The 54723-nt window shown below is 71.6% G+C and carries 56 protein-coding genes, 1 tRNA gene, 1 pseudogene and 1 riboswitch (2 of these 59 cut by a window edge); of the genes and pseudogenes, 23 read left to right on the top strand and 35 right to left on the bottom strand.

Translation table 11 applies throughout. The features are described from left to right. Positions 1-1058, top strand: partial view of a bifunctional phosphopantothenoylcysteine decarboxylase/phosphopantothenate--cysteine ligase CoaBC gene (coaBC, locus tag N8N77_RS07290; RefSeq protein WP_261165870.1) — the 3' portion only. Its footprint begins 187 nt before the window's first position; the window shows 1058 of its 1245 coding nt (coding positions 188-1245); its start codon lies off the left edge, out of view; it ends in the stop codon at positions 1056-1058. 15 nt (positions 1059-1073) lie between these two features. Here the strand turns inward: coaBC and N8N77_RS07285 are convergent, their stop codons facing one another. From N8N77_RS07285 to N8N77_RS07255, 7 genes are all read right to left on the bottom strand, one after another. Continuing rightward, positions 1074-1478, bottom strand: a complete 405-nt coding sequence (locus tag N8N77_RS07285; protein WP_261165868.1) for an SRPBCC domain-containing protein — start codon at positions 1476-1478, stop codon at positions 1074-1076. A gap of 49 nt (positions 1479-1527) precedes the next feature. Continuing rightward, the gene (locus N8N77_RS07280; RefSeq protein WP_261165867.1) at positions 1528-2190 is read right to left on the bottom strand and encodes a DNA alkylation repair protein; all 663 of its coding nucleotides are present in this window, start codon (positions 2188-2190) and stop codon (positions 1528-1530) included. 54 nt (positions 2191-2244) lie between these two features. Continuing rightward, on the bottom strand, positions 2245-3084 hold the full coding sequence (locus N8N77_RS07275; protein WP_261165866.1) for a CPBP family intramembrane glutamic endopeptidase: 840 nt from the start codon (positions 3082-3084) through the stop codon (positions 2245-2247). Further along, the gene (trmB, locus tag N8N77_RS07270; protein ID WP_261165865.1) at positions 3084-3809 is read right to left on the bottom strand and encodes a tRNA (guanosine(46)-N7)-methyltransferase TrmB; all 726 of its coding nucleotides are present in this window, start codon (positions 3807-3809) and stop codon (positions 3084-3086) included. Before trmB ends, N8N77_RS07275 begins: the two co-directional genes overlap by 1 nt. A 76-nt stretch (positions 3810-3885) precedes the next feature. Beyond that, positions 3886-4563 carry a YcnI family protein gene (locus N8N77_RS07265; protein ID WP_261165863.1) on the bottom strand — a complete coding sequence of 226 codons (678 nt, stop codon included), beginning with the start codon at positions 4561-4563 and terminating at the stop codon, positions 3886-3888. A gap of 62 nt (positions 4564-4625) precedes the next feature. Continuing rightward, positions 4626-5210 (bottom strand): hypothetical protein, encoded by a 585-nt coding sequence (locus N8N77_RS07260; protein ID WP_261165862.1) that lies wholly within the window; start codon positions 5208-5210, stop codon positions 4626-4628. 13 nt (positions 5211-5223) lie between these two features. After that, positions 5224-6057, bottom strand: a complete 834-nt coding sequence (locus tag N8N77_RS07255) for a DUF3097 domain-containing protein (RefSeq protein WP_261165861.1) — start codon at positions 6055-6057, stop codon at positions 5224-5226. Positions 6058-6205: 148 nt separating this feature from the next. Here N8N77_RS07255 and N8N77_RS07250 point away from each other — a divergent pair. The 4 genes and pseudogenes from N8N77_RS07250 to N8N77_RS07235 all read left to right on the top strand — a co-directional run. After that, positions 6206-6610: pseudogene (locus N8N77_RS07250) on the top strand (TPM domain-containing protein); the annotation flags it as partial. Between the two features lie 1734 nt (positions 6611-8344). Beyond that, on the top strand, positions 8345-9076 hold the full coding sequence (locus N8N77_RS07245) for a PspA/IM30 family protein (RefSeq protein ID WP_261166389.1): 732 nt from the start codon (positions 8345-8347) through the stop codon (positions 9074-9076). 130 nt (positions 9077-9206) lie between these two features. Next, positions 9207-10025, top strand: a complete 819-nt coding sequence (locus N8N77_RS07240) for an arginase family protein (protein WP_261165859.1) — start codon at positions 9207-9209, stop codon at positions 10023-10025. After that, positions 10022-10525 carry a Fe-S oxidoreductase gene (locus tag N8N77_RS07235; RefSeq protein ID WP_261165858.1) on the top strand — a complete coding sequence of 168 codons (504 nt, stop codon included), beginning with the start codon at positions 10022-10024 and terminating at the stop codon, positions 10523-10525. The genes N8N77_RS07240 and N8N77_RS07235 overlap by 4 nt, the downstream gene beginning before the upstream one ends. Here N8N77_RS07235 and N8N77_RS07230 read toward each other — a convergent pair. The 3 genes from N8N77_RS07230 to glyA all read right to left on the bottom strand — a co-directional run bounded on the left by N8N77_RS07230 (position 10501) and on the right by glyA (position 13232). Further along, positions 10501-10983: an SIP domain-containing protein gene (locus N8N77_RS07230; protein ID WP_261165857.1), complete on the bottom strand. Its 483-nt coding sequence runs from the start codon at positions 10981-10983 to the stop codon at positions 10501-10503. The genes N8N77_RS07235 and N8N77_RS07230 overlap by 25 nt on opposite strands. Positions 10984-11049: 66 nt before the next feature. Then, on the bottom strand, positions 11050-11934 hold the full coding sequence (locus tag N8N77_RS07225; RefSeq protein WP_261165856.1) for a bifunctional methylenetetrahydrofolate dehydrogenase/methenyltetrahydrofolate cyclohydrolase: 885 nt from the start codon (positions 11932-11934) through the stop codon (positions 11050-11052). Next, entirely contained in the window at positions 11934-13232 is a 1299-nt protein-coding gene (gene glyA, locus N8N77_RS07220) for a serine hydroxymethyltransferase (protein ID WP_261165855.1), read from the bottom strand. The genes N8N77_RS07225 and glyA overlap by 1 nt, the downstream gene beginning before the upstream one ends. A gap of 37 nt (positions 13233-13269) precedes the next feature. Continuing rightward, a riboswitch (ZMP/ZTP riboswitch) is annotated at positions 13270-13353 on the bottom strand. 61 nt (positions 13354-13414) lie between these two features. On the opposite strand from glyA, the gene N8N77_RS07215 reads away from it, so the two are divergent. The 3 genes from N8N77_RS07215 (at position 13415) to N8N77_RS07205 (ending at position 17690) form a co-directional block, all read left to right on the top strand. Next, positions 13415-14566: an N-acetylglucosamine-6-phosphate deacetylase gene (locus tag N8N77_RS07215; protein ID WP_261165854.1), complete on the top strand. Its 1152-nt coding sequence runs from the start codon at positions 13415-13417 to the stop codon at positions 14564-14566. A 294-nt stretch (positions 14567-14860) separates the two neighbouring features. Further along, the gene (locus N8N77_RS07210) at positions 14861-16672 is read left to right on the top strand and encodes a sigma-70 family RNA polymerase sigma factor (protein ID WP_261165852.1); all 1812 of its coding nucleotides are present in this window, start codon (positions 14861-14863) and stop codon (positions 16670-16672) included. A gap of 40 nt (positions 16673-16712) precedes the next feature. Further along, positions 16713-17690, top strand: coding sequence for a malate dehydrogenase (locus N8N77_RS07205; protein ID WP_261165851.1), 978 nt, complete (start codon positions 16713-16715; stop codon positions 17688-17690). Between the two features lie 19 nt (positions 17691-17709). Here the strand turns inward: N8N77_RS07205 and N8N77_RS07200 are convergent, their stop codons facing one another. Further along, a complete protein-coding gene (locus N8N77_RS07200; RefSeq protein ID WP_261165850.1) occupies positions 17710-18348 on the bottom strand; it encodes a phosphatase PAP2 family protein in 639 nt (212 codons plus the stop codon). Positions 18349-18427: 79 nt separating this feature from the next. Continuing rightward, positions 18428-18880 carry a DUF2000 domain-containing protein gene (locus tag N8N77_RS07195; RefSeq protein ID WP_261165849.1) on the bottom strand — a complete coding sequence of 151 codons (453 nt, stop codon included), beginning with the start codon at positions 18878-18880 and terminating at the stop codon, positions 18428-18430. Between the two features lie 122 nt (positions 18881-19002). On the opposite strand from N8N77_RS07195, the gene N8N77_RS07190 reads away from it, so the two are divergent. From N8N77_RS07190 to N8N77_RS07180, 3 genes are all read left to right on the top strand, one after another. Continuing rightward, positions 19003-19470, top strand: a complete 468-nt coding sequence (locus tag N8N77_RS07190) for an Lrp/AsnC family transcriptional regulator (protein ID WP_261165848.1) — start codon at positions 19003-19005, stop codon at positions 19468-19470. Positions 19471-19536: 66 nt separating this feature from the next. Next, positions 19537-20247 (top strand): DUF3105 domain-containing protein, encoded by a 711-nt coding sequence (locus N8N77_RS07185; RefSeq protein WP_261165847.1) that lies wholly within the window; start codon positions 19537-19539, stop codon positions 20245-20247. A gap of 3 nt (positions 20248-20250) precedes the next feature. Further along, a complete protein-coding gene (locus N8N77_RS07180; RefSeq protein ID WP_261165846.1) occupies positions 20251-20910 on the top strand; it encodes a DUF305 domain-containing protein in 660 nt (219 codons plus the stop codon). 117 nt (positions 20911-21027) lie between these two features. Here the strand turns inward: N8N77_RS07180 and N8N77_RS07175 are convergent, their stop codons facing one another. The 6 genes from N8N77_RS07175 to N8N77_RS07150 all read right to left on the bottom strand — a co-directional run bounded on the left by N8N77_RS07175 (position 21028) and on the right by N8N77_RS07150 (position 26992). After that, positions 21028-21915 carry a carbohydrate ABC transporter permease gene (locus N8N77_RS07175; protein WP_261165845.1) on the bottom strand — a complete coding sequence of 296 codons (888 nt, stop codon included), beginning with the start codon at positions 21913-21915 and terminating at the stop codon, positions 21028-21030. Further along, a complete protein-coding gene (locus tag N8N77_RS07170; protein WP_261165843.1) occupies positions 21912-23264 on the bottom strand; it encodes a carbohydrate ABC transporter permease in 1353 nt (450 codons plus the stop codon). The genes N8N77_RS07175 and N8N77_RS07170 overlap by 4 nt, the downstream gene beginning before the upstream one ends. 7 nt (positions 23265-23271) lie before the next feature. After that, entirely contained in the window at positions 23272-24567 is a 1296-nt protein-coding gene (locus tag N8N77_RS07165; protein WP_261165841.1) for an ABC transporter substrate-binding protein, read from the bottom strand. Positions 24568-24804: 237 nt separating this feature from the next. Further along, positions 24805-25194 (bottom strand): 50S ribosomal protein L7/L12, encoded by a 390-nt coding sequence (gene rplL, locus N8N77_RS07160; protein ID WP_261165840.1) that lies wholly within the window; start codon positions 25192-25194, stop codon positions 24805-24807. Between the two features lie 51 nt (positions 25195-25245). Continuing rightward, the gene (rplJ, locus tag N8N77_RS07155) at positions 25246-25761 is read right to left on the bottom strand and encodes a 50S ribosomal protein L10 (RefSeq protein WP_261165839.1); all 516 of its coding nucleotides are present in this window, start codon (positions 25759-25761) and stop codon (positions 25246-25248) included. 298 nt (positions 25762-26059) lie between these two features. Further along, a complete protein-coding gene (locus N8N77_RS07150) occupies positions 26060-26992 on the bottom strand; it encodes a sugar-binding transcriptional regulator (protein ID WP_261165838.1) in 933 nt (310 codons plus the stop codon). A gap of 111 nt (positions 26993-27103) precedes the next feature. Here N8N77_RS07150 and N8N77_RS07145 point away from each other — a divergent pair, with 111 nt between their 5' ends. From N8N77_RS07145 to N8N77_RS07125, 5 genes are all read left to right on the top strand, one after another. Further along, a complete protein-coding gene (locus tag N8N77_RS07145) occupies positions 27104-28474 on the top strand; it encodes a sugar ABC transporter substrate-binding protein (protein ID WP_261165836.1) in 1371 nt (456 codons plus the stop codon). 67 nt (positions 28475-28541) lie between these two features. Further along, complete coding sequence (locus N8N77_RS07140; protein WP_261165834.1) at positions 28542-29399, top strand: carbohydrate ABC transporter permease; 858 nt, start codon at positions 28542-28544, stop codon at positions 29397-29399. Continuing rightward, a complete protein-coding gene (locus tag N8N77_RS07135; RefSeq protein WP_261165832.1) occupies positions 29396-30277 on the top strand; it encodes a carbohydrate ABC transporter permease in 882 nt (293 codons plus the stop codon). The genes N8N77_RS07140 and N8N77_RS07135 overlap by 4 nt, the downstream gene beginning before the upstream one ends. 27 nt (positions 30278-30304) lie before the next feature. Then, positions 30305-31378 (top strand): NAD(P)-dependent alcohol dehydrogenase, encoded by a 1074-nt coding sequence (locus N8N77_RS07130; RefSeq protein WP_261165830.1) that lies wholly within the window; start codon positions 30305-30307, stop codon positions 31376-31378. Further along, complete coding sequence (locus N8N77_RS07125) at positions 31375-32079, top strand: HAD-IA family hydrolase (RefSeq protein WP_261165828.1); 705 nt, start codon at positions 31375-31377, stop codon at positions 32077-32079. The genes N8N77_RS07130 and N8N77_RS07125 overlap by 4 nt, the downstream gene beginning before the upstream one ends. Here N8N77_RS07125 and N8N77_RS07120 read toward each other — a convergent pair. Beyond that, the gene (locus N8N77_RS07120) at positions 32057-33076 is read right to left on the bottom strand and encodes an NAD(P)-dependent alcohol dehydrogenase (RefSeq protein WP_261165826.1); all 1020 of its coding nucleotides are present in this window, start codon (positions 33074-33076) and stop codon (positions 32057-32059) included. The two genes, N8N77_RS07125 and N8N77_RS07120, sit on opposite strands and share 23 nt — an antisense overlap. Before the next feature lie 147 nt (positions 33077-33223). Between N8N77_RS07120 and N8N77_RS07115 the strand changes: the two genes are divergently transcribed. From N8N77_RS07115 to N8N77_RS07100, 4 genes are all read left to right on the top strand, one after another. After that, a complete protein-coding gene (locus N8N77_RS07115) occupies positions 33224-33907 on the top strand; it encodes a YqaJ viral recombinase family protein (RefSeq protein ID WP_261165824.1) in 684 nt (227 codons plus the stop codon). Between the two features lie 247 nt (positions 33908-34154). Further along, positions 34155-35906 carry an MDR family MFS transporter gene (locus tag N8N77_RS07110; RefSeq protein WP_261165822.1) on the top strand — a complete coding sequence of 584 codons (1752 nt, stop codon included), beginning with the start codon at positions 34155-34157 and terminating at the stop codon, positions 35904-35906. Beyond that, a complete protein-coding gene (locus N8N77_RS07105) occupies positions 35903-36406 on the top strand; it encodes a MarR family winged helix-turn-helix transcriptional regulator (RefSeq protein ID WP_261165820.1) in 504 nt (167 codons plus the stop codon). The genes N8N77_RS07110 and N8N77_RS07105 overlap by 4 nt, the downstream gene beginning before the upstream one ends. 125 nt (positions 36407-36531) lie before the next feature. Further along, a complete protein-coding gene (locus N8N77_RS07100) occupies positions 36532-37560 on the top strand; it encodes an NADP-dependent oxidoreductase (RefSeq protein WP_261165819.1) in 1029 nt (342 codons plus the stop codon). Here N8N77_RS07100 and N8N77_RS07095 read toward each other — a convergent pair. Further along, positions 37557-38426, bottom strand: coding sequence for an ArgP/LysG family DNA-binding transcriptional regulator (locus N8N77_RS07095; protein WP_261165817.1), 870 nt, complete (start codon positions 38424-38426; stop codon positions 37557-37559). The two genes, N8N77_RS07100 and N8N77_RS07095, sit on opposite strands and share 4 nt — an antisense overlap. A gap of 84 nt (positions 38427-38510) precedes the next feature. Here N8N77_RS07095 and N8N77_RS07090 point away from each other — a divergent pair, with 84 nt between their 5' ends. Then, positions 38511-39170, top strand: coding sequence for a LysE/ArgO family amino acid transporter (locus N8N77_RS07090; protein WP_261165816.1), 660 nt, complete (start codon positions 38511-38513; stop codon positions 39168-39170). A gap of 91 nt (positions 39171-39261) precedes the next feature. Here the strand turns inward: N8N77_RS07090 and rplA are convergent, their stop codons facing one another. The 6 genes from rplA to N8N77_RS07060 all read right to left on the bottom strand — a co-directional run bounded on the left by rplA (position 39262) and on the right by N8N77_RS07060 (position 43580). Further along, on the bottom strand, positions 39262-39954 hold the full coding sequence (rplA, locus tag N8N77_RS07085; protein WP_261165814.1) for a 50S ribosomal protein L1: 693 nt from the start codon (positions 39952-39954) through the stop codon (positions 39262-39264). 14 nt (positions 39955-39968) lie between these two features. After that, a complete protein-coding gene (gene rplK, locus N8N77_RS07080; RefSeq protein WP_261165812.1) occupies positions 39969-40400 on the bottom strand; it encodes a 50S ribosomal protein L11 in 432 nt (143 codons plus the stop codon). 176 nt (positions 40401-40576) lie between these two features. Next, positions 40577-41545 (bottom strand): transcription termination/antitermination protein NusG, encoded by a 969-nt coding sequence (gene nusG / locus N8N77_RS07075; protein WP_261165810.1) that lies wholly within the window; start codon positions 41543-41545, stop codon positions 40577-40579. A 29-nt stretch (positions 41546-41574) separates the two neighbouring features. Beyond that, positions 41575-41832, bottom strand: a complete 258-nt coding sequence (secE, locus tag N8N77_RS07070) for a preprotein translocase subunit SecE (protein ID WP_261165809.1) — start codon at positions 41830-41832, stop codon at positions 41575-41577. A gap of 35 nt (positions 41833-41867) precedes the next feature. Beyond that, positions 41868-41940 (bottom strand) — tRNA-Trp (locus tag N8N77_RS07065). Between the two features lie 182 nt (positions 41941-42122). Next, positions 42123-43580 (bottom strand): NAD-dependent succinate-semialdehyde dehydrogenase, encoded by a 1458-nt coding sequence (locus N8N77_RS07060; protein WP_261165807.1) that lies wholly within the window; start codon positions 43578-43580, stop codon positions 42123-42125. A 121-nt stretch (positions 43581-43701) separates the two neighbouring features. Here N8N77_RS07060 and N8N77_RS07055 point away from each other — a divergent pair, with 121 nt between their 5' ends. Together N8N77_RS07055 and N8N77_RS07050 are read left to right on the top strand one after the other, a co-directional pair. Next, positions 43702-44904 carry a pyridoxal phosphate-dependent aminotransferase gene (locus N8N77_RS07055; RefSeq protein WP_261165805.1) on the top strand — a complete coding sequence of 401 codons (1203 nt, stop codon included), beginning with the start codon at positions 43702-43704 and terminating at the stop codon, positions 44902-44904. 184 nt (positions 44905-45088) lie between these two features. Next, entirely contained in the window at positions 45089-46414 is a 1326-nt protein-coding gene (locus N8N77_RS07050; RefSeq protein ID WP_261165804.1) for a cell division initiation protein, read from the top strand. A gap of 63 nt (positions 46415-46477) precedes the next feature. Here N8N77_RS07050 and N8N77_RS07045 read toward each other — a convergent pair whose 3' ends face one another. The 9 genes from N8N77_RS07045 to N8N77_RS07005 all read right to left on the bottom strand — a co-directional run. After that, complete coding sequence (locus N8N77_RS07045) at positions 46478-47905, bottom strand: GntP family transporter (RefSeq protein WP_261165802.1); 1428 nt, start codon at positions 47903-47905, stop codon at positions 46478-46480. Between the two features lie 33 nt (positions 47906-47938). Continuing rightward, positions 47939-48832, bottom strand: a complete 894-nt coding sequence (locus tag N8N77_RS07040) for an NAD(P)-dependent oxidoreductase (RefSeq protein ID WP_261165801.1) — start codon at positions 48830-48832, stop codon at positions 47939-47941. 17 nt (positions 48833-48849) lie between these two features. After that, positions 48850-50250 carry a four-carbon acid sugar kinase family protein gene (locus N8N77_RS07035; RefSeq protein WP_261165799.1) on the bottom strand — a complete coding sequence of 467 codons (1401 nt, stop codon included), beginning with the start codon at positions 50248-50250 and terminating at the stop codon, positions 48850-48852. 128 nt (positions 50251-50378) lie between these two features. Next, the gene (locus N8N77_RS07030) at positions 50379-51077 is read right to left on the bottom strand and encodes a FadR/GntR family transcriptional regulator (RefSeq protein WP_261165798.1); all 699 of its coding nucleotides are present in this window, start codon (positions 51075-51077) and stop codon (positions 50379-50381) included. A 10-nt stretch (positions 51078-51087) separates the two neighbouring features. Beyond that, on the bottom strand, positions 51088-52218 hold the full coding sequence (locus tag N8N77_RS07025; protein ID WP_261165796.1) for a UDP-N-acetylmuramate dehydrogenase: 1131 nt from the start codon (positions 52216-52218) through the stop codon (positions 51088-51090). Further along, a complete protein-coding gene (locus N8N77_RS07020) occupies positions 52215-52610 on the bottom strand; it encodes a MaoC/PaaZ C-terminal domain-containing protein (RefSeq protein ID WP_261165794.1) in 396 nt (131 codons plus the stop codon). The genes N8N77_RS07025 and N8N77_RS07020 overlap by 4 nt, the downstream gene beginning before the upstream one ends. After that, positions 52607-53053: a MaoC family dehydratase N-terminal domain-containing protein gene (locus tag N8N77_RS07015; protein ID WP_261165792.1), complete on the bottom strand. Its 447-nt coding sequence runs from the start codon at positions 53051-53053 to the stop codon at positions 52607-52609. The genes N8N77_RS07020 and N8N77_RS07015 overlap by 4 nt, the downstream gene beginning before the upstream one ends. Positions 53054-53130: 77 nt before the next feature. Continuing rightward, the gene (locus N8N77_RS07010) at positions 53131-53922 is read right to left on the bottom strand and encodes a sulfite exporter TauE/SafE family protein (RefSeq protein WP_261165791.1); all 792 of its coding nucleotides are present in this window, start codon (positions 53920-53922) and stop codon (positions 53131-53133) included. A 67-nt stretch (positions 53923-53989) separates the two neighbouring features. Further along, a protein-coding gene (locus N8N77_RS07005) for a GGDEF domain-containing protein (protein ID WP_261165790.1) crosses the window boundary here: on the bottom strand, positions 53990-54723 show its end. Its footprint extends 1225 nt past the window's final position; only the last 734 of its 1959 coding nucleotides appear in the window; its start codon lies beyond the right edge, outside the window; its stop codon occupies positions 53990-53992.

Genomic DNA, 54723 nt, shown 5'->3' with positions numbered 1-54723 from the left:
TGCCTCGCGTGCGGCACGTGGCGCTCGGGCAGGCGGCCGATCTCGTCGTGATCGCTCCGGCAACGGCGCACACTCTCGCGAAGATGGCGGCGGGCCTGGCCGACGATCTGCTGGGGACCACCCTGCTGGCCACCACGGCGCCCGTCGTGGTCGCGCCCGCCATGCACACGGAGATGTGGCGGCACCCCGCCACGCGAGCCAACATCGAGACGCTGCGGAAGCGAGGCGTGCGCGTCGTCGGCCCCGACAGCGGACGGCTCACCGGGGACGACTCGGGCCCGGGGCGCATGGTCGAGCCCGAGCGCCTCAAGGACGAGCTCGATGGCCTGCTGCGCCCGGCCGCCGTGGCCCCGGGCCCCGCGGGGAACGACCTGGAGGGCATGCGCGTCGTGGTGTCGGCCGGGGGCACGCGCGAGCCGATCGATCCCGTGCGCTACATCGGCAATCGCTCCAGCGGGCGGCAGGGCGTCGCGCTCGCCCTCGCGGCCGCCGACCGCGGAGCCGAGGTGACCCTCCTCGCCGCCCACGTGGAGGAGGGCGTGCTCACCGAGGCGCATGCCCACCCGCGCATCCAGGTGCAGCCGGCGGGCACGGCGACCGAACTCGGCGAGGGCGTGCGCACGGCGGCGGGCGATGCCGACGTGGTGGTGATGGCGGCCGCCGTGGCCGATTACCGGGTGGCGGAGGTGTCCGAGACGAAGCTGACGAAGGACTCCGCCCCCGGCGGGGGGCTCGAGCTGCGTCTCGTCGAGAACGAGGACATCCTCGCGGGTCTGGCGCGCGATCGCCGGGCGGGGCAGACGATCGTGGGCTTCGCGGCCGAGACCGTCGCGAGCGACGAGGAGCTCGTCGAGCGAGCCCGTCGCAAGCGGGAGCGCAAGGGAGCCGACCTCCTCGCGGCGAACGCCGTGGGCTGGAGCGCGGGCTTTGAGACCCCCGACAACGCGGTGGTCGTCGTCGACGCGCGCGGCGAGGTCGTCGCCCGCGCCGGCGGGACGAAGCGGGAGGTCGCCGAGGCGGTCCTCGACGCGATCGCGGCGGTGCGCGCCGGCGCGTGACCCCCGTCGCGGGGGTCAGGCGTCGGGCTGGCGCAGGTGCTCGCGCAGGGCCTCCACGAGCTCCTTCGACCCCTCGGCCGTCTCGGCGCCGTGCCCGCCGGTGTGGATGAGCGTGACGCGGCTGCCGCCGTCCTCGGGCTCGATCGTCCAGGTGAGGATCCCCTGATCCTCGCGGCCGCCGCCCCAGGTGGCGATGAACGAGTGGGAGAAGGAGCGCGGCGGGTCATATGAGAGCACCGTGCCGCTGAGCTGCACCTCGCCGTCTTCGTCCACATACTCGAGCGGGCTGCCGACCTGCCACGTCGTGCGTGGCCATGTCCCGTAGTACCAGGAACGCACCCGTACGGGGTCGGTCAGGGCCGCCCACGTGCGCTGAGGGGTGGCGCCGGTCTCGATCCGATACATCCGCTCACCGTCCATGCGCCCATCCTGCCCCGCACGTCGCGCGACGCGCGAGGGGGTTTCGGATTCAGCCCTGCCGGCTCACCATCTCGGTGATCCAGATGGGGGCGTAGGGCGACGTGCAATTCGGGGGCGTCGGGTAGTCCTTGAGAACGCCCAGGCGCTCACCGATCGCGAGGGCGCGGGCGCGCTGGCCGGGGTGGGCGATGCCGATGTAGGCGAGCGTGGAGTTCATCTCCCACTGCAGCGGCGCCGGCGCATCCCTCATCTCGGCCTCGATCGTGTCGAGCAGGGCGGCGAGATCGAGCCCGGAGGCGTCCTTCTGGGCGCGGAAACCGGTGAGGGCCCACCCCGCGGCGGCCACGTGCGGGTCGTCGTCGTCAAGCCACCGCAACCGCAGCTGCTCGAGGTGGCGGCTCTTCTTGGCGATGTAGTTCGTCAGCCAGTCGCGCACCTTCGGCGCTCGGGCCTCGCGCAGCATCGCATCGATCTCATCGGCCGAGTACTGCGTCGGGCGCGAGATGAGCAGCGCGAGCAGCCGAGCCGGCGTCTCGCCCGTGGCCCACAGCTCCCGCGCGAGCTCCGGGTCGGTCTTCACCCGCTTGGCGACGGCGCGCAGCCTCGACAGGTTCACGCCGTGATCGTCCCCATGACGCTCGTTCACGGCCCGCATCTTCGGGTCCTCGAGTGCCTCCAGCTCGGCCAACAGCGCGGGCACCGTCTCGGTCATGCGAGCAAGGTTACGCCCCCGGCTCGGCGCGCGCAGCGGCGTCCGACCCCGCCGTCAGACGAGGAAGAGGTGATCGAGGGCGCCCGGGTTGTGCGCGTGCACGAGCACGAGGAAGACGACCGCGTCGAAGAGCAGATGGACCGTCACGACGTACGCCAGCGAGCGGGTCTTGAGGAAGATGAATCCCTGCAGCAGCGCGAACGGGATCGTCAGGGCGGGTCCCCATTCGCGATAGCCCAGCTCCCACAGGAACGACACGAACACGATGGCCTGCAGCGCGTTGGCCGTCGCGTCGTGGAAGTGGCGACGCAGGAGGGCGAAGACCGTGCAGATGAAGAACAGCTCGTCCCAGATGCCGACGGCGCCCACCCCGACGAACAGCCGGGCGATGAGGTTGGCGTCGTCCACGACGGGCCAGTTCCGGTAGACGCCGCTCGTGATGAAGTAGTACGGCAGGATCAGCCAGCCCAACCCGATCACGGCCACGAGCCACGCCCACTGCCACCCGGTCCAGCGCCCACCGCCGCGCCAGGGGAACCGAATGGCGTGGTCATGGAAGAAGTAGCGGGCGACCACGTAGGGCACCACCACGGCGCCGCCCAGGGCGAGCGTGAAGGCGAGCATCGAGAGGTCGTCGAGCTTCGCCTCGAGGTGGATCGCCGAGGCGCACACGAGCCCGAGGCCGATGAGCAGCAGGTCCCGCGCCAGGTGCGGCGCCGTCGAGGCGCGACGGATCGGCGGCAGCAGCGCCAGCAGCACGCCCGCCGCGAGCAGCGCGTAGCCCAGGGGACGCGACTCGAGCACGAACATCGCGGGCGCCGCGAGGCACACCAGCAGCGCCGGGGCGATGTCCCATGACATCAGCGGGCGCGTCTGCGCGGTCGCGTGCGCCATCAGCCGCGGGCGACGCGCCGGTACGCCAGGTCGCGGATCTCGCGGCCCTTGTCGATCCCCTTGCGTTCGAAGGCGGTCATGGCGCGCCCCTCGAAGCGCGTCGCCCACTCCCCCGCGAAGGCGCGTTCGAACTCGGGCGCGGCATCCATGACCTCGCGCATCTGCAGCGCGTAGTCCTCCCAATCGGTGGCAAGCCGCAGCACGCCCCCGTCGCGCAGGGGGCGACCGACGGTGGCGCCGAAGCCGTCCTTGATCATGCGGCGCTTGTGGTGGCGCTTCTTGTGCCAGGGATCGGAGAAGAAGATCCACACCTCGCTGACAGAGCCCTCCGGCAGCAGCGTCTCGAGCACCTCGGGGGCGTTCGCCTCGATAACCCGCAGGTTGCGCACGCCGGCCTTGTCCGCATCGAGCATGGTGCGGGCCAGCCCCCCGACGTACACCTCGACGGCGAGGAAGTCGGTGTCGGAATTGTTCGCCGCGGCGTGGACGATGGCGTGACCCTGACCCGATCCGATCTCGACGATCAACGGCGCCTCGCGGCCGAACTCCTTCGCCGGATCGAACACCGCATCCGGGTGCACCGACGTGGAGGCGGCGTCGCGGGGCACGTCGAAGCGGTAGAGGGGCGACAGTTCGGCCCACGCGCGTTCCTGCGCCTCCGACATCCGCCCGCCTCGACGCACGAACGACACGGGATTCTCGCGGTATCGGGGCGCTTCGGGCATGCCCTCCAGGGTAGTTGAGCCGGTCCGTGGGCGACCGCCCGGGGCGCGGCCGGTCCGGCCGCGCCCCGGGGTGTCGTCAGCGCCGGCGCAGCGCCACGACGGAGGTAGCCAGGGCAGCGGCGCCGAGCACCGCACCGACGCCTCCCAGCGCCAGGCCCCACGGCGCGGCCGTATCCGGATCGGCGGCCCCGGCCTGCTCGTTCCCCGCCGGGGCGTGCGCGTCGTCCGCGGCATCGCCGGCCGCGACGGTCACGACGGGAGCGGGCGCGTCGAGGGCGTGCGGGTCCTCGCCCTCCTCGGCGATCTCGCTCCACGACACCGCGCCGTCCTCGCACCGCTGCTCGACCGGGAACGCGAGCGTCCCCTCGGCGTCGGCCGAGACCTGAACCTGCAGTTGCACCGCCGCGCGAAGCTCGTTGGCGATCGGCTCCTCGGCCGTGAACGTCACCGCACGCGGCAGGCCATCGGCCTCGTCGCGCGAGATGGCGATGTCCCAGCCGGCCTGCACGGTCGGCGACACCGCGCCGACACCGTCGGGCATCTCGATCTCCAGCGCGGTGGTGGGCGAGCCCTCGCAGCCGTGGCTGAACGCGAAGGTGAGCACCTCGTACGACCCGGCTGATGCCTGTTCGGGTGCGACGGTGACATGCGCGGCGGCGGCCAACGGCAGGCCGAGCGCCAGCGCGGCGCCGATGGCGACGCCGGCGCCGAGGCGGCGCAGCGGGCGGCGGGAGGGGATGTGGGGGTTGTTCATGTCTTCTTCCTTCTGAGCGTGCGGAACCCGCGGCCCTCGGGGGACCGCGGAAAGGGGTGGGGTCAGAGGGAAGGAAGGGGCGGCCCGCGCGGACCGATGAGCGCGAAGACGCGCCCGGACCGCGGTGCGCGCGGACGCGCGGCGACCACCGCCGGCCGAGACGGCACCCGGAGCCGCGGCGCCGTCAGGCGCGCACGGAGCGACGCTTCCGTCCACTCCAGGATCGCGCGCAGGGCCCGTTCGCCGAACAGCAGCACGACGAAGCTGACGACGGCGGCGGCGGCATGCGAGGCGACCATGAGGGGACTCACCTCGACGGCGGGCCCCAGGGGCCCCAGCTCGAGCGGAGCGCCATGGCCCGCGTGACCCGAGGGGCCGTATCCGCCGCCGGTCGGGAAACCGAGCGTGGCGTAGACCGCGTGGAAGGCCGCCTGTGCGGCGATCACCGTGGTGCCGATCCGCCCCGCCCGTGGGCGCTGACCCATGAGCGCCATCGACGGCGCCCACAGCAGGGCCATCATGGCGAGCACGAGGAGCGGCGCCGGCGCGTCCTCGCCGCCGAGCGTGTGCGAGACGGCGGCGATGAGGTTCGCCGCGAACGACGCCCCCGCTCCGCGCAGCGCGAGCCGCTGCCGCCGTGTCCGCATGCGCCGCTGGTCCCTACGGCGCCGTCACGAAGTCGATGAGCTCCTCGACGCGTCCGAGCAGCTCCGGCTCGATGTCGCGGAACGTCGTGACGCGCGAGAGGATGTGCTGCCACGCGCGGGCGATGTCTGCCTGGTCCTCGGCGGGCCAGCCGAGCCCCCGGCAGATGCCCGTCTTCCAGTCCGTGCCGCGCGGCACGACGGGCCATGCCGCGATGCCGAGCGCCCGCGGCTTGACGCACTGCCACACGTCCACGAACGGGTGCCCGACGATGCGCACGTGGGGGCCGTGCGGGCCGCGGGCGACGGCGTCGGCGATCCGCTGCTCCTTCGAGCCCGGCACGAGGTGATCCACGAGCACGCCGTAGCGACGCGTGTCCGACGGCGGCTCCGCACGGAGCAGGTCGTCCAGCAGGTCGATGCCCTCGAGATACTCGACGGCGACGCCCTCGGCGCGCAGGTCGTCGCCCCACACGCGCTCGACGAGTTCCGCGTCGTGCTTGCCCTCCACGAGGATGCGGCTCGGCAGGGCAACGCGCGCCCGCCGGTCGTCGGCGACGAACGATCCCGACGCCGTGCGCCGCCGTCCCTGCGGCTGCACGGCCGGCGCCACGAGCTCCACCGGCTCGCCGTCGATGAGGAAGCCCTTGCCCAGCGGAAACAGCCGCCGACGGCCCTTGCGGTCCTCGAGCTCCACGTGCGGGCCCTCGCGTCGGGTGATCGCACCCGTGAAGCCGTCGCCGGCCACCTCGACCACGAGGTCGATCTGGGCCGGCACGCGCCGCGCCTGCTTCGTGCCGCGCTCGCGCCAGTTGGTCGCGAGCACGTCGGATCCGTACCTGTCGTCCATCCCTGCCAGCGTATGGTCCCGTCGCGGGATGTCGCCGCCGACGGGGCCGCGCGGGCGCGCTTTCCCCTCGCCCGGCCCGTGAATAGGATCGAGACGGGGGCGACACCGCCGCGCGACAGGCCGGCGCGCCTCGAGCGAGAGGGGCGCGATGCGCAGGCTGACGACGTGGACGGCTCTGGCGGCAGGGGCGCTGCTGGCCGCAGCCGGATCGCCGGCGAGCGCCGCGGAGCCCGTCGCGCTCGGCGACTCCTTCGTCTTCGACCTTCCCGCCGTCGACGCGCTCTCCGATGCCGAGGAGCGCGCGGCGGACGAGCGGCTCGAGCAGCTGCGCCAGGCCACGGGCATCGACCTCTGGGTGGTCTTCGTCGACGACTTCGACGCACCCAGCGACCGCGTCGCGTGGGCCGACGCCGTCGCGCAGCAGAACGGGCTCGGCACCGACCAGTACCTGCTCGCGGTCGCCGTGGAAGCCCGCCAGTACTACATCTCCTCCGACCTGGCCGGGCCGCTGAGCGAGGACGATCTCGTCCGCATCGAGGCGGCGGTGGAGACACCGCTGCGTGAGGGCGACTGGGCGGGCGCGGTGGATGTGGCCGCCGATGCCGTGGAGGAGGAGACGCAGCCGGGCGGATCGGGCGGGGTCGCGTGGATCCTCGGGATCCTCGTCGTGGTCGCGGCCGTGGTGGTCGTGGTGTGGCTGGTGCGGCGACGCGCGAGGGCGGCCGCCGGCGCCGGCGGCGGCGCCGGCGTGCCGCTGGCCGAGCTGGAGCACCGCGCCGCCACGGCATTGGTGGCGACCGATGATGCCGTGAAGTCGAGCGAGCAGGAGCTGGGATTCGCGATCGCGCAGTTCGGCGAGGACGCCACGGGCGAGTTCCACGACGCGCTCGAGTCGGCGAGGAGCGATCTCGCGAAGGCCTTCGAGCTGAAGCAGCGCCTGGGTGATGCGGAGCCCGACGGGGAGCAGCAGGCGCGCGCCGGGTACGAGGAGATCCTGCGGCTGTGCGAGGCGGCGGCGCGGTCGCTCGAGGAAAAGGCCGAGACGTTCCGCACGCTGCGCGAGGTGGAGCAGAACGCCCCCGCGGCCCTGGCCAACGCGCGACGAGCGCTCTCCGCCGCCGCGGGCGCCGATCAGCGCGCCGCCGCGGCACTCGAGGCGCTGCGCGCCACCTACGCCCCCGAGGCCCTGCAGGAGGTCGCCGACAACGCCGCACAGGCGCGAGACCGCCTGGCCACGGCCGAGACGGAGCTGACAGAGGCCGAGCTGCTGCTCGCGGCCGGAGACACCGGAGAAGCGGCCTCCGCCATCGTCGTGGCCGAACAGGCCACCGATCAGGCCGTCGCGCTCGAGCGCGCCGTCACCGAGCTGGGCGCGACCCTCGCGGCCGCCGAACGGCAGGCGGGGGCGCTCGTGGCGGAGCTGGAGGGAGACGTCGCGCGTGCCCGAAGCCTCGGCTCCGCGCACGACGCCGCGCCGGCAATTGCCGCGACCGAGCAGGCGATCGCCCTGGCCCGGCAGAACCTGTCGGGCCAGGGCAGGCGCCCGCGCGTGCTGCTGCAGCAGCTGCAGGCCGCGAACGAGCAGATCGACGCCGTCATCGTGAACGGCGAGCGCGCGCAGCAGCTCCTCGGCCAGACGATCCTGCAGGCGCGCAGCGCGGTGACGGCGGCGCAGGACTTCATCGCCGCGCGCCGCGGCGGGGTGGGGGCCGACGCCCGCACGCGGCTTGCCGAGGCCCGCACGTCGCTGGACCGCGCCGAGGCGGCGCAGTCGGTCGACGTGGCGCAGGCGCTGCCGCATGCCCAACGCGCTCTGCAGCTGGCGGAGTCCGCATCCCAACAGGCCCAGTCCGACGTCAGCGGCATGATGGGCGGCATGCTCGGCGGGTCCGGCGGCTATGGCGGCCACGGCGGGGGCCGGCGACATCGGAGGCGCGATCATCGGTGGCCTGATCGGCGGTCTGCTCTCGGGCAGCGGCTCGCGCCGCTCGGGCGGCTGGGGCGGCGGGCTCGGCGGCGGTGGCTTCGGCGGCGGACGCAGTGGCGGCTTCGGCGGCGGTCGCCGCGGCGGCGGCTTCGGCGGCGGACGCCGCGGCGGCAGTTCGGGGCGGACGCAGCGGGCGCCGCGGGGCGGGAGGTTCTGACATGCGACGCGGCGGCGCCTCATCGTGGCCGACTGCACGCGCCGTCGATTTCGTCCTGCGCACGCATAGGCGCCGCTCCTAGACTCCAAAGAGACCTTCACGAACCGACTCGACGCTCTGCACCATCCACGAAGGGAAGCACCATGACCAAGCAGTCGATCTTCGGCCGCATCTCCACGCTCATCCGAGCCAATGTGAACGCGCTGATCGATCAGGCCGAGGACCCGCAGAAGATGCTCGACCAGCTCGTGCGGGATTTCACGAACAACATCGCCGACGCCGAGGCGGCCATCGCCGAGACGATCGGCAACCTGCGCCTGCTCGAGCGCGACCACGCCGAGGACCTCGAGACGGCCAAGGAGTGGGGCAACAAGGCCCTCGCCGCCAGCCGTAAGGCCGACGAGCTTCGGGCCGCCGGCAACACCGCCGACGCCGAGAAGTTCGACAACCTCGCGAAGGTCGCGCTCCAGCGCCAGATCGCCGAGGAGAACGACGCCAAGGCGGTCGCCCCGCAGATCGCCGCGCAGACCGAGGTGGTCGAGAAGCTCAAGAGCGGTCTCGACGGCATGAAGAGCAAGCTCGAGGACCTCAAGTCGAAGCGCAGCGAGCTGATCGCCCGCGCGAAGACCGCCGAGGCCCAGAACAAGGTGCACGACGCCGTCAAGTCGATCAACGTGCTCGACCCGACGAGCGACCTCGGCCGCTTCGAGGAGAAGGTGCGCCGGCAGGAGGCCCTCGCCGCCGGCAAGGCGGAGCTCGCCGCCTCGTCGCTCGACGCGCAGTTCGACGAGCTCCAGGACATGGGCCAGCTCACCGAGGTCGAGGCGCGTCTCGCCGCGCTGAAGTCGGGCAACACGCAGGCGATCACCTCCTGAGCCCTCTCGCGACGGCGCCGCCCCGGGTTCTCGGGGCGGCGCCGTCGCGTGTCCCGGGTGCATGGGACCCGCGCGGTCGCGAGTCGATCCGGGCGGCTCCACCGGGCCGATCCTCGTGGAGAATGGGGCCATGGCCCGGTTCGTCGTGGTTCCGCAATGGCAGGGATCGCCCTCGGCGCGCGCGATGGCGCTCGTCGACGGCGCCGAGGCGATCGCCGGGGATCTGCCCGCGGCCGCGTGCATGCGCGTGGCGGTGCCCCTCGAGGCCGGAGAGCGTCTCGAAACCGGCGTGCAGCGGGCCAGCGCGCTGCTGCGCGTGCGCGAGAGCATCGCCTCGGCCGTGGCGGCCGAGGACTCGCCCGCCATCGTGATCGGCGGCGACTGCTCGGTCACGGTGCCCGCGATCGACGCACTCGCCGACGACGATCTCGCCGTGGTGTGGTTCGACGCGCACGGCGACCTGCACTCCCCCGAGACGAGCCCGTCCGGCGCGTTCTCCGGGATGGCGTTGCGGGCCGTGCTGGGTGAGGCGGGCGCCGACCTGTCGCTGCGTCCGGGCCGCGTGTCGGCCTCGCGCGTGGTGCTGGCCGGGGCCCGCGACCTCGAACCGGCCGAGGCGGATGTCGCGACCCAGGAGGGGATCGCTCGGCTCGCGTGCGACGAGATCGAGGGCCGCCCGGAGGCGCTCGCCGAGGCCGTCGCCGCCACGGGCGCAGCGCGCGTGTTCGTGCACATCGACGTGGACGTGCTCGATCCCGCCCACCTTTCGGGCGTCTCGAACGCCGCGCCCTTCGGCCTCACGCCCGCCGGGCTGCTCGCCGCGATCGGCGCACTGCGCGCACGCCTCCCGCTTGCCGGCGCGGCCATCACCGGGTTCGCCCCGCCCACGCCGGCCGCGGCCGTCGACGACATGGGCGCGATCCTGCGTCTCGTGGGCGCCCTCGCATGAGGATCTCCTTCCCACAGCCGCCCCGCCCGCACGACTGGCGCGAGGTCGCCGCGCTGCGGCAGGAGTCGGGCCTCGCGCTCGACCGGCGAATCCCCGCGTTCCTCCTGGACTCGTGGATCAGCCGCGCCGGCGCCGGCATCGCCACGGCCGTCGGCTTCGTGTGGGGCGGGCTGTGGAGCACCGGCAGGGTGGAACGCCACGGGGAGCTCATCGTGTTCCGTCGCATGCCGCGCTGGACGCATGCCCGCGGCGGCGTGTGCGTCGGCCGGTGCTACCTCACCCGCCGCGACCGCGAGAGCGACCGCGTGCTCGCGCACGAGCTCGTTCACGTGCGCCAGTGGCGCCGGTACGGGCTGCTCCTCCCGCTGCTCTATCTGCTCGCGGGGCGCGATCCGCTGCGCAACCGCTTCGAAATCGAGGCCGGCCTGCAGGACGGCGGGTACGTCCCCGCCGAGCGGCGACCCGGCGGGTCGCGTCAGTCGCCGACGAGCAGCCGGTAGCGCTCCGGCACGTGGATCGACTCGAACGGCACGCCGCGGCGCTCGGTGAGGTGATCCACGATATCGGCGGTGCCTAGGTAGCCGCCGAGCAGGTGCACACGCGTCGCGTCGTCCTCGCCGCACATCATCTCGTCGGCCCAGGCCGTGACCGCCCGTGCGAGCGCACGGCCGGTCGGACATGGCCGGCCGGTGCCGGGTGCTCCGGTGCGCACCGAGCGGTCGAGCCACGTCAGCGTCATACGGGCGGGCACACGGAGGTCGCACACCCACGTGACGTCCGGGACCTCGACGAACACGCGGCCGGTCGAGCAGATCGGCAGAGTGGCCAACAGCGTCTCGAGCTCGGCGAGCGAGGACTCGTCAGCGGTGATGAGGTGCTGGACGCGCGAGTGCCGCGGCGCGCGGCAGGCGGCGTCGCTGTGCTCCCGGACGGAGCCCTCGGGCGTGTGGCGTGACATCCCCTCCAGGATACACCCGGTATAGGTGAGCCTTACCTTTGCCGGGAGACTCGCAGCCCGCACGCGTCAGCCGGCGAGGGACCTCTCGGCCGCCTCGACGACGTTGGTCATGAGCAGCGCGACCGTCATGGGGCCGACGCCGCCGGGGTTGGGCGAGAGCCAGCCGGCCACCCCGGCCACCGCCGGGTCCACGTCGCCGTAGACCTTCTGCTTGCCCGTCTCGGGGTCGTCCTCACGCGTCACGCCCACATCGAGCACCGCGGCACCGGGCTTGACGTCCTCCGGCCGGATGAGGTGCTTGACCCCCGCCGACGCCACGATGACGTCGGCCTGGCGCAGGTACTGCCCCATGTCGACGGTGCCCGTGTGCACCTGGGTGACCGTCGCGTTGATCTCGCGGCGCGTGAGCAGCAGCCCGATGGAGCGGCCGATCGTGACGCCGCGCCCGACGACCACCACGTGCTTGCCCGCGAGGTCGTAGTCGTTGCGCAGCAGCAGCTCGATCACGCCCCGCGGCGTGCAGGGCAGCGGCGTGTGGATCGGGGCGTTCACGTTCAGCACGAGCCGCCCGAGGTTGGTGGGGTGCAGGCCGTCGGCGTCCTTGGCCGGGTCGATGCGCTCGAGGATCGCGTCGGTGTCGAGGTGCTTCGGCAGGGGCAGCTGCACGATGTACCCGTGGCACGACGGATCGGCGTTGAGCTCGTCGATGAGCGCCTCGACCTGCTCCTGCGTCGCATCGGCCGGCAGCTCACGCTGAATCGAGTTCATGCCGATCGCCTCGGACTGGCGGTGCTTCATGCCCACGTACAGCTGCGACGCCGGATCGGCGCCGACGAGCACGGTGGCGATGCCCGGAACGACGCCGCGCTCCTTCAGCGCCGCGACCCGCTCCGCCAGCTCGGCCTTGATCGCCGCCGAGGCGGCCTTGCCGTCGAGAACCCGCGCGACCATCAGATGCCCGCGTATCCCTGGCCGGCCTGCTCGAGAGCCGGGTAGAGCGGGAACGCGTCGGCGAGCCTCGCCACGCGCTCGCGCAGTGCCCGAAGATCCGGATCGGGAAGCAGCGCGAGCGCGATGACGTCGGCGACCTCGGTGAACTCGGCGTCGCCGAAGCCGCGCGTCGCGAGCGCGGGCGTGCCGATGCGCAGCCCGGAGGTGACCATCGGCGGGCGCGGATCGTTGGGCACCGAGTTCCGGTTCACCGTGATGCGGATCTCGTGCAGCAGATCCTCGGCCTGCTTGCCGTCGATCGCCGCGTCGCGCAGGTCGACGAGCACGAGGTGCACGTCGGTGCCGCCGGAGCGGACCGAGATGCCCGCATCCTTCACATCCTGCTGCGTCAGGCGCTCGGCGAGGATGCGCGCGCCGCGCAGCGTGCGCTCCTGGCGGTCCTTGAACTCGGGCGTGGCCGCCAGCTTGAACGCCGTCGCCTTCGCCGCGATGACGTGCATGAGCGGGCCGCCCTGCTGACCCGGGAACACGGCCGAGTTGATCTTCTTCGCGACGTCGGCGTCGTTCGTGAGGATGAAGCCGGAGCGCGGGCCGCCGATCGTCTTGTGCACGGTCGACGAGACGACGTGGGCGTGCGGCACGGGGCTCGGGTGCAGGCCCGCGGCCACCAGGCCCGCGAAGTGTGCCATGTCGACCCACAGGTAGGCGCCCACCTCGTCGGCGATCGCGCGGAACGCGGCGAAGTCGAGCTGGCGCGGGTACGCCGACCATCCGGCGATGATCACCTTCGGCTTGTGCTGGAGGGCGAGGCGACGCACCTCGTCCATGTCGACCATCGACGTCTCGGCGTCGACCTCGTACGGCACGATGTCGTAGAGCCGGCCCGAGAAGTTGATCTTCATGCCGTGCGTCAGGTGGCCGCCGTGGTCGAGCGACAGGCCCAGGATCGTGTCGCCCGGGCGCGCGATGGCGTGCAGGACCGCGGCGTTCGCCGAGGCGCCCGAGTGCGGCTGAACGTTGGCGAACTCGGCGCCGAACAGCTCCTTGGCCCGTGAGATCGCGAGCTCCTCGGCGACGTCGACCTCCTCGCAGCCGCCGTAGTAGCGGCGTCCCGGATAGCCCTCGGCGTACTTGTTCGTGAGCACGGAGCCCTGCGACTGCAGCACCGACACGGGCACGAAGTTCTCGGACGCGATCATCTCGAGGAAGCTGCGCTGCCGGTTGAGCTCGCGCTGCAGCACCTGGGCGATCTCGGGGTCGACCTCGGCGAGCGGGGCGTTGAACAGCGGATCGGTCATGCGATCTCTCCAGACGACGTGGCGGATTACGGGTGTTCGCTTCGGCCCAGGCGCGCGGTCGAATGCCGTCCAGGTCGCTCCCCGGTGGTGACCCACCTCAACGCCAGTCGCGACACGACGATCATAACGGAAGGGCCCGGCCTGCCAAGGGCCGGATCCGCCTCATGTGGCACGCTTTCGGCATGGCAACGCTGATCCACTCCGCCCGGCTGGTGTCAGACGGATCCGAAACGCCGGACGGCTGGGTCCGCCTGGAGGGCGATCGGATCGCGGCGACCGGGGCGGGACGGTGGCGGGAGGCCGCCGCGCCCGGCGACGAGGTCATCGACGCGACGGCACTCGCGGGCGCGGGCGCCGTGCTCGCACCGGGCTTCGTCGACCTCCACGGTCACGGCGGAGGCGGTGCCGCGTACGACGACGGCCTCGAGGCGATCCGCGCCGCCCGCGCGCTGCACCGCCGCCACGGCACCACGCGCGCCGTGATCTCGCTCGTGACCGCGCCGATGGATCTGCTCGCGGCACGGGCCGCCGCCGTCGCCGATCTGGCGGCGACCGATCCGACGGTGCTGGGCTCACACCTGGAGGGGCCCTTCCTCGACCCCGCGCACCACGGTGCGCACGACCCCGCGCTGCTGCGCGACCCGGCGCCGCGCGACGTGGACCGGCTGTTGACCGCCGGCCGGGGCACGGTGGTGCAGGTGACGATCGCGCCCGAGCGCCCGGGCGGCCTGGAGGCGGTGCGGCGCGTGGTGGCGGCAGGCGCCGTGGCGGCCATCGGGCACACCGGCGCCGACGCGCGTGTCACCGCGGCGGCCATCGACGCGGGTGCCACGCTGCTGACGCACGCCTTCAACGCGATGCCGGGCGTCCATCACCGCGACCCGGGACCGATCCCCGTCGCGGCGCGGGACGAGCGCGTGACGCTCGAGCTGATCGCGGACGGCGTGCACGTGCACGACGACGTGATGCGCCTGCTCTTCGCGGCCGCGCCCGGTCGCGTCGCCCTCGTCACCGACGCGATGGCGGCCACGGGCATGCCCGACGGCTCGTACGCGATCGGCGCGCTCGACGTGAACGTGACCCACGGCGTCGCACGGGTGGTGGACACCGGCGCGATCGCGGGCTCGACCCTCACGCAGGACGCCGCGCTGCGCCGTGCCGTGGCGTTCGGCGTCTCCCTGCCCGTGGCGGTGGCGGCACTGACGGCGGTGCCCGCACGAGCGCTCGGTCGGAGCGACCTGGGCGCGCTCACGGCGGGCGCCGGCGGCGATGCCGTCCTGCTCGATGAGGCGCTGTCGGTGCGTGCGGTGTGGGCGGCGGGCGAGCGCGTCTGACACCACGCAGACGAAGGGCCCGGTGTTCCCCCGAACACCGGGCCCTTCTCATCCGACCGAAGCGAAGCCCCTCCCCCGAAGTGCTGTCTCTTCGATCGGGACGCCGGCCCGATCGGGTGTCGGGACGTCGGCGTACGCCTCTCTCACCGGATGAGACCGGGTACCGGGCGATTCATTACGCGAGTTGGCGAAGATCGTCGGAGATTCTCGGGCCGGGGCGGCGAATCGCAGAGGAACCCGCAAAATCCTGCGGAAAACTGGCGCCGGCGCGCGGGCTCGCACCAGAATGGAGGGATGCGTGCGCCCGACACGGACCCGACCGAGACGACCGCCGACGCGGACCTCGTGCTGCGGTCGCGGTCGGGCGACGCCGACGCCTTCGCCGAGCTGTGGCGACGCCACTACGGGTCGGCGATCGTCGCGGCCCGCTCGATCTCGCCGTCGTTCGACGCCGACGACCTCGTGCAGGAGGCGTACGCGAAGATCTTCCAGGCCATCCGGCGAGGGGGCGGACCGACCGGCTCTTTCCGCGCCTACCTGTTCACGGCCATCCGCAACACGGCGGCCGCGTGGGGCGGGGCGCGCCGTGAGACGGCGGTCGACGAGCTGGACGACGTCGAGGACCCGACCACCAACGAGGACGCGGTCGACGCCGCCCTCGACCGCAGCCTCACCACCACGGCGTTCCGCTCGCTGCCGAGCCGGTGGCAGGAGGTGCTCTGGTACACCGAGGTGGAGCAGATGAAGCCCGCCGATGTGGCGGGGCTGCTGGGCATGAAGCCCGCCGCGGTTTCGCAGCTCGCCTTCCGGGCGCGCGAGGGACTGCGCGAGGCGTGGATCCAGGCACACATCGCCGCCGTCGGCGAGGACTCGGACTGTCGGTGGACGATCGAGCGGCTCGGAGCGCACGCACGCGGCAACCTCGGCACGCGCGACCGCGGCAAGGTCGACCGGCACATCGCCGACTGCGCGCGGTGCGCGATCGTCGCCGCCGAGGCACGCGATGTCGGCAGCCGTCTCGTGCTCGTCCTGCTTCCCCTGGCCGTGGGCGTCACGGGCGCGGCGGGCTACCTCGCCTCCTTGCAGCAGAACGGCTCGGCGCCGATGGCGCTGGCGGCGATGCCGGAGGGCGTGCTCGAGGGCACGGTCACCGGATCCGTCGAGCTGGTCGGGCACGGCGCGGAGGTGTTCGGTCACGTCGCCGAGAGCGCGAGCGCGCTTCTCGGCGCGGCCGGCACGGCCGCCGCGGGTGCCGGCGCCGCGTCGTCGTCCTCGGGGTCGGCAAGCGGCGGCACCGCCGCCGGTTCCGCGTGGACGATCGGCGGCCTCGTCGCCGCCGGCGTGGCATCGATCGCGATCGTCGGCACGATCGTCGCGAACGCCGTCGCGCCGGGCACCCCCGCTCCCACGAGCGAGCCCGCGGCGATCGAGCAGAGCGCGGCCCCCTCCGACGCCTCCATCGAGCCCGACGCGACCCTGGCAGCGCACGGCGCCGACGACCCCGAGCCCAAGGAGCAGCCGGTCGTGCCGGCGCCGGAACCGAGGAGCCGGAGGCCCCGCGCCGCCGACCCCGAGCCGGTTCCCGCCCCGCCGGCGCCCAGCGTGCCCCCGATCACGCCGCCCGACGGTGCACCCGCGTCCCTTCCCGCGGCGCCGTCCGAGCCGGAGGCGCCGAGCACACCCGCTCCGAATCCGACCCCCACGCCTGACCCCGAACCGGAGCCGGAGGAGCCGGTTGAGCCGGAGGAGCCGGTGACCCCGCCCGCCCCGGACCTCACGGACCTCGCCATCGACGCGTCCTCCTCGCGCTGGGACAGCAGCATGGCCACCATCGCCGTGCAGAACGCCACGCCCGGCGCGACCGTGACCATCAGGATCTACACGGGGATCGGCGTCGATCTCGACATCGTCGAGATCGACCTCGGCCTGGGCGCCTGGCTCGTCGCCGAGGGGGCGCCAACCGCCGACGCGGACGGCCGCGCCGTACTCGAGGCGCAGTCGTTCCTGTCCTTCTTCGATGAGGACGACGTCGTGGTGATCACGACAAGCGACGGGGAGAGCGTCGCGCCCTTCCGCCTCGGCGACCTGCTCCCGCCGCCGCAGTAAGCGGTTCCGCCGCATCCCCCCGCGCGCTAGCGTCGAGACCATGACGCCCCTGCGCATCGCCGTCACCGGCGCCGCCGGTCAGATCGGCTACAGCCTGCTGTTCCGCCTCGCCGCCGGAGGGCTGGGCGACCGGCCGATCGAGCTGCGACTGCTTGAGATCACGCCGGCGCTGCCCGCGCTCGAGGGCGTCGTGATGGAACTGCAGGACGGCGCCTTCCCTCTGCTGGCCGGCATCGAGATCGGCGACGATGCTCGCACGATCTTCGACGGCGCGCAGCTGGCCCTGCTCGTGGGTGCCCGGCCGCGCACCGCCGGCATGACGCGGGCGGATCTGCTGGAGGCCAACGGCGCGATCTTCCGCACGCAGGGCGAGGCCCTCGGTGCGGTCGCCGCCGACGATGTGCGCGTGCTCGTCACCGGCAACCCCGCGAACACCAACGCCTTTATCGCGGCCGCGCACGCACCCGACGTCCCGCGGGATCGCTTCACCGCGCTGACGCGACTGGATCACAACCGCGCGGTCGCGCAGCTCGCCGCCCGGACGGGCGCCCGCGTCGCCGACATCTCCCGCGTCACCATCTGGGGCAACCACTCCGCCACGCAGGTGCCCGACCTGAGCCACGCGCTCATCGCCGGGCGCCCGGCGCTCGACGCGATCGACGACCCGGAGTGGGTCGAGCGCGACTTCATCCCGACCGTGGCGAACCGCGGCACCGCGATCATCGAGGCGCGGGGCGCGTCGTCGGCGGCGTCCGCGGCCTCCGCCACCGTCGACGCCGCCCGCGACTGGCTGCACGGCACCCCCGACGGCGACTGGACGTCGATGGCGGTGTGCTCCGACGGATCGTACGGAGTTCCCGAGGGGCTGATCAGCTCGTTCCCCGTGACGACCCACCAGGGGTCTTGGACGATCGTGCCCGGCCTCGACATGGATGCCGCCACCCGGGGGCGCCTCGACGCCTCGGTGGCGGAGATCGCCGGCGAGGCCGAGCAGGTCCGCTCCCTGGGGCTGGTGTAGCGGGCGCCGCGGCGCGCACTCACCGCCTGGGCGGGCAGGGCTCCTCGGCGAGCCGGTGCGACAGCATCGCCGCCATCACGAGCACCACCCCCATCCCGACGAGGGCGCCGCCGACCGTGTCGGTGAGCCAGTGCGCGGACAGATGGGTGCGGGAGAAGGCCATCGCCGCCGTCCACGCCACCCCGAGCGCCGCCACCCACCAGCGCGGCAGGACCAGCCACAGCGCGGTGGCGACCGTGGCGGCGAACGCCGTATGGCCCGACGGGTAGGCCGCCGAGGAGATGTCGATGACGATGTCGTCGGGCCGCAGGCGCGCGAAGGCCGCCTTGCTCGCTTGCACGAGCGCCGTGGTGGCGAGGGACGAGACGGCATAGAGCAGGGCGCTCCACGGGCGCCGCAGCGCCAGCAGGACGATCAGCAGGCCCAGCGGGATCCAGAGATGGGCGAGGCGCCCGCCCCCGATCGTGTCGAGTCCGTGCGACATCGCGAGCAGAGCCCCCTCGGGGGCGGTGGCCACGACATCGCGCCACCACGCGTCGAGGGGCAGCGGCCCCTCCCCGCCGGACAGCCGGACGATCAGGCCGAGCAGCGCGGCCGCGAGGAGGGCACCGGTCCCGATGCCCAGCCACCTCGCTCGCCGGTCCGCGCGCTCCGCCACGTCCCCATCCTGCCTCCTTCGCCCCCGCGCAGCACGGGCACTCGTCCCCGACGCGAGGATCCGGAGCCCGCGTCGGCCGTCACGCCATCGGCAGCCGGCCCACGAGTCGGTCGATGCGATTGCGCGGCCCGACGAGGCTGACGGCGAGATATGCCACTTCCTCGGCCGGCGTCTCGGACAGCGCGGCGAGGTACTCGTCGTAGACGCGGGTCTCCTGGGCGGCCAGCGGCATGTCGGCAACGAACGTCTCCGCGTGCTCCGCGCCCTTCGCCCGGAGGGCACGCAGCGTCTCGGCACTCGCTGCCAGCACCGTGCAGCCCGCCCAGGGAAGGCCGGGATGTGCGCCACCGTCGGCGTCGCGCCCGGGCTGACCGGTCAGCCCCTCGATGTGACGACTCGTGGCCGCCGCGATGCAGGCGACCGCGTTGAGCACCCGCCCTCGCGGCGCCGCATCGTCGATGACGATGACCCACTTCAGGCGCGCCGACCGGGTGGGCGCCGACGTGTCGATCTCTTCAGGGGCGAACCCCACGGCCACTGACGATGCGCTTGTCATTGCCGACCTCCGTGTGTATGACGCTGAGATGGCCTACAGTACGCACATCGCGCACCGCCGCGCGCCGATCTCGCACGATGTACGGCAGGATGGTCGGGATGAGGGACCTGGATGCACTTGATCTGGCGATCCTGCGCGAGTTGCAGGCGGATGCACGGCGCACCAACCGCGACATCGCGGCGGCCGTGGGCGTCTCGCCCAGCACCGCGCTGGACCGCACGCGGTCGCTGCGCACCCGCGGCATCATCCGAGGCGCTTCGCTCGACGTCGACCTGCCCACCATCGGTCGCGGCGTGCAGGCGCTTGTCGCCGTGCGGATCCGTCCGCCCTCCCGCGCCATCATCGAGGCGTTCCGCGACTGGGTGGCCGAGCTGCCGCAGACGCTGGGCGTGTTCGTCACGAGCGGCACCGAGGACTTCATCATCCACGTCGGCGTGGGCAGCAACGAGGACCTCTACGCGTTCGTCATCGACGAGCTCACCCAGCGGCGAGAGGTGGCGGATGTGCGCACCTCGGTCATCTACGAGCACATCCGCAAGCGCATCGTCACGCCGCGCGTGGACTGAGGCGGCCGCGCGGCGCGTCGGCGGCTTCCCAGCCTCCCGTTACTTTCGGATGCATATTCTGAGCGCGTGGCATCGAACAACCGCACCAGGGGCACCAGCGGCAATCCCGCGCGCGCGGCCGAGCAGCAGCTCACCGTGAAGCAGCAGCGCGAGGCCCGCCGCCAGGAGAAGCTCGCCGAGTATCAGACGCACCTCAAGAAGCGTCAGCGCGGCAAGCTCGTGTGGTGGGCGGTGGGTTCGGTCGCCGTGCTCGCCGTGGTGGGCGCCATCGTCGCGTCGTACGTCTTCGCACCGCGCTACGCCGACTACAGCGCCGGCAGCGAGGGCGCGACGATCGAGGGCGTCGAGACGTTCGAGAACGACACGACACACGTCGAGGTCGGCACGGACGTCGAGTACGCCCAGACGCCCTCGGCCGGTGGCGAGCACTACCCGTACTGGCTGAACTGCGGCGTCTACACCGAGCCGCAGGAGGAGGAGTACGCGACGCACTCGCTCGAGCACGGCGCGGTGTGGCTCACGTACGACCCCGAGCAGGTCAGCGACGACCAGATCGACGCGCTGCGCGCGCTCACGCCCCGCACGTACGCGATCCTGTCGCCCTTCGAGGGGATGGACTCCCCGATCTCGATTCAGGCGTGGAACGCGCAGCTGAAGGTCGACTCGGCCGACGACCCGCGGATCGCCGACTTCTTCGAGGAGTACTGGCGCAGCGAGAACGTGCCCGAGCCGGGCTCCGCCTGCTCCGGCGCGTACGACGGCCCCGGAAAGGTCTGACGCATGGCCGACGAGCGCGCCCCCGCCGGGCCCCGCAGGCGGTGGCCGCTCGTCGCTCTGGCGCTGATCCTCGTCGCCGGCGCGGCGTTCGCGGCCGGCCGGTTCTCCGCCTTCGATGCCGTGGCCGCGCCCAACGATGCCGACATCGGCTTCGCCCGCGACATGCAGGTGCACCACGCGCAGGCCGTCGAGATGGCGCTGATCCAGTACCGCGCCACGAACGACGACGAGCTGCGCGTCATCTCGTACGACATCGCCACGGGTCAGCAGGCCCAGAGCGGCGAGATGTACGGCTGGCTCGTCGAATGGGGCCTCCCGCAGCGCGGCACCGAGCCCCTCATGGCGTGGATGCAGGGCAGCGAGCACGACCACGGCGGCGCCGTGACGCCCGCGGCCTCCGAGGACGAGCTGCGCGCTGCCATGGGCATGGCGAGCGACGACGAACTGGGGCGCCTGCGCGAGCTCGCGGGCACCGCGGCGGGCGACTGCCTGTTCGCCGAGCTGATGATCCGCCACCACACCGGCGCCCTCGAGATGGTCGACGCCGAGCTCGCGCTGGGTCGCGTACCGCGGGTGCAGCAGACGGCCCAGGCCATGGCCGACACGCAGCAGCGGGAGATCGAGGCGCTGCGGTCGGCGCAGGCCCGCCTCGGCTGCGGCTGATCCCCCGCACCGCCGATCCGTCGCCGCGTGCCGAGGGCGGCGCTCAGCGACCGGAAGAGGAGGGTCTTCCGGTCGCCGAGCGGCCCGTGGCGGGGAGGATGGCGGGCCCCGCGGGCGTCACTTCTGCGAGCCGGCGAGCATCGCCTGCACGAAGTAGCGCTGGAAGGCGAAGAACACGATCAGCGGCACGATCATCGACAGGAACGCGCCGGCCGACAACACGTCGATGTTGGAGCCGAACTGGCGCAGCTGCGACTGGATGGCCACCGTGAGCGGCATCGACTCCGAGTTCGTGAAGATCAGGGCCACGAGCATGTCGTTCCACGTCCACAGGAACTGGAAGATCGCCAGCGAGGCCACGGCCGGCATCGCCAGGGGCAGCATCACCGTGAAGAAGATGCGCCACTCCCCCGCGCCGTCGATCCGCGCCGCTTCGATCAGCTCGCCCGGCACCTCGGTGAAGAAGTTGCGCAGGAGGAAGATCGCGAACGGCAGGCCGAAGGCGGTGTGGAAGAGGATGACCCCCAGCACGCTGCCGAAGATCCCGAGCGCGCCGAACAGCTGGGCGAGCGGGATGATCGCCACCTGGATCGGCACCGCCAGCAGCACGATCACGACGATCAGCAGCCAGTCACGGCCCGGGAACTGCATCCACGCGAACGCGTAGCCCGCGAGTGAGCCGATGAGCACGACGAGGATCGTCGTGGGCACCGCGATGACGATCGTGTTCCAGATCGACCCGGTGATGTCGGGGTTCTGCAGCAGGCTGGCGTAGTTCTGGATGGTCAGCTCGGCGGGCTTGGTGAAGATCGTCCACCACCCCGACTGCGCGTTGTCGCCCGCCGAACGCAGCGACGTGAGGAACAGCCCGATGCTCGGGATGAGCCAGAACAGCGCGACGATCAGCAGGACGATGTTGACCACCGTGTTGCCGAGGGCGTCGGCGATCCGCTGGGCGGGGGTCTTCTTCTTCGTGACGAGTCCGAGCGCTTCGGCGGAGGTCATCGGGCCTTCTCCTGACGGAACCTGCGGACGTTCATGATCATCGAGGGCAGCACGAGGATCAGCAGCAGGATCGCCAGCGCGGATCCCAGCCCCTGGTTGTTGCCGCCGCCGAAGGACTGCGTCCACATCTCGACCGCGATGACGTTCGCCGCCGGTTTCGAGGCTCCAGGCGGAATGACGTAGACGAGATCGAAGATCTTCAGCACGTTGATGATGAGCGTGACGATCACGACGATGAGCACGGGGGCCAGCAGCGGAACGGTGATCTTCGTGAACACCTTCCATTCGCTCGCGCCGTCCATGCGGGCGGCCTCCTGCAGCGAGCGGTCCATCGCCGACAGCCCCGAGGCGATCATCACCATCGCGAAGCCGGCCCAGATCCAGATGTACGACAGGATCACGACGGCATTGATGAACGACGCCGAGAGCCACGACACCCCCTGGCCGCCCTCGTCGAAGTTGGCCGCGGGCAGGGCGACCGTGTAGCTCTCGCCCGCCGTGAGCCCCTCGATGGTGTACTCGCCGCCCGCGCCCGTCGTGGCGAAGCCGGCGATCGAGCCGTCGGGAGCGACCGCATCGACGCGGATGCCGGGCAGACCGCTCTTGCCCTCCTCGATCTCTCCGTTCGTGCCGCCGCCGCCACGGATGACGTCGAGGAAGACGGTGCCGGAGATCTCGCTGTCGCCGGCCGACTCGACCGCGACCGCGTCGGTCGCCTCCTCGGGCAGCTCGCCCTGACGCACGCCGGTGAGGGCGAAGTTCTGGATGGCGCCCGGCTGCACCGTCTGCTCGGAGGAGATGATGCCGCGGTCGGCGACGATCCCCGTGCCCTCGCGCGGCTGCGCGCCGGGGTAGTTGGCGGCGTCGCCGAACCAGCCCTGCACCCCGACGATGGCCGCGTTGACGGCACCGAGGTTGGGGTTCTCCTGGAACAGCCCGCGGAAGATGACGCCGGCGGCCAGCATCGAGATGGCCATCGGCATGAAGATGATGAGGCGGAAGGCGGTCTTCCACTTCAGCTTCTCCAGGAGCACCGCGAAGATGAGGCCGAGGATGGTGCACGCGGCCGGTGCGACGATGACCCACAGGACGTTGTTCCGGATGGCCGTGAACGTCGTGTCGTTCGTGAACATCGTCACGTAGTTCTCGAACCCCACGAACTGCCCGCCCGCCCGGTCGAACAGCGACCGGACGACCGTGTAGACGATCGGATAGACGACGAAGGCGCCGAGGAAGACGAGCGCGGGCGAGAGGAACGCAGCGGTGATGGCGAGGCGGCGCCAGCCGCCCCGCTCCGGCTCGGAAGCAGGAGCGGGGGCGACCGACGCGCCCGCAGTGGCGGCGGTCACGGCGCGCTCAGCCCGCGAAGGCCGAGGCCGCCGCCGCCTCGAGGCGCTCCATGGTGCCCTGCACGTCGCTCGGGTCCTGATAGAACGCGATCATCTCCTGCCAGAAGCCCTGCCCCTGGGTGCCGCCGAACGCGCTCGGCAGCAGGTCCGACATGTCGAACCGCAGCGTCTCGGCACCCGTCAGCGCCTCGGCGATCTGGCGCGAGATGTCGTCCGGGTAGAGCAAGGTGTCGACGTTCTGGTTCGGCGAGGTCAGGCCACCGTTCGGCACCCAGACCTCCGCGGCCTCGGGGCTGGCGAGGAACTGCATCAGCGCGTCCACGGCCGGGTCGTCGCTGAAGGCGACGGCGACGTCACCGCCCGCGACCACCGAGGGCTCCGAGCCGTTGATCGACGGGAAGTCGTAGAAGAGGGCGTTCTCACCCACCACCGAGTTGCCGTCCGCCGCGATGTTGCCCGCGACGAAGTCGCCCTCGAACACCGTGCCGGCGTTGGGGCTGGCCCCGAAGACCTCCGTCACGCTCGTCGGGAAGTCGCGCTGGTCGCCGCCCGGCTGGACGACGTCGCTGCCCCAGAGCGAGGCGAGCACCTCGAGCGTCTCGGCCACCGAGGGGTCGGTCCACGGGATCTCGTGGTTGGTGAGCTGGTCGTACTTCTCGCCGCCGGCGACGCGCAGGTACGCGTTCTCGAACCAGTCCGTGAGCGGCCAGCCCACGTCGGCGCCGATCGAGATGCCCGAGTAGCCCGCGTCGGTCACGACCTGCAGCTGCTCGAGCCAGTCGTCCCAGTCCTCGGGCTCCGTGGCACCGGCCTCGTCGTAGATGTCGGCGTTGTACCAGACCGTCGACTTGTTCGCCGCCTTGAACCAGACCCCGTACGTCGACCCGTCGACCGTGGCCAGGTCGATCCAGTCCTGCGCGTAGTTCTCCTCGACCGCCGCGAGCGTGTCGTCGCTGAGCGGCATGATGTCGCCGTTGGTGGCCAGCTCACGCATGAGCGCCGGCTGGCCGATCACCGCGACGCTGGGCGGCGTGCCGCCCTCCAGCTGGCCCTGGATGTACGTGGGCCCGTTGTCGCCGAAGCTCGTGTAGTTCACCGTGGCGCCGGTCTGCGCCTCGAACTCGTCGAGCACCGCCTCGAAGTTCTCCTGCTCGGCACCCGACCATGCCGCGACGACGTTGAGCTCCTCACCCGCGAACTCGCCGCCGCCTCCTCCGCCGCCGCCCGTGCAGCCGGTCAGCGTGAGCCCGACGGCCCCTGCGGCTGCGACGAAGATGACCCTGCGCTTTCGGTTCGCACTCATGATGCTCCCTGAGACTTCGATGTTCTCGCGGTCCGGGGCGACCCCGCACCCGGACGATGCGGCCACACTACTTCGGCCGCGCGCGGGGCTTCAACGTCTTGACAGAACCGTGACGTCTATGAGTACCGGCCGCCCGCGAGGCATCGGAGGGGGTCGCGGGCCAGGGACGGCGGGGACGACGAAGGCCCCGGGATCGCTCCCGGGGCCTTCGTGAGGTGTCTTGCGACGAGATGGGTCTTACTTGAGGCCCACCGTGGCGCCGGCCTCCTCGAGCTTCGCCTTGGCGGCCTCAGCGGCCTCCTTGTTGGCGCCCTCGAGAACAGCCTTCGGCGCGCCGTCGACGAGCGCCTTGGCCTCACCCAGGCCGAGCGAGGTGAGCTCGCGGACGACCTTGATGACCTGGATCTTCTTGTCGCCGGCGGCCTCGAGGACGACGTCGAACTCGTCCTTCTCCTCGGCGGCCGGGGCGTCGCCACCGGCGGCGGGGGCGCCCGCAGCCGCAACCGCGACCGGAGCCGCAGCCGTGACGTCGAAGGTCTCCTCGAAGGCCTTCACGAACTCGCTGAGCTCGATGAGGGTGAGCTCCTTGAACGCGTCGAGCAGCTCCTCGGTGCTGAGCTTCGCCATGATGTATCTCCTGTGTGTTGGGGGTTTGTGTGGTCGATCACGCGCCGCGTGTTACGCGGCGGTCTCCTGCTTCTCACGCAGCGCCTCGACCGTGCGGACGGTCTTCGACAGCGGCGCCTGGAAGAGGGCGGCAGCCTTCGCCATCGAGGCCTTCATCATGCCGGCGACCTTGGCCAGCAGGACTTCACGGCTCTCGAGGTCGGCCAGCTTGCTGACCTCCTCGGCGCTCAGGGCGGCACCGTCGAAGTAGCCGCCCTTGATCACGAGAAGAGGGTGTGCCTTGGCGAAGGCGCGCAGACCCTTGGCGACGGCGACGGGGTCGCCGTGCACGAAGGCGATGGCGGACGGGCCCTTGAGCTCGTCGTCCAGCGCCGTGATCCCCGCGTTGTTGGCGGCGATCTTGGTCAGCGTGTTCTTCACCACGGCGTATTCCGCGTCCTGACGGATGCTGTTGCGGAGCTCCTTGAGCTCGGCAACCGTCAGGCCGCGGTACTCGGTGAGCAGAACGGCGGTCGAGTCCTCGAAGTTCTTCGTGAGCTCGGCGACCGATGCTTCCTTCTGCGCCATGGCCACTCCTTGATGTGTACGAGGCGCTCCGCGGAGGCGGGGCGCCGACCGTTTCCCACCACACGGCAAAACAAAACGCTCCGGCGCAAGCGCACGGAGCGTGACCCGGAATCCAGGAGAATCGTTCGTGACACCTGCGCGGGCCCCTGCTGAGCAGTGCTTCGATCCTCGCGTACTCGCGCACACGACGATGACCGGCGGTCTTCGGCTTCGTCCATCGTACGGCATCCCGGGCGCCCGGGCCAAACCGGGGCTTCGCCGCCGCATCAGGCACCGACACGGCGGGGGCGCCGCGCCCTCACCCGTCGCGCAGCGCGACCTGGGCCGACTGCACATCCGTCACGAGCACGTCGCACAGGCCCGAGCGCACCACGGCGCGCACGGCGTCCGCCTTGCCCTCGCCGCCGCCCACGACGATCTTCGTGGGCACCCGCCGCAGGCGGTCCACGGAGATCCCGATCAGCCGGTCACCGAGCGCGTCGACGACGCGACCCTCGCGATCGAGCAGTACCGCGCCGACCTCGGCGACGACGCCCCGCTCGATGAGCGCATCGCGCTCGCCGAGCTGGTGCAGATGATCCGCGAGCAGCGAGGAGCCTGGCCACCCGCCGATCGTCATGACCGCCTTGGTCACATAGTCGAAGCGGCGCACCGTCTGCTGGACGGCAGGGTGCTGCAGCAGCGGAGCGGCAGGCCCGTCGGTGATGAACGGGGCATAGAGCGGGTGGATGCCGCCGCGCGCCACGCGGCCCGCGTTCGTGATCGCCTCGACGCCGTCCTCGATGCGCCCCGCCCCGACGCCGGTGAGCTGCACGACGTCCACCCAGGGCAGCCGCTGCAGCAGTCGCGAGGCCGCGACGAGCGTGCGCCCGGGCGCGATGCCGAGCACGTCGTCCTCCACCACGTTCTCCTCGAGATAGCGCGCGGCGATGCGGGCCACCGCGTCACGCACCGCCTCGGCACTGCCGACGGGCGCGTGGACGACGAAGGCCGATCGCAACCCGAACCGCTCGACGAGGCGACCCGACAGATCGACGTCGAGGGGGTCGTCGGTGCGCACCGTCACCTCCACCAGACCCAGCTCGCGGGCGCGGCGCACCATGCGCGACACGGCGAACCGCGACAGCCCGAGCTCCTCGGCGATGTCGTTGAGCGGGCGGCCTCGCCCCAGATTCTCCAGGGCCACATAGGCGTGCAACATCTGCTGCTCGACGCCGAGAGAGGTGCTCATATGTGCATACTACTCGCCACAATGTGCGCAGTCGCTAGCGTGAGCGGCGGCATGTGGAGGGCCTCGCGCCCGATTCGACGACGAACATTTCCGTCCAAAGGAGGACACGTCATGACATCCGCCACTTCCCGCCGGGCTCGCAGGACCATTCCTGCGATCGGCATCCTGGCCGCGGCGACGCTCGCGGCCGGCTGCTCGGGCGGCACCGCGCAGGGCCCGCAGAGCGAGGTCGACTCGTTCGACTGGAAGAACTTCGAGGGCAGCGAGATCAACCTGCTCATGAACGAGCACCCGTTCGCGAACGCGATCGAGGAGCGCATCCCGGAGTTCGAGGAGCTCACCGGCATCAACGTCAACTTCGAGAGCCTCAGCGAGACCGACTACATGGTCAAGCTGCTCACCGAGCTGCAGTCGGGCTCGGGCAGCTACGACGCCTTCATGACCTCGCAGCCGATGAACTACCAGTACGCGTCGGCGGGCTGGATCGAGGACCTGCAGCCGTGGGTCGAGGACGAGACGCGCACCTCGCCCGATTGGGACTTCGACGACTTCTACCCCGCGCTCATCGACTCGCTGCGCTGGGACAAGACCGAGTTCGGCGGTGCCGGCGAGGGCGGCCTCTGGGCGATCCCCGTCAACGAGGAGGGCTACTCGCTCTTCTACCGCAAGGACATCCTGGAGGCGGCGGGCATCCCGGTGCCGCAGACCATCGACGAGCTCATCGACGCGGCCGCGCAGCTCGACGGGACCGAGTTCGAGGGCAAGGAGATCTCGGGCTTCGTGAGCCGCGGCGACAAGACCTACCCCACGCTCAACCCGTTCTCCACCTTCCTGCTCGCGCACGGCGGCAAGGACATCGTCGACGGCAAGGCGGCGGTGAACTCGCCCGAGGCGGTCGCGGCCGCCGAGGACTGGGTGGAGCTCATGCAGTACGCGCCCGAGTCGGCCAGCACCTACACGTGGTACGAGGCGCAGCAGGACTTCATCGCGGGCAACGCGGCGTTCTACATCGACGCCGACCACATGGCGCCCGACTTCGAGAAGAGCGCGATCGGCGGGAAGGTCGGCTACGCCCTTCCCCCGGAGGGCCCCGAGGGCCGAGGGTCCAGCATGTGGGTCTGGTCGCTGGGCATGAACGCGTCCTCGCCGAACAAGGACGCCGCGTGGCAGTTCATCCAGTGGGCCTCGTCGAAGGAGTCGCTCACGGCCGCGATCGAGCTGGGGAACATGAACCCGACCCGCGTCTCGGTGGGCGAGGGCCCCGAGATGGCCGAGGCGACCGCCGAATGGGGCGACTACAACGCGGTCTGGCAGGAGATCCTCTCGGAGTACGCGCAGTGGGCGTACACACCCTCGGCGGTGTGGCCCGAGGTGGGCGACATCTGGACGACCGAGCTGCAGGCCGCCTCGATCGGCCAGAAGAGCGTCCAGGAGGCGATGGACGACGCGGCAGCGCAGATCGACCAGCTGATCGAAGAGTGATGAGCGCCGGCGGCGGCGATCCTCGCCGCCGCCGGCCTCTCCCCCTACCCCCGGAGCCGACCGACTCATGAAGCACAAGCCCTACCTGCCGTATCTCCTGGTGCTGCCAGGACTCGCGGTGCTCATCGCGATCCTGTACCCGTTCCTCACCGGCGTGTACTGGTCGTTCACGTCCTACCGGCTCACGCGGGGCGAGCCGAAGTTCAACGGCGGCGAGAACTACCTCGATCTGTTCACCAGCGGCGAGGGATGGCACGCGATCGCCATCACGCTGACGTACTCCGTCTCGGCGGTGGTCATCGAGGTGATCCTCGGAACCCTCATCGCCGTCGCCCTCAACCACGGCCGCTACGGCACGGTCTTCCGCGTCCTCATCGTCCTTCCCCTCCTCATGCCGCCCGTCATCGCGGCGCTCATGTGGAATGTGATGCTCACCGAGAACGGCGTCGTGAACTGGCTCATCGAGGCGGCGGGCGGCACCGGTCCCCTGTGGCTGAACAGCCCCGAGACCGCGCTGCTCACGTGCATCCTCATCGATGTCTGGCTCTACACACCGTTCGTCGTCCTGCTCATGCAGGCGGGCCTCAAGAGCGTCCCCGCGGAACTGCGCGAGGCTTCCGCCGTGGACGGCGCGAGCAACCTGCGCCACTTCTTCTCGATCACCCTGCCGCTCACGGTGCCGGTGCTTGTCGTCGTCATCGCGTTCCGCGGCATCGACTCGCTCAAGATGTTCGACGTCATCTACACGACGACGCAGGGCGGCCCGGTCGACGCCACGACGAACCTGCACGTCCTGGCGTACCTCGAGGGCATCCGCAACCTCAACTTCGGGGCCGCGATGACGGTCCTCGTCGTCCTCTGGGTGATCTGCTACGCCATGTCCTACGTGCTGCTCAAGGCACGCCGCAAGGAGGTTTCGGCATGAGTGCGACCACGACCCGCACCGTCACGATCCCGTTCACGGGGAAGAGCACTCACCGCTCGCGTCGCGTCTGGGGGCACATCGGCGTCATCGCCGGGCTGAGCGTCTGGACGGTCTTCACGCTGGCCCCCATCGTCTGGATCCTGATGATGTCGTTCAAGACACCGGATCAGATCGTCTCGAACCCGCCGCTGTTCTTCTTCGCGCCGACCTTCCAGAACTACATCGAGGTCTTCAGCGGGCCGGCGTTCCTGCAGCCGTTCGTCAACTCGATCATCGTCACGCTCGGGTCGCTCGTCGTCACCCTCGTGATCGGCCTGCCGACGGCATACGGCCTCGCACGGTTCCGGTTCCGGGGCCGCGAGAACGTCGCGTTCGGCATCCTCTCGCTTCGCTTCGCGCCCGAGCTGCTCGTCATCCTGCCCCTGTACCTGATCTTCCAGCAGACGGGCCTGGCGAACAGCTATCTCGGGCTCATCATCGCCTACCAGATCGTCACGCTTCCGATGCTCGTCTGGATGCTGCGCTCGTTCATCGAGGACCTGCCAGGCGAGCTCGAAGAGGCGGTCGCGGTGGACGGCGGCACCCGCTGGACCGCGTTCCGGCACGTGCTGTTCCGTCTCATCGCGCCCGGGCTGGGGGCGAGCCTCATGCTCTCGTTCATCTGGGCGTGGAACAACTACACCCTTCCCCTCGTCCTGTCCGGGCGCACCACGCAGACGATCACCACCGGCCTGCAGCAGTACGTCGGATACCAGTCGATCGAATGGGGCCCGATGGCCGCCGCCACGATCGTCTCGATCATCCCCGGCATCCTCTTCGCGATCTTCTCCCTGCGCTGGATCGTCGGCGGCCTCACCGCCGGCACCGTCAAGGGCTGAGCGCTCACCTTCTCGCAAAGGACAACCATGACAACCTCCGCTCCCGCACCGCTGACCACCGCCCTCCCCGAGTCGATGACGGCCTCCGTCCTCACCGAGCCGCGCAGGATCGAACTGCGACAGGTCCCCACCCCGACGCCCGGCCCCGGCCAGGTCGTGGTCAAGGTCGAGGCCGTCGGCGTCTGCGGATCCGACACCCACTTCTACGAGACGGGCCACATCGGCGACCTCGTCGCCGAGGGTCCCGTCGTGCTCGGGCACGAATCCGCCGGCGTGATCGTCGCGGTCGGCGAGGGCGTCGACCCCGCGCGAGTCGGCACGCGCGTGTCCGTGGAGCCCCAGACGGTCTGCCGCCGGTGCGAGTTCTGCAAGGCCGGCGACTACCACCTGTGCCGCAACGTCGAGTTCTACGGCGCCTGGCCGTGCGACGGCTCGTTCGCGGACTACGAGCTGATCGACGACGACTTCGCCCACGCGATCCCGGATGCGATGACCTTCGAGCAGGGCGCGATGGCCGAGCCGGTGTCGGTGGCGGTGCACGCCAACCGCAAGGGTCAGGTGACCACGGCCAGCCGGGTGCTCATCGCCGGTGCGGGACCGATCGGCGTGCTCAACGCGCAGGTCGCCCGCGCCTTCGGGGCGACGGAGGTGGTCGTCAGCGACCCCGTGGCCGATCGCCGCGCGTTCGCCCTCGCCCATGGCGCCACGCGCGTCGTCGATCCGACCAGCCACGACTTCGCGGAGTTCGACGAGCACTTCGACGTCTTCATCGACGCCTCGGGCAACGGCCGGGCGATCCTGCAGGCGCTGCCGGCGATCCGCCGCGGCGGGCGAGCCGTGCTCGTCGGCATGGGTGTGGACACGCTCGAGATGCCCGTCGCGATGCTGCAGCAGCGCGAGATCGCGCTGACCGGCACCTTCCGCTACGTCAACACGTGGCCGACGGCGATCGCGCTCATCGCGTCCGGCGCCGTCTCGGTGGAGCCCCTGGTGACCGGCCGCTACGGGCTCGCCGACGTCGAGGAGGCGCTGCTCAAGGCCAAGACCGACCCGACCGCCATCAAGACCATGGTGCTCCCGGGCCTCGCGGCGACGAGGTGACGCCGGACACGCCGAGAGGCCGGGGCGACGACGGCTGGATCGACATCTCCGGAGTGCTGTTCGACCTGGACGGGACGCTGATCGACTCGATCCCCGCCGTCGAGGACGCCTGGCGGCTCTGGGCTCGGGAACTGGGCGTTTCCGGCCCGGGCCCCGACCAGCACGGGCTTCGCGCCGCCGTCCTCATCGAGGCGCTCGGCATCCCGCCCGAGCGTCGTGCCGCCGCCGAGCGTCGGCTGCGCGAGGTGGAGTCGCGCCCCGGGCAGCGCATCGAGATGCTGCCCGGGGTCGCGACGCTGCTGCGACAGCTCCCCGCCTCCGCCTGGGGCATCGTCACGTCCGCGGCCCGACCGGTGGCCGAGGCGCGCCTGGGCGCCGCCCGCCTCCTCGCCCCCGCCGTCCTCGTCACGGGCGACGACGTGGAGCGCGGCAAGCCCGACCCGGCCCCCTATGCGCGGGGCATGGCTCTCCTGCGCGCGGCGACCGGGTCGCCCGGCGCGGTGCTGGCATTCGAGGACACCGCCGCGGGCGTCGCCTCCGCGCGGGCGGCGGGAGCCATCGCGATCGGCGTGGTCGGCACCGAATCACGCGCGCAGCTGGAGCCGTTCGCCGACGCCGTCGTCGATTCCCTGCGGGCCGTGCGCTTCGCCCACGACGAGCACGGCCTGCGTGCTCGTCTCACCCCTGGTTCGGGTGGATGATGGCCTTCAGCGCGTTCGGGTCCTCGCGGCCGATCATGAGCGCGCGGGCGGTCTCGTCCAGGGTGAAGTGATGCGTGATGATCGCATCGACATCGACCCGCCCGGATGCGACGAGCGCGATCGCCGTCGGCCACGTGTGGGCGTAGCGGTTCACGAGGGAGATCGAGATCTCCTTCACGTTCAGCCGTGACAGCGGCAGCTCCACGCTCTGCTTCGGCATCCCCACCATGGCGGCGCGCCCGCCGTTGCGCAGCCGCCACAGTCCGGCGGCGAGCGCGTCGGGCGCACCCGAGCATTCCAGCAGCACGTCGGCGTCCTCGTGGCCCGGCCCCTCCGGCACCTCACCCACGCGCTCGGTCTCGAAGCCGAGGCGCTCCGCCACAGCCAGTCGGAACTCGCTCACGTCGCTCACGATGACGCGCGACGCGCCCTCCGCCCGGGCGACCTGCGCCGCCAGGATGCCCACGGGGCCGGCGCCGGTCACGCGGACGCTGTCGCCGGGTCGCAGGCCGGCGCGTTGGCAGGCCCAGATGCCGACCGAGAGCGGCTCGCACATCGCCGCCTGGTCGAGGGTCACCCCCTGCGGGATGGGAAAGAGCTGTCGCTCATCGATCGCCACGCGCTGGACGAGCGCGCCGTCGTAGGGCGGGGTGGCGAAGAACTCCAGCCGCGCGCAGAGGTGGTAGTTGCCGGCTGTGCAATCGGCACAGTCGCGGCACGGCTTACCCGGTTCGATCGCGACGCGGTCGCCGACGGCCACACGGGTCACGTCCGACCCGACCGCCACCACCTCCCCGGCGCACTCGTGACCGAGCACGAGGGGGCCGTCGACCTTCCAGTCGCCGATGTATCCGACGGTGAAGTAGGCGGTGTCCGAGCCGCACACGCCGACCGCGTCGATGCGGACGATCGCGTCGCGCGGTCCCAGCTCCGGCTCCCCGACGTCGCGCACCTCGATCCGTTCGAGTTCGGGCATGACCGCGGCCAGGTTCGTCATCGAGACACTCCTTCGTTGTCGACATCGGCGACGTTACCGCGCGCGCCCCGAACCCGCGCGCGGCTGCTCAGATGCGCGCTCGACGCCCACGCCGTTCCCCGGCGTGGACGCAGGTCGCCGTCGGCGCCGGGGGTTAGGGTCGAGGGGATGTCTCCCGAACTGCAGGCCCGGATCGTCGCGGACTCCCGCGACAGGGTCGGCTGGCTGCGGGCACGCGCCGGCGGCATCACCGCGACCGACGTGGCGCAGCTGACGGGAGAGGCCTCGATCCTGAGGGCGGCGGACGCGAAGCTCGGCTTGGGGTCGCGCTTCGGGGGCAACGCGTACACGGATCACGGCCGGCGCCGTGAGCCCGAGATCGCGGCGTGGGTTGCGGCCACGCACGGCATCCAGCCGTCGAGCGCGCTCTTCCACGCCGAGCTCGAGAAGCGCCACCTCGCCACGCCGGACGGCATCGCGCAGGACGCGTCGGGGCGGATCACGCTGGCCGAGATCAAGACGACGAACAAGTCGTGGCGGACCATTCCGCGCACCTACCTGCGCCAGGTCTGGTGGCAGCAGCACGTGCTGGGTGCGGAGCGCACGCTGTTCGCGTGGGAGGAGCACCGTGACTTCGCCCCGCTGCACGACGAGCCCAAGTGCGTGTGGATCGACCGCGACGAGGTGGAGATCCGCCGGCTCGTGCGCCTGGCGACCGCGCTGATCGACGAGCTCTACCGCCGCACCACAGGCAACGAGGTGCCGCGTCGACGCGCCCTCACCCCTCGCGAGGAAGCGCTGCACCGTGCCGCCTCGCGCTCGGCGTACCGCGCCCTCGCCCTCGCCGACTGACCGCCTCCGGGCGCCCGGGTCTTCCGGCGCCCTCGCGACGGCGTGGCGGGCATCATCCTCGTCCACCTGCCGCTGCCCGAGTCCCGGCCGCCGCCCGGCGCGCCGCCGCGCGCCCCGATGCCCGGCGCGTCCGATGCGCCGCGCGCCGATGGTTGCGGATCGTCAACCATTCGCATATGGTTGACGTTTAGCAACTTCCGCGCGACGACGAGGTCGTGCTCGATCGGATCTCTCGCGAAAGGCCCGCATGACCGCGTCCACCCCCACCCGCATGTCGCATCGTCAGGTGCTCGAGGCCCTCTCCGGCCTGCTGCTGGCGATGTTCTGCTCGATGATGACGATGACCGTCGTCGGCACGTCGATGCCGGTGATCATCCCCGACCTCGGGGGCACGCAGACCCAGTACACGTGGGTCGTCACCATGACGATGCTCACCACGGCGATCTCCACGCCCATCTGGGGCAAGCTCGCCGACCTCGTCAACCGCAAGACGCTCATGCTCATCGCGCTGTCGATCTTCGTGCTCTCGAGCGTCGGGGCCGGCTTCACGCCCAACGCCGAGATGCTCATCGCGTTCCGCGCCCTTCAGGGCATCGGCGGCGGCGGCATGCAGTCGCTCAGCCAGATCCTGATGGCCGACATCATCAGCCCGCGCGAGCGCGGCCGCTACATGGGCCTGTTCGCCGGCGTCATGGCGGTCGGCACCGTCGGTGGCCCCCTGCTCGGCGGTCTGCTCACCGACACCGTCGGCTGGCGGTGGAACTTCTTCGTCGGCGTGCCCCTCGGCGTGCTCGCCTTCATCGTGATCACGAAGACGCTGCGGATCGAGCCCCGCGAGGCGCGCGCGGTGCGCATCGACTACCTCGGCATCATGCTGCTCAGCGTCGCCGCCGGGTTCCTGCTCGTGTGGATCACGAACGTCTCGGACTACGGCTGGAACAGCTGGCAGACCTACACCATGGTGTCGATCGGCCTCGCGGCGGCGATCCTGTTCGTCGTCACGGAGCTGCGGGTCGCCGAACCGCTCATCCCCATGGACCTCTTCCGCAACCCGACGTTCACCCTCTCGGTGCTGGCCTCGATCGCGATCGGCGTGTCGATGTTCGGCATGAGCGTCTACCTCGGCCAGTACATGCAGATCTCCCGCGGCTTCGGACCGACGCAGGCCGGCCTGCTCACGCTCCCGATGGCGATCGGCATGCTCGGATCGTCGACGATCGTCGGGAACCTCGTCACCCGCTTCGGCAAGTGGAAGAGCTTCCTCGTCGTCGGCGCGGTCCTGCTCACCATCGGCTCGGCGCTCATGTCCACGCTCCGCTACGACACGCCCCTCTGGCTCGTCGGCGTCTTCATGTTCCTCGTGGGTGCCGGCACCGGCATGACGATGCAGAACCTCGTCCTCGTCGTGCAGAACACGACAGACCCGCACAAGATCGGCGTCGCCAGCTCCGGCGTCAACTTCTTCCGCTCGGTCGGCGGCACGGTGGGCACGGCCGTGATGGGCTCCGTGCTCGCCGCAAGCATGACGCAGCAGCTCACCGACCGCGCGGCCGAGGTGGCCGCCGAGGTGCAGAAGCTCGGCCCCGAGGGCGTGGCGATCGCCGAGGAGCTGACCTCGGGCGCCCTGCCGGCCACCCGGACGCTGCCCGAGGGGATCGCCACCCTCATCGAGGACGTGTCGGCGCAGGCGATCTCGCACGCGTTCGTCGTGGCCATCCCGCTCGCCCTCCTGAGCCTGATCGCCATCTGCTTCCTGCCCAACAAGCCGCTCACGCGCCAGACGACCGTCGAGCGCCTGCGGGCCGAGAAGGCGGCTGCGCAGAAGGCCGCCGACGACGACGCGACGCCCACCCCCGAGCGCGCCGATTTGACGGCGGAGGATGAGCACCCGATGCTGGCGAGCGTGAGTCAGGTCTCGCTGGCGGCCACGGGCGCGATCCCCCTGCCCGCGGAGGATCAGGACGGCGAGGGACGCGGGTCGGAGGGCGAGCGGCGATGAGCGAGGCGCGGGACGCGGACGAAGCGCCCACGGCGGGTGGGGATGACGACGCGCGCGATGCCGCGATCCGCCGCGTCGAGGGGGAGTTCTCGGAGATCGCGCAGCGCTTCCAGCGCATCGTGATGCGCAATGCCGAGCTGCTCTCCCCCGGGCTCCTCCCCGGGGCGTACAAGGTGTTCACCACCATCGTCCGCCATGGCCCCGTGAAGGCCTCCGAGCTGACGGAACGGATGATGGTCGACAAGAGCCAGCTCAGCCGGCTCATCGCCATCCTCGAGGAACGCGAGCTGGTCGTCCGCTCCCCCGACCCGCACGACCGGCGCGCCCAGCTCCTCGAGGCCACGCCCGCTGCCAAGGCGCGTCTCGAGGAGGTGCGCGGGCCCCGGGAGTACGGCCTGTTGCGCGAGCTGCGCCGATGGCCCGTCGCCGACGTGGAGCGGCTGGCCGATCTCCTGCACACCCTCGTGCAGGGCGCCCCCGGCGGGCCCGCCGACGAGTGACCGAGCGCCGGAGGCGCCCTCGCGCGGAGGCTGTTTCCTCTCGGAAACACCGGCGACTCACGGATCCGGTTGACTGGGCGCATCGGCGCGAGGACGCGCCGAACGCGCAGGAGGGGGTGCCACCCATGAGATTCCGGCCGTTGCGTTCGGGCAGCACGGCGCTTGCCAGCGAGCCCGTGCCCGAGACGCCCGACACGATGCGAGCCGTCGTCTTCGACGCACCGGGAGAAGCCGAGGTGCTGCGGCTGGATCGCGTCCCCACGCCGGTTCCCGTCATGAACGAGGTGCTCGTGCGCGTGATCGCGGCGGGGCTGAACCCCATCGACGCGAAGACCCGCGCCGGAAGGGGCGTCTCCGGCGGCATCGCCTCATGGCCCGCGGTCCCGGGCTTCGACTTCTCGGGCGTGGTCGTGCGCTCGCCGTACGAGGCGCATCCGCTCGCGCCCGGCACCCCGGTCTTCGGCATGGCCGCGGCACCTCGCACGGGTGGCAGCCACGCCGAGTACGTCGTCGCGCCGTCGACCGCCGTGGCGCACAAGCCGGCCTCGCTGTCGCACGCCGAGGCGGCGGGCGTGCCGCTGGCGGCGCTGACGGCCTGGCAGCTGATCGTCGAGGTCGCGCACGCCCACGAGGGCCAGCGGATCCTCATCCACGCCGCCGCGGGCGGGGTGGGGCACTTCGCCGTCCAGTTCGCCTCCTACTTCGGCGCGCACGTGACGGCGACGGCGTCGGGGCGCAACGCCTCATGGCTGCGCGAGCTGGGCGCGGCCGTCGTCGTCGACTACACCAGCACCCGGTTCGAGGAGGTCGTGGGCGCGGTCGACGTCGTGATCGACCTCGTGGGCAATGTCTCGGCGCGCACCGGCTCGCGTTCCCTGGCGGTACTGCGTCGGGGCGGCCTGCTCGTCTCGGTGCCCACCGGCTCGTGGCCAGGGTTCGCCGAGGAGGCCGCGTCGGCGGGCGTCCGGGCGACGTCGTTCAAGGTCGTGCCCGACGGCGTGGCGCTGGGCACCATCGCCCGGCTGCTCGAGTCGGGGTCCGTGCAGGCGTACGTGGAGGAGATCTTCCCGCTCGAGGACATCGCGGCGGCCCACCGCCGCCTCGAGGAGGGCCGCACCCGGGGCAAGCTCGTGCTGCAGGTCGCCCAGGGCTAGGCCGCGGTCAGCGCGTCCCCCGCGGCCGCCACGAGCACCGCGTCGAGCTGTTCGAGCAGGGGCGAGCGCAGATGGCGGCGTTGCCAGTACAGGGGCACGACGGCCGCCTCCTTCCGGATGCGCACCAGGCCCGGGCGCGCCATCTGCTCGGGCACGAGACCCCACCCCATGCCGGCAGCCACGGCGCTGACGAAATCCTGCGAGCCGGGGATGTAATGCCGCGGGGTGCGGGTGTGGTCCACTCCCCTCGCGGCGAGCCAGCGCCCCTGCAGCTCGTCGCGTCGGTCGAACTCCAGCACCGGCGCCTCCGCCAGCGCTGCGGCGGTGGCGCCGTCGGGCAGCCACCGCGACACGTAGGCCGGCGTGGCGCATGCGAAGTAGCGCATCACGCCCAGCGGCACCACGGTGCACCCCGCCACGGGCTCGTCCTGCGAGGTGACGGCGCCGATCGCCGTGCCGGAGGCGAGCATGCCCGCCGTCGCGTCCTGGTCGTCCCGCAGCAGCTCGACGTCGACGGGATGATCGGCGGCGAAGCGCGCGAGCGGCTCCAGGATCCACGTGGCGAGCGAGTCGGCGTTGACGGCCAGGGGCAGTCGCACGCGCGCCCCCTCCAGGCCGAGTTCCCGAGCGGCGTCGTGCTGCAGGATGGCGTACTGCCGCGCGAGTCGCACGACGGCCTCGCCCGCGGCCGTGGCCCGCACGGGGCGCGAGCGCACGACGAGCACGCGGCCGAGCTCGGATTCGAGGGCACGCAGTCGCTGGCTGACCGCCGAGGGCGAGATGCCGAGGTCGATGGCCGCGTACTCGAGGCTGCCCGCATCGACGACCGCGGCGACGGTCTCGGCGAGTTCCGGGGCGATCCGCATGGGCCGAGCGTACATAAAGTGCAGCTTCATCTGGTGAAGGATCGTGAACTGGTCTTCGTGACGACCGCGACCTAACGTGGGAGCGTGCTCCCCGCGTTCTTCTCCGGTCTCGGCATCGGACTCTCGCTCATCGTGGCCATCGGCGCCCAGAACGCCTTCCTGCTGCGGCAGGCCGCCAAGCGCGAGCACATCGTGGCGCTCACCCTGTTCTGCATCGTCAGCGACCTGATCTTCATCGGCGCGGCCACGGGCGCCGTCGGGTACGTGGCCTCCCACGCACCCTGGGTGCTCGAGGCGGCCAGGTGGGCGGGCGTGGTGTTCCTCGCCTGCTACGGCGCCCTCGCAGCGCGGCGCGCGTGGCGCCCGAGCGGCGAGGTGCTCGAGGCAGCGCCCGACGCCGCGGAGCCGCCGGCTCCCGCCGGGCCCGGCGGCGCGGCGGTGCTCACGCGGCAGCGCCGGGGAACGCTCGCGGCGGCCCTGCTCACCTGCGCCGCCATGACGTGGCTCAATCCTCACCTCTGGCTGGACACGGCCATGCTCGGCTCGATCGCGAACACCTTCGGCGAGGCCCGCTGGGTCTTCACGGCCGGCGCCATCACCGGGTCGACCATCTGGTTCGCAACCCTCGCCGTCGCCGCCACGCTGCTCGGGCGCTATCTGCGCACCCCGCGGGCGTGGCGCATCCTCGACACGATCATCGCCGTCGTCATGCTCGGCCTCGCGATCCGCCTCGCCATCGGCTGATCCCCCTTCGCGCGGGCGATGGGTTTCGGCAGGAGGGGCCCCACGCAAAACGGGCCCCGTCCGAAGACGGGGCCCGTTCCTGGGGACTGCGTTACGCGATCGCCTTGACGTCCAGCGGGATGCCGGGGCCGAACGTGGTCGACACCGAGCCCTTCTGGATGTACTGACCCTTGGCGCTCGACGGCTTCAGGCGGACGATCTCCTCCAGAGCGGCCGAGATGTTGGCCTCGAGCTGCTCCGGCGCGAACGACGCCTTGCCGACGATGAAGTGGATGTTCGCGTGCTTGTCGACGCGGAACTCGATCTTTCCGCCCTTGATCTCCTCGACGGCCTTGGCCGGGTTCGGAGTGACGGTGCCCGTCTTGGGGTTCGGCATGAGACCGCGCGGGCCCAGCACCTTACCCAGACGACCGACCTGACCCATGAGCTCCGGCACCGCGACCGCGGCGTCGAAGTCGGTCCAGCCGCCGGCGACCCGCTCGATGAGCTCGGCGCCGCCGACCTCGTCGGCGCCCGCCGCGATCGCAGCCTCGGCCGCGGGGCCGTTGGCGAACACGATGACGCGGGCGGTCTTACCCGTGCCGTGCGGCAGCATGACGGTGCCGCGCACCATCTGGTCGGCCTTGCGGGGGTCGACCGAGAGCTTCAGCGCGACCTCGATGGTCGCGTCGAACTTCTTCGAGCCGGTCTCCTTCGCGAGCGCGACGGCCTCGGCCGGCGTGTAGTACTTGCCGTGCTCGATCTTCTCGGCGGCGGCGATGTAAGCCTTGGACTTGGTAGCCATGTTCGTGATCCCCCTCAGTCCTCGACCGTGATGCCCATGGAACGGGCGGTGCCGGCGATGATCTTCGAGGCAGCCTCGAGGTCGTTCGCGTTCAGGTCGGGCTGCTTGGTCTTGGCGATCTCCTCGACCTGGGCCTTCGTGAGCTTGGCGACCTTCACCGTGTGGGGCGTGGCCGAACCGCTCTTGATGCCCGCGGCCTTCTTGATCAGCTCAGCGGCCGGCGGCGTCTTCAGGACGAACGTGAAGCTGCGGTCCTCGTAGACGGTGATCTCCACGGGGATGACGTTGCCGCGCTGCGACTCGGTCGCCGCGTTGTACGCCTTGCAGAACTCCATGATGTTCACGCCGTGCTGACCCAGGGCCGGGCCGATCGGCGGGGCCGGGTTGGCAGCCCCGGCCTGGATCTGGAGCTTGATGAGCCCCGAGACCTTCTTCTTCGGTGCCATTGCACATTCCTTTCGTCGAGTGGATGCCGGATGCATCCGCTCTCCCGCACGCGAGAGCCATCCCGAGCGCGGTGGTGGTGTTCGCGCGGACAAGGCGCAAACCAGATGATCCTACCAGAGACGCCCGAGAGCCGCCCCCGACGGGAGCGGCTCTCGGAAGCGATCCGTGGGGATCGTCAGAGCATCTTGCTGACCTGGTCGAACGACAGCTCCACGGGCGTCTCGCGCTCGAAGAGCGAGACGAGCACGGTGAGCTTGCCGCTCGCGGCGTTGATCTCGCTGATCGTGCCGGGCAGACCCGCGAACGAGCCCTCCTTGATCGTGATGGTCTCGCCCACCTCGAAGTCGACCTCGGCGGGGATGACGCGCGGTGCCGCACCGGTCTTCGCGGCCGACTTGCCGGCCGCGGCGGCCTTCTCGGCCTCCTTGATCTCGGCGAGCGGCTTGAGCATGTTGAACGCCTCTTCGAAGCGCAGCGGGGTCGGGTTGTGCGCGTTGCCCACGAAGCCGGTGACACCGGGGGTGTGCCGCACGACCGACCAGGTGTCCTCGTTGAGCTCCATGCGCACGAGCACGTAGCCCGGGATGCGCACGCGCGTGACCATCTTGCGCTGGCCGTTCTTGATCTCGACGACGTCCTCCATGGGGACCTCGACCTGGTAGATGTCGTCCTCGACCTCGAGCGTCGACTTGCGCTGCTCGATGTTGGCCTTCACCTTGCGCTCGAAGCCCGCGTAGGAGTGGATGACGTACCACTTGCCGGGCAGCGAGCGCAGCTCGGCGCGGAAGTCGGCGTACGGGTCGTCGCTGTCCGCGCCGCCCTGCTCGTTCGCGTCGGTCGCGGTGTCGGTCAGCTCGCCGTTCTCGGCGGCGTCGTCGGACAGCACCTCCGCGGCGGCCTCCGCCTCGGCCGTCTCGTCGATGTTCAGTGCGTCATTCACGATCGCGTCCGCCTCCGGGTCGTCGATGTCGATGTCGTCGTCCGTGTCGTCCTCGTCGCCGTCGATGTGCATGGCGCCGCGCTCGGCCGCCTCGCTGGCGAGCTGGTCCGCCGCGAGGACGTTGCCGTCCTGCGCCTCGTCGTCCTCGCTCGACTGCTCTGCGGCGGTCGCGAGGTCGACGTCGTCGAAGTGTTTCTCAGACACGTGCTCTTCTCTTCCGTTCGTGCGTCGGATCAGCTCGGCACGCCGAACACGACGGTCGCGACCCACGAGAACACGATGTCGAGCCCGTACACGAGACCCATCATGACCACGACGAATCCGAGCACGACGGCCGTGAACTTCAGCAGTTCGGATCGGGTCGGCGTGACGACCTTGCGGAGCTCGGCGATGACCTGGCGGAAGAAGATCAGGATCCGCCCGAAGAAGCCGGGCTTCTTCTCGGTCGCGCCGTTCGCCGCGACGATGTCGCCCGAAACATCCTTGGCCATTCGCTACCTTTCGTGAGCCAGCTGACGCTGACGCGCAGGGCGGACAGGAATCGAACCTGCAACCTGCGGTTTTGGAGACCGCTGCTCTGCCAATTGAGCTACCGCCCTAGAGGATCCGGGATCCTCGGGTGTCGTCCAGACCCCTTCGGGCATGCCGAAAGAATGCAGACAACTGCTGCGACCAGTGTACGGCATCGTTCTGGACCCCACGAATCCGGCGGCGTCCGCCGGGCGCGTCGCGCCGGCCGGCGGCGGCGCCGCCGGTGTCGGGGTCTCGCGCCCGCGCGGCCTCAGTCGGCGGGCAGCAGCGTGTACTTGGGCGAGAGGAATTCGTGGATCCCCTCGAACCCGCCCTCACGGCCCATGCCCGACTGCTTGACACCGCCGAACGGCGCTGCCGCGTTCGAGATGACGCCGACGTTCAGGCCCATCATGCCCGTCTCGAGGCGATCGATCATGCGGTGCCCGCGCGCGAGATCCTGCGTGTACACGTACGACACCAGGCCGTACTCGGTGTCGTTCGCCAGCGCCACGGCCTCGTCCTCGGTCGCGAAGGTCGCGACCGCGAAGACCGGCCCGAAGATCTCCTCGGACATGATGCGCGCGTCGCGGGCAAGCCCCGACAGCACGGTCGGTTCGTAGAAGGTGCCGGAGCCCTCCATGCGCCGGCCGCCGCGGACCAGCGTCGCCCCACGGTCCACGGCGTCCCGCACGAGCTCGTCGGCCTTCGCCACGGCGTCCTCGTCGATGAGCGGGCCGATCTGCACCCCCTCCTCCGTGCCGCGGCCGATCCGCATCTGCGCGACCTTCTCGGCCACCCGGTCGGTGAACGCCTCCGCGATGTCCTCGTGCACGATGATCCGGTTGGCCGCCGTGCAGGCCTGGCCGATGTTGCGGAACTTCGCTGTCAGGGCGCCGTCCACCGCCCGGTCGAGGTCGGCATCCTCGAAGACCACGAACGGCGCGTTGCCGCCCAGCTCCATCGAGACGCGCAGCACGTTGTCGGCGGCCTGGGCGATCAGCTTCTTTCCCACCGCCGTCGAGCCGGTGAAGGAGAGCTTGCGCAGGCGCGGGTCGGAGATGATCGGCTCGGAGACCCGGCTGGATGAGGACGACGTGACGACGTTCACGACGCCCCGGGGCACGCCCGCCTCCTCGAGAAGCGTGACGAAGAGCATCGTCGTGAGCGGGGTCAGCTGCGCCGGCTTGATGACGCACGTGCATCCCGCCGCGAGCGCCGGCGCGATCTTGCGCGTGGCCATCGCGAGCGGGAAGTTCCACGGGGTGATGAAGAAGCAGGGGCCGACGGGGCGCTGCGACACGACGATGCGCCCCGTGCCCTCGGGGTTGAGCCCGTAGCGGCCGGTGATGCGTACGGCCTCCTCGCTGAACCAGCGCAGGAACTCGCCGCCGTAGGCGACCTCGCCGAGCGACTCCGCGAACGGCTTGCCCATCTCGATGGTCATGACGAGCGCCAGGTCCTCCTTGCGCTCCTGCACCAGCTCCCACGCACGGCGCAGGATCTCGCTGCGCCGCCGCGGCGGCGTGGCCGCCCACTCCTCCTGTGCCGCCACGGCCGCGTCGAGCGCAGCGGTCGCGTCCTCCGCCGTCGCGTCGGCGATGCGCGCCACGACATCGTTCGTGGCGGGATCGCGCACCTGGAGCGTGCCACCGCCGGTCGCGTCGACCCACTCTCCCCCGATGAACAGCCCCTTCGGGATGGATTCGATCAGCGCCTTCTCGTCCATGTGCTCGCTCCTTCCGTCTGCGGCTGCGCTCCGCGGCCCCGCGTTCATCGTGCATCAGCCCGCTGAGGATCGCGAGGGCGCGCCCATGTGGCAGCGAGGCGCCTGGTCCTACGATTGACGCGTGACCGAACGCGCGCCGCTGTCCCGCAAGATCTCCGCCATCGCCGAATCCGCGACCCTGAAGGTCGATGCGAAGGCCAAGGCACTCAAGGCGGAGGGCCGCCCCGTCATCTCCTACGCCGCGGGCGAGCCCGACTTCGCCACGCCGCCGTTCATCGTGGACGCCGCGGCGGAGGCGCTGAAGGACCCCGCGAACTTCCGCTACACCGCCGGGGCGGGCCTTCCCGCGCTGCGCGAGGCGATCGCCGAGAAGACGCTGCGCGACTCCGGGCTGGAGGTCTCGCCCTCGCAGGTCATCGTGACCAACGGCGGCAAGCAGTCGGTCTACCAGGCGTTCCAGGCCGTCGTGAACCCCGGCGACGAGGTGCTGCTGCCCGCCCCGTACTGGACCACGTATCCCGAGGCGATCCAGCTGGCCGACGGCAAGCCGGTCGAGGTCTTCGCCGGCTCCGAGCAGGACTACAAGGTCACCGTGGAGCAACTGGAGGCGGCGCGCACCGAGCGCACCACCGCGCTCGTGTTCGTCTCGCCCTCCAACCCCACCGGATCGGTGTACACGGAGGAGGAGACCCGGGCGATCGGCGAGTGGGCCCTCGCCCACGGCATCTGGGTGATCAGCGACGAGATCTATCAGAACCTCACGTATGACGGCGCCCGCGCGGTGTCGATCGTCGAGGCCGTGCCCGAGCTGGCCGGGCAGACGATCCTCGTCAACGGCGTGGCCAAGACCTACGCCATGACCGGGTGGCGCGTGGGCTGGATGGTGGGCCCCGCCGACGCGATCCGAATCGCGACCAATCTGCAGTCCCACCTCACGAGCAACGTCAACAACGTCGCTCAGCGGGCGGCGATCGCCGCGCTGACAGGACCGCAGGACGAGGTGGGCCGCATGCGCGACGCCTTCGACCGCCGCCGGCGACTCATCATCGACGAGCTGTCGAAGATCCCGGGCATCTCCGCCCCCACGCCGCAGGGCGCCTTCTACGCTTACCCCGACGTCACGGGCCTCCTGGGACGGGAATGGGCCGGGCGCCGCGTGGAGACCTCGCTCGAGCTCGCCGACCTCATCCTCGACGAGGCCGAGGTGGCCGTCGTTCCGGGCGAGGCCTTCGGGCCCAGCGGCTTCCTCCGCCTGTCGTACGCGCTGGCCGACGACCAGCTGCTCGAGGGCGTGCGTCGCCTGCAGCAGCTGTTCGGCGGCTGAGGCGCCGATCGCCGGCTCCGGGCCGGACGTCGCGCCCCGGATCGGGCCTGCGCGTTGAGACGCGCCCGCGCGGCCTCCTACGATGAACTCGCAGGCCCGGCCCGATGAAGCGCCCCTGCATCATCCCCCCGAACGCGCGTCGCAAGGTGTTGCGCGCATCCAGACTGCAGGGAGACGCCGCAGCATGAGCACGTCCACGACCGACGACGGCGGTCACCGCGAGGACTTCGACGACCTGTTCCCGGAGGGATCGGCGGAGCAGGCCGAGTTCTCCATCGGTTTCCGCGGCTACGACCGCGAGGAGGTCGACGCGGCCTTCGCCGACCTGAACGCCAAGCTGCAGGGCGTGTCGTCGCGTCTGGCCTCGATGGAGGACGGCCACCAGCGGGCGCTGGAGGAGCAGCGGGCGGAGGCCGAGCGGCTGCGCGCGGAGGCCGAGCGGCTGCGCGTGGAGTCGGAGGAGCGAGCCGCGGAGCTCGCCGCGGCGCGCGCGAAGGCCGCCGAGGCCGAACAGCAGATCGCGGCCCTGACCGCGGAGCTCGGCGACGGCGCGGCCGAGGGCGACCAGCCGCAGACCCGGCAGCAGTTCGAGGCCGTGCTGCGCGTGGCCGAGGAGCAGGCGAACACCCTCATCCAGAACACCGCCCTGCAGGCCGAGCGCCTGCTCGAGGCCGCCCGCGACGACGTCGCCACCCAGCGCGCCGAGCTCGACGCCGATGTCGCGCGCCTCATGGCGCAGGCCCAGCACGACGCCGACCAGATCCGTCTCAAGATGGAGACGGAGTACATGGCGCACGAGGCGCGGATCGAGCGCGAGGCCGCGCACGCCGCCGAGAAGCTGGCGCAGGCCGAGCGCGAGGCAGCGGCCATCCGCACGGAGGCCGAGAAGGGCGCCGCGGCGCTGCGCGCACTCGTGACGAGCGAGACCTCGCAGCTGCGCGCCGACACCGAGCGCGAGGTGCGGGAGATGAACGCCCGCCTGCTGGAGTTCGAGGAGTCGCTCACCCGGCGCCAGGATGAGGCGCAGCAGGAGTTCCTCGTGCTGCACAACCAGGCCGTCGCGCATGCCGAGCGGATCACCTCCGACGCGAACGAGCAGGTGGCCGCATCGCTCGAGCACGCCCAGCGGATCTCCGCGAAGGCCGACGACTACGAGCGGCTGATGCGCGCCCAGGCGGCCCAGATCGAGGCCGACGCGCAGGTGCGCGCTCGCGAGATGCTCGAGCGCGCCCGCGTCAAGGCGCAGAAGATCGTCGAGACGGTCACGGGCCACACGACGGCGGTCCTGCGCGACGCCGAGGATCGCGCCCGTGAGCTGCGCTGGCAGCAGCAGCAGCTGTCGAGCTTCATGGCCGAGGTGCGTGAGCTGATCCGGCCCGACGGTCCGCTCTCGGCCGGCCCGGATGCTCGCACGGCCGGCGACGAGCCGGAGGCCGAGCAGCGGCAGGACGACGACGAGCGAGGCGGCGCGGACGAGCGGGACGCGAAGGCGGTCACCGCGGCGGAGTGACCCGGATGTGACGAAGGCCCGTGCCGTCCTCGGACGGCACGGGCCTTGCCGCGCGGGGAGAGGTCAGACCCCGGCGGGGATCACGATGAACAGCGCCGCCGTGATGAGGAAGCCCGCCAGGCCGAGGATCGTCGTGAGGGGCGTCCACGTGCGCAGGCCGTCCTTGACCGACAGGCCCAGGTAGCGCGTCACGATCCAGAAGCCGGAATCGTTGACGTGGCTCAGCCCGAGGCCGCCATAGCCGATCGCGACGGCGACGAGCGCCGTGTTGACCGGGCCGAGCTCGAGCGCAGCCACCGCCGGAAGCAGCAGACCCGCGGTCGTCGAGATCGCCACCGTCGCCGACCCCTGCGCCGCGCGCAGGATGAGCGAGATGAGGAAGGCCGCCAGGATCACGGGCATGCCCGTGGCCGTGAGGGCCTCGGCCACCGCACCGCCGATGCCTGTCTCGGTGAGGATCCTGCCGAAGGCGCCACCGGCACCGGTGACGAGGATGATCGTCGCGGCGGCGGGCAGCGCCGACTCCATGACCTCGCCGAGCTTCGCCGAGCTCCAGCCGCGGCGCACCCCGAGCAGGAACATGGCGGCCGCGATGGCGACGACGAGGGCGAAGATCGGCTGGCCGATCATCGCCAGCAGGCCGTTCGCGAACGAGCCGGCGGGGAACGCCGGCGCCACGGCCGTGCCGAGCATGATGAGCACGAGCGGCAGCAGGATGAGGAACAGCACCGTGCCGGTGCCCGGGGCCTTCTCCCCGTCCTTGAGCCCGGCGTTGATCGAGGACTTCTCGGAGCCGAAGCTCTCGAACATCTCCCTCGTCGCCTCGAGCATCGGGAACTCGCGGCGGTTGATCCACTTCGCGACGACGTACGACAGCGCACCGATCGGCAGCGAGATGAGCAGCGACAGGATCGTGATCCAGCCGACGTCGGCACCGAGGATCGCCGCGCCGCCGACGATGCCGGGGTGCGGAGGCACCACCACGTGCACGGCGAGCATGATGCCGGCCACGGGCAGACCGAACGTGATGGGGTTCAGCCCGGCGGCCTTCGAGAACGCGAAGACGATCGGCACGAGGATGATGAACCCGGCGTCGAAGAACACCGGGATCGCCAGGATGCCGGCGGCGATCACGAGCGCCATGCCGACCCGCTTGGGGCCGAGCACGCGCGAGAACGTGCCCGACAGCGCCTCGGCGCCGCCCGACAGCTCGATGATCTTGCCGAGCATCGACCCGAGCGCCACGAGCACGGCGACCGAGCCGAGCGTGCCGCCGACGCCGGCGATGATCGCCTGGATGACGCCGAGCCGCTCGGGATCGGTGTCGGTGGCGGGGATGGTCGTCAGCGGCAGCCCCGCCGCGAGGCCGACCACGATCGAGGTGAGGATGAGGGCGTAGAACGCCTGCATCTTGAACTTGATGATGAGCAGGAGCAGGAGCCCGATGCCGGCCAGGCCGATCAGGATCAGCGCCCAAAGCGGATACGTCATTGATTCGCTTTCGTGAGGTGGTGGGTGAGGGTACTACGCGGAACGAAGCTCGGGGGCGACGACGCGGATGACGGCCGAGTCGTCGAGGGCGCCGAGGCCCTGCGCCTCGCCGAGCAGGAAGAGCTGCTCGGCGGCCGCGGCCACGGGCGTGGAGAGGTGATGGGCGCGCGCGGCGTCGCCGACGATGCCCAGGTCCTTGACGAAGATGTCGAGGCGGCTGAGCACCTCGGCGCCGCCCTCGTCGTACGCCTGCAGCGCGCGCGGTCCGCGGTTGCCGAGCATGAACGAGTTGGCGGCGCCCGCGGTGAGCGCCTCGAGCGTCTTGGCGCGGTCGAGGCCCAGGGCGTCGGCCAGAGCGAGGGCCTCGGCGGCTGCGGCGATGTGCACGCCGCACAGGAGCTGGTTGACGGTCTTCAGCGCCTGCCCATCGCCCGGCTTGTCGCCGACGACGCTGAGGGTCGAGGCGAGCTGCTCGAGCACCGGGCGGGCCTTCTCGAGCGCCGACGGCTCGGCGCCGACGACGATGAGGAGGTCACCCTCGCCCGCGCGGACGGGGCCGCCCGACAGCGGCGCGTCCACGAGCTGCACCTCGTGCTCCGCCAGACGCGTCGCGATCTCCGCGATGCCGTTCGTGCCGACCGTGGAGGTCAGCAGGACGACGGCGCCCGGCTGCAGGTGCGCGGCCAGGCCGCTCCCGCCGAAGAGCAGCTCCGTGAGCTGCTGCGGCGTGCGCACCGCGACGAGCACGGCGTCGGCGCCGGCGACGGCCTCGGCGCCGGAGGCGGCGGCGGTGACGCCCTGTTCGGCGGCGAGGGCGACGCGCTCGGCGGCGATGTCGAACCCGCGCACCTCGAACTTCTCGGCCAGGCGGGTGGCCATGGGCAGCCCCATGGCGCCCAGGCCGATGACGGCGACGGTGGTGGTCATGTCCGGATCCTTTCGATTCAACGCTCGGCGAGCGTGTCGACGACGCGGGCGAGCGAATCGGCCGTGCCGACGTTGCCCGCGAAGACGATGTAGGGGATGCCCTCGGCGGGTCCGCCCTGCGGCTGCCACAGCGAGACGATGCCCGGCAGCATGGGACCGAGCACGGTGGCACGGCGGATCTCGAGCGCCTCGCTGGCGACGTCGCTCGAGGTGATGCCGCCCTTGGCGACGACGAAGCGCGGCGGCGCGATGTCCAGCACGCGGCGCACGAGCTCGACCACGCCGCTCGAGACCTTGCGCGCGATCGCGAGGCTCTCCTCGCCGTCACGCCCGGTGACGAGCTCGCGCGTGGTGTGCACGATGACCTCGCCGTGCTCCAGGGCGGCGGCCACGGCGGCCGCCCGCTCGTCGAGGTGCTCCTCGCGACGGTCGTCGATGAGACGGCGCACGTCCAGCTCGATCGTGGCCGTGTCGGGGCGTGACCGCCGCAGCTCCTCGAGCTGGGCCGTGGTGAGCGGCACGTGGCTGCCGACGACGATCAGCCCGCCGCGGTCATAGCGGAACGGGATCTGCTCGGCACGCATCGGCTCGGCGATCTCCTGGCCGAGGTGCGCGCGCATGTACGGCGGGCCGACGCGCAGCAGCACGTCGCGGTCGGCGAGGCGGTGCAGCGCGAGCGCCACGACGCGCATGTCGCTCTCGTCGACGACGTCGACGGCGACGACCGTGCCGGCGGGCAGCTCCGCGAGGAAGCTCGTCACCGCGTCGGCGCCGCGGCGGATGATGTCGATCGTCAGCGCGGCGACGTCGGCGGCGGCGATGCGGCCCGCCGTCTTCTCCTCGACCCAATCGCGCAGATTGCTGGACGCGAAGCCGAATGTCGCATCTCGCGCGAACGGCGTCTCGCCGACGGGCGTCGCCTCGCCGTCGACCACCCAGTAGTGCACGGAGTCGACCGTGAGCCGCCCGGAGTCGGGGAAGGCGGGCACGAGCAGCGTGAGCGCCGGTGCGGTGCCGCCGGCGAGCGCGATCTCCGCGGCCAGCACGTCGGTCTCGAGCGGGAAGTGCCCCCGCAGCGTCGAGTCGCCGCGCGAGACGAACACCGCCCGCCGGCCGGCCTCGCGGGCCGCCGCGAGGGCGACCGAGACGACCTCGCGGTTGCGCTGCGCGGCCTCTGCCTCGTCGAGGGAGCGCGTGTTGGTGAGCACGTACACGGCCGGGGCGCCGGTGGCGAGCGCGGCGTCGAGATCCTCACGCTCCCAGCGGGTGAGCACGGGCAGCCCGGCGACGGACTGCGTGCCGGTGGGATCGTCGTCGAGGACGACGTGCACGGTCCTCGGATCGAGCGCCGCGCGGACCTCGGCCGCGGTGATCGGAACCGGCTGCGGGAGCGGTGCGAGCAGCGCGCTGACCTGCATGAGAACCCCTTCGTTCGTGGGAGACGCTCTCGGATCGACGGGCTCGGGTGTCCGGCTATCCGATATCAGATAACGCACATCCTAAGCACGCCACCGCACGTCGCCCAAATGCGGCTCCGTCGGGGCGCTCAGCCGTGCACGTAGTGCAGCAGGTCGTCGCGCGTCTGGCGCATGTGGCTGCGCATCGCCTGACGCGCACCCGCCGTCGTGCCCTCGCGCAGCGCCGCGAGGATCGCCGCGTGCTCCGCGATCGCGTGCTCGCGGATGCTGGGAACCGAGCTCGTCTCGGTGCGCGTCTCCTGCAGCATCGTCGTCAGCGGACGCATCGACGCGATGAGGATGCGGTTGTCGGCCGCCCGGAAGACGACGTCATGGAAGTCCAGGTCCGCCGAGACGAATCCCGCCACGTCGCCCTCCGCGTGGGTGCGGCGCATGACGGCGAGCAGCCGCTCCAGCTCGGCGAGGTCGGCGTCCGTGCGCCGGCTCGCGGCGAGCTCGGCGGCGCCGGTCTCGATCATCATGCGCATCTCGAGCAGCTCGAGCGACGCCCGCTCACGGTTGCGCGACCGGCGCGAGACGCGCACGACCGCCTCCAGCCCCGTCCACTCCTCGGGCGGCGAGATGCGGTGCCGGCTTCCGGGCACGGCGACGATGACGCCCTGCGCCTGCAGCAGCTTCACGGCCTCGCGCACGGTGAGGCGCGACACCTCGTACTCGTCGGCGAGGTCGCCCTCGGGCGGCAGGGGTTCGCCCGCCACGAGGTCGCCGGCGATGATCGCATCGAGCAGGCGGTCGAACGTCTGCTGCGTACGCGAAACCTTGGCCATCAGCGGCTGCTCACAGCTCCACGCCGACGAACACGGGCTCGGGGCGCAGCTCGATGCCGAACTCCTGAGCCACGCGCGTCTGCACGAAGCGCGCCAGCTCGGCCACCTCGGCGGCCGTCGCCCCGCCGCGGTTCGTGATCGCCAGCGTGTGCTTGGTCGACAGCGACGCGCGCGAGTGCCCGAGCCGGAACCCCTTGCGCAGCCCCGAGTTCTCGATGAGCCAGGCGGCGCTGACCTTCACGGGCGAACGCCGCTGCACCGGCGCGGGAACCCATCCGTCGAAGCGCTCCAGCGGGATGACCGAGACGGCATCGATGTCGGGCTCCATCGGCCAGCGCGGGCACCCCTCGGGAAGGGTGCGCGCCTCCTGCTCCGAGATGATCGGGTTGTTGAAGAACGACCCGGCGCTCCGCGTGTCGTCGTCGTCCGAATCGAGCACCATCCCCTTTGCGGCCCGGATGCGCAACACGGTGTCGCGGATGGACTGCAGCGACGCCTCCGCTCCGAGCGGCAGGCCGATCGCCGCCGCGATGCGCGCGTCGGTGACGGGGCGCGGATCGGTGCCGACGCGCTCCAGCTCGATCGTCAGCGAGAGGATGACCGCGGAACGCCGCGGCTCCTCCCCGTAATGGCGCTTGAGGTCAGAGGTGCGCGGCCCGAGTCCGAGGTCGGACGCCGGCACCGTCTGCACCTCGCCGGTCGCCTCGTCGAGCAGCTCCACCTCGACGAGGGTCTGCACGATCTCCTGACCGTAGGCGCCGACGTTCTGGATGGGCGCGGCACCGCAGGTGCCCGGGATGCCCGACATGGCCTCGATGCCGCGCAGGCCCTGCGCCACCGAGTAGGCCACGAGCTCGTCCCAGTTCTGCCCCGCCTCGATGCGGAGCCGCACGTGGCCCTCGCGTGCGCCCGGCGCCTCCTCGAAGCCGGTCGTGAGGATCCGCACGACCGTGGCATCGAACGGCTCGTCGGCGACGAGCAGATTCGACCCGCCACCCAGCACGAACCAGTCGTCGCCGTCGGCCCAGACCGCGCGCAGCGCCGACACGAGCTCGTCGCGCGTGCGTGCCTCGACCATGCGCGCGGGCGCGGCGCCCACCTGCAGGGTCGTCAGCCGCGACAGCGGGATGGGATCGTTCACGCCCGCACCCGCAACTGCGCCTTGCCGAGCACCTTGGTGTCACCGTGGCTCACCGTCAGGTCGACCCGCGCGGTGCCGTCCTCCTCGATCCGCGCGACGGTCGCGACGATCGTGACATGCGCTCCCTCCTCGGCGTCGACGACCACGGGCTTGGTGAACTTCACGCCGTACTCGAGAATGCGCCCCGCGTCGCCGAGCGCGTCGGCGACCACCGAGCCCGCGATGCCCATCGTGAGCATGCCGTGCGCGAGCACGCCCGGCAGCCCCACGCGCTGGGCGACGTCGTCGCGGTAGTGGATGGGGTTGAAGTCGCCCGAAGCGCCGGCGTAGCGCACGAGCGATTCGCGCGTGAGGTGAACCGTGCGCTGGGCGAGGACGTCTCCCGCGTTCATTCCGCGCCTCCCACGACGAGGATCGAGGTGGTCGTGACGACGTGCGCCCCGTCCGCGTCGACGATGTCCGACTCGCTCGTGACCATGGACGCGCCGCCCATGGCCCGCACCTGCGTCACGCGAAGCGTGGCCGTGAGCTCGTCGCCGGCCACGATGGGGCGCGTGAACCGGAACCGCTGTTCGGCGTGCACGGTGCGCTCCAGCACGATGCCGGCCGATTCGTCGCCGAGCAACTGCTGCAGGGTGAGATCCTGCACGACCATCGCGAACGTCGGCGGCGCCACGACGTCGGCATAGCCGAGGGCGCGCGCCGCCTCCACGTCGTGGTGCTGCGGGGACTGCGCGAGCACGGCGCGCGCGAACTCGCGCACCTTCTCGCGGCCCACCAGGTAGGGCGGTGTCGGCGGGAACTCCCGGCCGACCAGATCAGGATTCACGGCCACGGTCCGATCCTACGCGGCACGGTCTCCGCGCTCGCTGTGGCCCCGATCGCCCCGCCGCGCGCGGCGGCCGACGGGCGTCACTTCCCCTTGCGGCCGGCGCGGATGGCCCGCTGCGCCATCTGCGCGGCGATCACCACGAGGAACGCCACGAACAGCCAGTTCGCCACGACGGGGTCCACCACGCCGGCGACGATCGCGCCCAGCGGGGTGGTGACGCAGGTCGCGAGGGCGATGAGGCCCGCGGCGGCCCAGTCGATGTTGTGGTTGCGCCAGTTGCGCCACGCGCCCGACATGGTCGTGGGGATCATCATGAGCAGCGAGGTGCCCTTCGCGACGAGGTCGCTCGTGCCGAAGAGCAGGATGAGCACCGGCACCACGATGATGCCGCCGCCCACCCCGATCAGTCCCGACAGGACGCCCGTGACGACGCCCGTCGCGATGAGCGCGATCCCGATCCAGACGTTCATCGGCACGCCGGCCGTGCGGTCGGGAATGATGAAGAACAGGCTGATCATGACGACCACGAGGAAGCCGACGAAGATCCACCGCAGGGCCGCCTCGCTGATCCGGTGCAGCAGCTGGGCGCCGATCGGGGCCCCGACGACTCCGCCGACGGCCAGCAGCGCCGCGGCCACCCCGTTGACCTGCCCCTGCACGGCGTAGGAGATGACGCCGACGGCGGCGGTGACGATGATCGACGCGCCCGAGGTGCCCGAGGCGAGCTTCTGCCCGAAGGCCGCCAGCAGCACGAGCAACGGCACGATCACGGTGCCGCCGCCCACCCCGAACAGGCCCGACATGAACCCCGAGAGGAGGCCGATCGCCAGGAACGCGAGGGAGGTCTTCGGGGTGCGTGCGGCGGCGTTCATGCGGCTCCTGTTCTCGGCGGCAACCGCTCCACGCTACCCGACGCGCCGCGCGGCGCCGGCCGCGCCGTCAGGTGCTGCGTGCCGCCTTGGCCGCGTACAGCACCGCGTCGGCGCGGGCGCGCAGCGACGCGGGGTCGTCACCCTCGCGCAGCTCGGCGACGCCCCACGACCAGCCTCCGCCGGCCTCCGCGTGCAGACGCGTCATGGTCGCCTCGGCCGACGCGGCCGTGGCTCCCGGCAGCAGGATCACGAACTCGTCGCCCCCGACACGGCCGATCACGTCGTCGGCCCGCAGTGCGTCCCGCCAGGTCTCGACGGCGGCCTGGAGCAGGCGATCGCCGGCGTCGTGGCCCTGCTCGTCGTTGACCTGCTTGAACTCGTCGAAGTCGACGGCCACACACGACAGCGGCACGCCGCGCTGCCGCGTGCGCCTCACCGCCCGCGCGAACGCCCGGTCCAGTCCGAGGCGGTTGAGCGCGCGGGTGAGCGGGTCGGTCTCGGCCAGCCGCCGTTCCCCGTGCCGGACGGCGTGCACCGCCTCCAGCAGCAGCCACGCCGTCGCGCCGGCGGCGACGACCGGCATCGGCCCGAGCCGCTCTGCCAGCTGCTCGGGCAGGAACGACGTCGTCAGCAGGACGCCGGCGATGATGCCGCCGAGCAGCGCACGTCCGACGCGGCGGCGATAGAACCAGCCGGAGATGACGGCCACGAGCGGCAGGCAGAACAGCAGCTCGACGAACCCGACGGCGTCGTCGCGCACCGCGGCGCGCGCCATGAGAGTGATCGCCATGACCGCGGCCC

Source organism: Microbacterium sp. Marseille-Q6965 (genome assembly GCF_946151065.1).
GTDB lineage: Bacteria > Actinomycetota > Actinomycetes > Actinomycetales > Microbacteriaceae > Microbacterium.
This window is presented reverse-complemented; position numbering and strand designations above follow the sequence as displayed.

Excerpts from the sequence above, each read along its gene's own strand:
- N8N77_RS07210 (WP_261165852.1), top strand. The coding sequence starts at position 14,861 with ATGCGTGCGCCCGACACGGACCCGACCGAGACGACCGCCGACGCGGAC.
- N8N77_RS07215 (WP_261165854.1), top strand. The coding sequence starts at position 13,415 with ATGGCAACGCTGATCCACTCCGCCCGGCTGGTGTCAGACGGATCCGAA.
- N8N77_RS07030 (WP_261165798.1), bottom strand. The coding sequence starts at position 51,077 with ATGGCCAAGGTTTCGCGTACGCAGCAGACGTTCGACCGCCTGCTCGAT.
- N8N77_RS07205 (WP_261165851.1), top strand. The coding sequence starts at position 16,713 with ATGACGCCCCTGCGCATCGCCGTCACCGGCGCCGCCGGTCAGATCGGC.
- N8N77_RS07050 (WP_261165804.1), top strand. The coding sequence starts at position 45,089 with ATGAGCACGTCCACGACCGACGACGGCGGTCACCGCGAGGACTTCGAC.
- N8N77_RS07020 (WP_261165794.1), bottom strand. The coding sequence starts at position 52,610 with ATGAACGCGGGAGACGTCCTCGCCCAGCGCACGGTTCACCTCACGCGC.
- N8N77_RS07110 (WP_261165822.1), top strand. The coding sequence starts at position 34,155 with ATGACCGCGTCCACCCCCACCCGCATGTCGCATCGTCAGGTGCTCGAG.
- glyA (WP_261165855.1), bottom strand. The coding sequence starts at position 13,232 with ATGACCGATCCGCTGTTCAACGCCCCGCTCGCCGAGGTCGACCCCGAG.
- N8N77_RS07060 (WP_261165807.1), bottom strand. The coding sequence starts at position 43,580 with ATGGACGAGAAGGCGCTGATCGAATCCATCCCGAAGGGGCTGTTCATC.
- N8N77_RS07280 (WP_261165867.1), bottom strand. The coding sequence starts at position 2,190 with ATGACCGAGACGGTGCCCGCGCTGTTGGCCGAGCTGGAGGCACTCGAG.
- N8N77_RS07245 (WP_261166389.1), top strand. The coding sequence starts at position 8,345 with ATGACCAAGCAGTCGATCTTCGGCCGCATCTCCACGCTCATCCGAGCC.
- N8N77_RS07235 (WP_261165858.1), top strand. The coding sequence starts at position 10,022 with ATGAGGATCTCCTTCCCACAGCCGCCCCGCCCGCACGACTGGCGCGAG.
- N8N77_RS07130 (WP_261165830.1), top strand. The coding sequence starts at position 30,305 with ATGACAACCTCCGCTCCCGCACCGCTGACCACCGCCCTCCCCGAGTCG.
- N8N77_RS07230 (WP_261165857.1), bottom strand. The coding sequence starts at position 10,983 with ATGTCACGCCACACGCCCGAGGGCTCCGTCCGGGAGCACAGCGACGCC.
- N8N77_RS07260 (WP_261165862.1), bottom strand. The coding sequence starts at position 5,210 with ATGCGGACACGGCGGCAGCGGCTCGCGCTGCGCGGAGCGGGGGCGTCG.
- N8N77_RS07040 (WP_261165801.1), bottom strand. The coding sequence starts at position 48,832 with ATGACCACCACCGTCGCCGTCATCGGCCTGGGCGCCATGGGGCTGCCC.
- N8N77_RS07175 (WP_261165845.1), bottom strand. The coding sequence starts at position 21,915 with ATGACCTCCGCCGAAGCGCTCGGACTCGTCACGAAGAAGAAGACCCCC.
- secE (WP_261165809.1), bottom strand. The coding sequence starts at position 41,832 with ATGGCCAAGGATGTTTCGGGCGACATCGTCGCGGCGAACGGCGCGACC.
- N8N77_RS07165 (WP_261165841.1), bottom strand. The coding sequence starts at position 24,567 with ATGAGTGCGAACCGAAAGCGCAGGGTCATCTTCGTCGCAGCCGCAGGG.
- N8N77_RS07105 (WP_261165820.1), top strand. The coding sequence starts at position 35,903 with ATGAGCGAGGCGCGGGACGCGGACGAAGCGCCCACGGCGGGTGGGGAT.
- N8N77_RS07135 (WP_261165832.1), top strand. The coding sequence starts at position 29,396 with ATGAGTGCGACCACGACCCGCACCGTCACGATCCCGTTCACGGGGAAG.
- N8N77_RS07095 (WP_261165817.1), bottom strand. The coding sequence starts at position 38,426 with ATGCGGATCGCCCCGGAACTCGCCGAGACCGTCGCCGCGGTCGTCGAT.
- N8N77_RS07190 (WP_261165848.1), top strand. The coding sequence starts at position 19,003 with ATGAGGGACCTGGATGCACTTGATCTGGCGATCCTGCGCGAGTTGCAG.
- N8N77_RS07265 (WP_261165863.1), bottom strand. The coding sequence starts at position 4,563 with ATGAACAACCCCCACATCCCCTCCCGCCGCCCGCTGCGCCGCCTCGGC.
- N8N77_RS07120 (WP_261165826.1), bottom strand. The coding sequence starts at position 33,076 with ATGACGAACCTGGCCGCGGTCATGCCCGAACTCGAACGGATCGAGGTG.
- rplK (WP_261165812.1), bottom strand. The coding sequence starts at position 40,400 with ATGGCACCGAAGAAGAAGGTCTCGGGGCTCATCAAGCTCCAGATCCAG.
- N8N77_RS07100 (WP_261165819.1), top strand. The coding sequence starts at position 36,532 with ATGAGATTCCGGCCGTTGCGTTCGGGCAGCACGGCGCTTGCCAGCGAG.
- N8N77_RS07035 (WP_261165799.1), bottom strand. The coding sequence starts at position 50,250 with ATGCAGGTCAGCGCGCTGCTCGCACCGCTCCCGCAGCCGGTTCCGATC.
- rplJ (WP_261165839.1), bottom strand. The coding sequence starts at position 25,761 with ATGGCGCAGAAGGAAGCATCGGTCGCCGAGCTCACGAAGAACTTCGAG.
- rplA (WP_261165814.1), bottom strand. The coding sequence starts at position 39,954 with ATGGCTACCAAGTCCAAGGCTTACATCGCCGCCGCCGAGAAGATCGAG.
- trmB (WP_261165865.1), bottom strand. The coding sequence starts at position 3,809 with ATGCCCGAAGCGCCCCGATACCGCGAGAATCCCGTGTCGTTCGTGCGT.
- N8N77_RS07285 (WP_261165868.1), bottom strand. The coding sequence starts at position 1,478 with ATGGACGGTGAGCGGATGTATCGGATCGAGACCGGCGCCACCCCTCAG.
- N8N77_RS07225 (WP_261165856.1), bottom strand. The coding sequence starts at position 11,934 with ATGGTCGCGCGGGTTCTCGACGGCAAGGCCGCCTCGGCGGCGATCAAG.
- N8N77_RS07275 (WP_261165866.1), bottom strand. The coding sequence starts at position 3,084 with ATGGCGCACGCGACCGCGCAGACGCGCCCGCTGATGTCATGGGACATC.
- N8N77_RS07150 (WP_261165838.1), bottom strand. The coding sequence starts at position 26,992 with ATGAGCACCTCTCTCGGCGTCGAGCAGCAGATGTTGCACGCCTATGTG.
- N8N77_RS07140 (WP_261165834.1), top strand. The coding sequence starts at position 28,542 with ATGAAGCACAAGCCCTACCTGCCGTATCTCCTGGTGCTGCCAGGACTC.
- N8N77_RS07010 (WP_261165791.1), bottom strand. The coding sequence starts at position 53,922 with ATGAACGCCGCCGCACGCACCCCGAAGACCTCCCTCGCGTTCCTGGCG.
- N8N77_RS07180 (WP_261165846.1), top strand. The coding sequence starts at position 20,251 with ATGGCCGACGAGCGCGCCCCCGCCGGGCCCCGCAGGCGGTGGCCGCTC.
- N8N77_RS07145 (WP_261165836.1), top strand. The coding sequence starts at position 27,104 with ATGACATCCGCCACTTCCCGCCGGGCTCGCAGGACCATTCCTGCGATC.
- N8N77_RS07115 (WP_261165824.1), top strand. The coding sequence starts at position 33,224 with ATGTCTCCCGAACTGCAGGCCCGGATCGTCGCGGACTCCCGCGACAGG.
- N8N77_RS07045 (WP_261165802.1), bottom strand. The coding sequence starts at position 47,905 with ATGACGTATCCGCTTTGGGCGCTGATCCTGATCGGCCTGGCCGGCATC.
- rplL (WP_261165840.1), bottom strand. The coding sequence starts at position 25,194 with ATGGCGAAGCTCAGCACCGAGGAGCTGCTCGACGCGTTCAAGGAGCTC.
- N8N77_RS07255 (WP_261165861.1), bottom strand. The coding sequence starts at position 6,057 with ATGGACGACAGGTACGGATCCGACGTGCTCGCGACCAACTGGCGCGAG.
- N8N77_RS07240 (WP_261165859.1), top strand. The coding sequence starts at position 9,207 with ATGGCCCGGTTCGTCGTGGTTCCGCAATGGCAGGGATCGCCCTCGGCG.